The following is a 57,671-nucleotide window of genomic DNA, read 5'->3' as shown; positions in this document are numbered from 1 at the left end:
GAAACAGTCAGGGACTTGCTGCATTCACGTAAAAGATAGGTATCAGCCATGCAATCCGCCTCCCCCTTGAGTACGCTGCGCGAAGAACGCGAACTGATGGACGCGCTGTTTGAATTGATGCAGCGCGAGCAAGACAGCCTGGTGGCGGCGGAAATCGACGAATTGACCGCGCTGACGGCGCGCAAAGGCGCGCTGGTGGCGCAACTGGCGGCCTGCGCCAAGCTGCGCCACGACGCCTTGGCGGCGGCCGGCTTCGCGCCGAAGGAGGAAGGCATGGCGGCCTGGCTGGCCGGATGCGGCGACGCCGGCGCAACCGCGCAGTGGTCGGCGCTGCTGGCCTTGACGCGCGCGGCCAAGGAGCGCAACCGCCTGAACGGCATGCTGGTCAACAAACAGCTGGCGCACACCCAGGGCGCGCTCAACAGCATGCGCCCGGCCGCCCAGGGCGGCAACTTCTACGGCCCCAGCGGCCAAACCACCGCCGGCGCGGCCAGCCGCCGCCTGGTCATCGGCTAGTCCAGCCGACACCCAAACCGCGACAAGCAAACCGGGGACAGACCACGTTTTTCGAGAAAGTTTCTCGAAAAACGTGGTCTGTCCCCGGTTTTTTTTATGGCGCCGGCGCCGGCGCCGCCGTGGTCGGCAGTTCGGTGACGGTGTCGGGCAGCGCCGACAGGATGGTGACGGCGACGCGGCGGTTGCGCGCGCGCCCGTCGGCGCCGTCGTTCGGCGCCACCGGCAGGTTGGCGCCGTGGCCCACCGCGGTCAGCCGCGCCGGCGCCACGCCCGCTTCGATGAACAGGCGCACCACCGCGCTGGCGCGCACCGCCGACAATTCCCAGTTGGACGGGAAGCTGGGGTTGCGGATTGGCTGGTTGTCGGTATGGCCTTCGACCTGCACCGCGTGCGGGTCGTCCTTGAGCAGCACCGCGACCGCCCGCAGGGCCTGGTCCGATTCGGCCGTCAGGCGCGCCTCGCCCGGGTCGAACAGCACGCTGGCGTTGATTTCGACGCTGACGCCGCGGCTGTTCTGCGTCACCCGCACCTTGCCCTCCTTGACCAGCGGCGCCAGCGTCGACAGCAGGTCGTTGGCCAGCCGCGTCATGTTCTCGCGCTCGCGCTTGAGCGCCTCGGCGCGCTTTTTGATCATCGGGTTCGGCAGCGGTATCGCCTGCGGCGCCTCCAGCACGATGGGCGGCGCGCCGCGGCGCAGGCCGAGCGCTTCGCCGATGGCGTCCGAGAAAACCCGGTACTTGCCCTCGTTGGCCAGCGACAGCGCGTACATGACGACGAAAAAGGCGAACAACAAGGTGATGAAGTCGGCGTACGAGATCAGCCAGCGCTCGTGGTTCTCCGGCTCGTCGTCGAATTTCCTGCGCGCGCGCCGCATCTGCATCTCAGTACTCCCGCAGCAGGCTGGCGACGCGCTCTTCGATGATGCGCGTGTGGTCGCCGCTGGCGATGTCGTAGAACACGGCGGCGACGATTTCGTACTGCACCACGCGCAGCGAGACGATCGCCTTGAGCTTGTTGGCCACCGGGTAGAAGAACAGGTTGGCCAGGCCGACGCCGTAGATGGTCGAGACGAACGCCACGGCGATGCCGCCGCCCAGCTTGGCCGGGTCGGTCAGGTTTTCCATCACGTGGATCAGGCCGAGCACGGCGCCGAGGATGCCGATGGTGGGCGAGTAGCCGGCCGCCGACTCCCAGATCCGCACCGCCTGGCGCTCGGCCACCTCGTAGGCGCTGATCTCGACGTCGAGCAACTGGCGCAGCTTGTCGGGGTGGATGCCGTCGACGATCATGCGCAAGCCCTTGACGACCAGCTGGTCGCCGCTGGCCTCCATGTGGCGCTCCAGCGACAGCGGGCCGTCGCGCCGCGCCGACTGGTTCCACTGGCTGATCTGGCGCGCCAGCGCGGCGCGTCCGTCGAGCGGCGGCAGGAACACCCAGCGCGTCATCTCGATGCCGCGCACGAAGGCGCGCATGCGCGTTTGCAGCAGCACCGCGCCGAGCGTGCCGACCACCACGATGGCGAACGCGGCCGGCTGTAGCAGCGAGGCGAACTTGCCGCCCTCCAGCCCCTGGCCGACGATGACGCCGGCCAGCGCCAGCACCACCCCGGCTACGCTGGCCCAGTCCACGCCTGCTCCCTTAACGATGCGCGCAGGCGCGCGACGGCCTGGGTGTGCAGTTGCGAGACGCGCGATTCGGACACGCCCATCACCGCCCCGATTTCCTTCAGGTTCAATTCTTCCTCGTAGTACAGGCCCATGAGCATTTTCTCGCGTGGCGGCAGCGCGTCGATGGCGTCGATCACGCATTGCCGGAAGTCGGTGTCGAGCAGCGAGCGCAACGGGTCGCCGTCCTCGTCGACGCTGTGGCGGTCGAGGAAGCTGTCGTTGCCGCCGTCGGGGTCGTGGAAATCCTCGTAGTACAGCAACTGGTGGCCGCCGCCGTCGCCCAGCATCTCCTGGTAGTCGTGCAGCGACATCTTCAGCAGCTGCGCCACCTCGGACTCGGTGGGCGGGTGGCCGAGGCGCTGCTGCAGCGTGCTCATCGCCACCTCGATCTTGCGCATGTTCTGGCGCATGCTGCGCGGCAGCCAGTCGCTGCTGCGCAACTCGTCGAGCATGGCGCCGCGGATGCGCAGCACCGCGTAGGTCTCGAACTGGGCGCCGTGGGTTTCCTCGTAGCGGTTGATGGCGTCGAGCAGGCCTATCATGCCGGCCTGGACCAGGTCGTCGACCTCGACCGAGGGCGGCAATTTGGCCTTCATGTGGTGGGCCAGACGCTTCACCAACGGGATGTGCTCCGTCAGCAATTGGTTCTTGTCCGCTTTCCCTTTAACCGTATACATAGGCAGCTTATTGTTTGTTAGGCGCTAAAATGGTTGCCCCCCGCGCGGTAGGGTGACGGCCCGGCCGACAGGGCGAAGCGCCCGGCCAGCTGGCGGAACGCGACCGATGCCCCGGCCAAGGGGAAGGCGTCGACGACCGCGCGTCCCAGCCGCGCGGCGCGGTGCAGGTATTCGTCGGCCGGCACCGAGCCCATCGAGGTCAGGTTCAACGCCAAATAACGGCTGGCCGCCTGAGCCATATTATCGTATACCACCTTTGCCTCGGTTTCGGAAGCCCCGGTGACAAGAATTCCAAACGGGCGCCGGCCGAACGCGTGGTTCAGGCGCTTGATCATGCAATAGGCCGCCTTGATCGAGGTGGCGCTGTTCGACACCTGCACCACGATGTCGGCGCTGGCCATGGCCGGCAGCGGGAAGCCCTCCTCGCCATCTTCACCATACTCGCCGTCGACGATGACGATGCCGGTCTGCTTGACCAGCACGTCGAAGGCCTTGGCCAGCCGGCGCGCCTCGTCGGCGGCCACCGCGGCGACGCCGCGCGGCGCCAGCGTGACCACGCCGAAGCCCTGCGGCACCTGGTGGATCACCTGGTTCAGCGCGCAGCGCTGGCGCGCCACGTCGAGCAGGCTGGCGCCGCCGGCCACGCCGAGGCGCTCGCCGACGCCGCGCTCGCCGGCGCAGGCGTCGACCAGCAGCACGTCGTTGCCGGCGCGCGCCAGCGAGGCGCCCAGGTTCACCAGCATGGCGCCCTTGTCGTCCCGCGGCGTGGCCGACAGCACCGTGACGATGCGCGGCTTGGGCCCGGCCAGCATGCGCCGCAGGCCTTCGGCCTGGTCGAAGTCGAAATTAGCCAAGGTGCACCCCGCTGAGCGAACGCTCGTTGCGGGCGGCGCCGGCCTGCGCCATCAGCAGCGGCAGCTCGGCGTCCTGGTATTGCGACGGCGCGCCGGCGCGTTGCAGCTTGAAGGCGCGGTCGATCAGGTAGCCGCGGTCGGCCAGGTGCAGGTCTTCCGGCACGCGCTGGCCGTTGGAGACGTAGAACAGGCGCAGCTTCTGGCGGATCACGACGTCGAGCACGTTGCCGAGCGAGGCCGCCTCGTCGAGTTTGGTGATGATGCAGCCGGCCAGGCCGCTGCCCTGGTAGGCCCGCACCACTTCCTGCAGCGTCTCGCCGGTGGCGGTGGCGTTCAGGCACAACAGGCGCTTGACGTCGGCGCCGGCGCCCTGCAGCATCGCCACCTGTTCGGTGACCATCTGGTCGCGCTGGCTGACGCCGACGGTGTCGATCAGCACCGTGTGCTTGTTGCGCAACTCCTTCAGGGCGATGCGCAGGTCGGCCTCGTCCTTGACCGAGTGCACCATCACGCCGAGGATCTTGCCGTAGATGCGCAGCTGCTCGTGGGCGCCGATACGGTAGGCGTCGGTGGTGATCAAGGCCAGCTTTTCCGGGCCGTGGCGCATCACGCAGCGCGCCGCCAGCTTGGCGGTGCTGGTGGTCTTGCCGACCCCGGTCGGGCCGACCAGCGCGAACACGCCGCCCTGCTCGAGCATCGCGTCCTCGTCGGCCATGGCGTTGAGGTTTTTCGCCAGCACCGTCTGGATCCAGCGCAGGCTGTCGGCGCCGCCGCGCCCGGCCGGCAGTTTCTCGACCAGGTAGCGCGCCAGCGTCGCCGAAAAGCCGGCCGCCAGCATCGCCCGCAGCACCTCGGTCTTGTGCGGCTCGCGCTGCTGGGTCGAACTCCACGACATTTCGCTGAGCTGGCTCTCGAGCATGCCGCGCATGGCGCGGATCTCGTCCATCATGCCGCTCATCTCGGCGGCGGCGCTATCCTTGGCGTGGGCGATGGCCGAGGCCATCAGCTGCGACATGCGCGCCATGTCGCGGGCGTCGTCGGCCGGCGCGGCCGGCGCGGCGGCCTGGCGCGGCGCCGGGCGGGCCTGCGGCTGAGGCTGCGCCTGGAACGGCGCCGCCGGCCTGGCCGGCGGCTGCGACTGCGCGTACGGCCGCGGCGCCATTTCGCCGCTGGGCTCGGCCAGCGAGGCGGCGTCGTCGCTGGCCAGCGCCAGGATCTCGACCTCGCCGTCGAGCTGGCGGTTGGACAGGATCACGGCGTCGGGGCCGAGCGCCTCGCGCACCTTGCGCAGCGCATCGCGCGAAGTCGGCGCGGTGAATTTTTTGACGTTCATGGCCGCTCCCCCGGTATGTGGCTTGGGCGCGCTTGCCGGCGTGCGGCATGGTTGTGTATGGCCATCATCGACTCCCTGTTGCCCGGGCATCGCGTCTTCCACATGAGACGCAGCTTACTCGGACAGGTCCATTATTAACGATGCACCCTGGAAACGATCGAAGGAGCAGGACGGGAAACAGGCCGTATTTCATTTTTCCGGCGGCGGCGAGCGGGCGGGCGGGCGAACGGCGGCGGCAACGCTATTGCGCGCCTACCAGGCTGGTCACCCGAATGGTCTTGGTTTCCGGGATTTCCGAGTGCGACAGCACCTTCAGCTGCGGCAGCGCGCGGCGCAGGAAGCGCGACAGCAGCGCGCGCAGCGGCCCCGGCACCAGCAGCACCGGCGTCAGGCCCAGCGCCTCCTGCTGCTGCGCCGCCAGCCCGGCCTGCTGGGCGATGGTGTCGGCCAGGCCCGGCTCGATGCCGGCGCCGTCGGCGCCGCCGGAACCCAGCGCCTGCATCAACAGGCGCTCCAGGCGGTTGTCCAGGGTCATCACCGACAGCTCGCCGGCGCCGGGGAACAGTTGCTGCACGATGGCCCGCCCCAGCGCCACCCGCACCAGCGCCGTCAGGTCGGCCGGGTCCTGGATGTGCACGGCGTGCTCGGCCAGGGTTTCGATGATCGAGCGCATGTCGCGGATGTGCACGCCCTCGACCAGCAGGTTTTGCAGCACTTTTTGCAAGGTCGACAAGGACACCATCTTCGGCACCAAATCCTCGACCAGCTTGGGCGCGTCCTTGCCCAGGTGGTCGAGCAGCGACTGCACCTCGGCGCGGCCGAGCAGCTCCGAGGCGTGCGAGGTGATCAGGTGGTTCAAATGGGTCGCCACCACCGTGCCGGCGTCGACGACGGTGTAACCCATCGCCTGGGCCTGGTCGCGCAGGCCGGCCTCGATCCAGGTGGCCGGCAGGCCGAAGGCCGGGTCGCTGGTGGCCACGCCGGGCAGGGTGCCGCTGGCCATGCCCGGGTTGATCGCCAGGAACTGGCCGTTGAAGGCCTCGCCGGCGCCGACCTCGACGCCCTTGAGCGTGATGCGGTAGGCGGCCGGCTTCAATTCCAGGTTGTCGCGGATGTGCACCGGCGGCGCCAGGAAGCCGACCTCCTGGGCGAATTTCTTGCGGATGCCCTTGATGCGCTTGAGCAGCTCGCCGCCCTGGGTCTTGTCGACCAGCGGGATCAGGCGGTAGCCGACCTCGAGCCCGAGGGTGTCGACCGGCATGATGTCCTGCCAACTGGCCTCCTCCTGCTCCGGCGCGGTGGCCGGCGGCGGCGCCTCGGCCGGCGCCGCGTCGGCGGCCTCGGCGCGGCGTTTGCTGATCAGGTAGGCGGTGCCGGCCATGACGCCGGCCAGCAGCAGGAACACCATATTGGGCATGCCCGGGATCAGGCCCATGCCGCCGATGATGCCGGCGGTGATGTAGAGCACCTGCGGCTTGGCGAACAACTGGCCCACCAGCTGGGTACCGATGTCCTGGTCGCTGGCCACGCGCGAGACCACGATACCGGCCGCCGTCGAGATGATCAGCGAGGGGATCTGCGCGACCAGGCCGTCGCCGATGGCCAGCAGCGTGTAGGTCTTGAGCGCCTCGGCGAACGGCAGGTCGTGCTGCAGCAGGCCGACCAGCAGGCCGCCGACGATGTTGATGACGGTGACCATGATGCCGGCCACGGCGTCGCCGCGCACGTATTTGCTGGCGCCGTCCATGGCGCCGTAGAACTCGGCCTCCTGCGCCACCTCGGTGCGGCGGCGGCGCGCCTCGGCCTCGGCGATCAGGCCGGCGTTCAGGTCGGCGTCGATGGCCATCTGCTTGCCGGGCATGGCGTCGAGCGCGAAGCGCGCGCCGACTTCGGCGATGCGCCCGGCGCCCTTGGTGACGACGGTGAAGTTAATGATCGTCAAGATGATGAAGACCACGATACCGACCGTGTAGTTGCCGCCGATGAGGAAGTGGCCGAAGGCCTCGATCACCTTGCCGGCCGCCGCCGCGCCGGTGTGGCCCTCGGTCAGCACGACCCGGGTCGAGGCGACGTTGAGCGACAGGCGCAGCATCGTGCTCACCAGCAAAATGGTCGGGAAGGCCATGAAGTCGAGCGGCTTGACCGTGTACAGCGCGGTCAGCAGGACGATGATCGACAGCGCGATGTTGAAGCTGAAAAAGATGTCGAGGATGAAGGCCGGCAGCGGCAGCACCATCATCGCCAACAGCATGATGATGATGATAGGCGCGGCCACGCCGCGGCTGGCGCTGGCGCCCAGGCCGCTCAACCAGGCCGGCATTCTGATGCTGTTCATGGGGTCGCTCCGTTAGGCGTGTCGGGGGATGGCTGCGAGGCCGGGCTCAAAGGGTCCAGCTCGGGCGGCACCGGCAGCCGGCCGGGGCGCTCCGGGCGCGCCCCGGCGCCCTTGTCGAAGGCGCGCAGCTGGAACACGTAGGCCAGCACCTCGGCCACGGCCGCGTACAGCGCCTCGGGGATCTCGTCGCCGATGTCGGTGTGCTTGTGCAGCGCGCGCGCCAACGCCGGCGCCTCCAGGATGGCGACGTGGTTCTCCCTGGCCAGCTCGCGGATCCTGGCGGCGACCTCGTCGCTGCCCTTGGCCACCACCTGCGGCGCGCCGCGCGAATCGTCGCCGTACTTCAGCGCCACCGCGTAGTGGGTCGGGTTGGTCACCACCACGTCGGCGCCCGGCACCGCCGCCATCATGCGCCGGCGCGACATTTCGTGCTGCATCTGGCGGATCTTCGCCTTGATCTGCGGATTGCCGTCCGATTCCTTGTTCTCCTGCGTCACTTCCTGGCGCGTCATCCTCATCTTGTGGGCGTAGTGCCACACCTGGTAGGGGCCGTCGATGGCGGCGATCAGGCCGAGCGCGCCGACGATCAGCATGAAGGCGGTGATCAACAGGCTCACCAGGTGGGCGCTGCCGGCGCGCAGCGGCTCGACCGCCAAGGCCAGCACGGCGTCCTTCTGGTGCTGCATGACCATCCAGGCGACAACGCCGACGACGATGGTCTTGGCGACCGCCTTGAGCAATTCGACCAGCGCGTTGACCGAGATCATGTTGCCGATGCCCTTGATCGGGTTGAGCTTGCCGAACTTCGGCATGAAGGCCTTGCCGCTGAACAGCCAGCCGCCCACCAGCAGCGGCGAGGCCAGCGCCACCGCCATCACCGCCACGCCCAGCGGCAGGCAGGACAGCATGACGCCGACGGCGTCGTTGAAGATGCGCGTAAACAGCGCGTCGGGGTTGAAGATGTGCTCGCGGTCCAGGTTCAGGCCGGCCACCAGCACCGCCGTCAGGCGCCGCACCACGCCCTCGCCGGCGAACCACAGGCAGCAGCCGGACGCCATCAGCACCGTAAACGTCGCCACCTCGCGCGAGCGCGGCACGTCGCCCTCCTCGCGCGCCTGCTCGATGCGCTTGGCTGACGCGGGTTCGGTCTTTTCGGCGTCGCTGTCTTCGGCCATCTGTTACTCCGGTGGAGTCCGGGGCGCAAGGCGCGCGAAAACGGACGGGACAAGTAGCATTATGGCGGCGCCGCCGGCGCCGCCATCGGCGGAACAGGCGGCCTTTTCCGGCCTTGTTTGATTTCCCCCTCTAGAAATCCCCCCAAGAAAGGGGCGACTGCGGCGCGGCGTCCCGCTACAGCATTTTCGTGTAAATATTTGCAACTTCTTGGGCAAAGGACTTGTCGGTGAAATGCCGTTCATAGCGATTGCGCGCGCCATTGGCCAGGCGCGTGCGCAACTCGGGGCTGGCCAGTATCTGGCAGCAGGCCCGTGCCAGCGCGGCCGGCGAGCCGGATGCGGCGTTCAAACCGCTGACGCCGTCGGCGTTGACCCATGGCACGCCGGAGCCGGCAATGTCAGTCGCCACGATCGGCACGCCGTACGCCATCGCCTCCAGCAAGACCACGCCGAAGGCCTCCGAGCGATGGATCGACGGCAGGCAGAACACCTGCGCGTCCAGATACAGCGCGCGCAATTCCTGGTCCGATACCCGGCCCGCCAGCAAAATCCGCTGGCCCAGCCCGCGCTCGGCGATTTGCCGGGCCAGCGCCGGCATCAACTCGCCGCCGCCGGCGATCACCACCGCGACGTCGGAGGGCAGGCTCCGCGCCGCCTCCACCAGAACCGAAAACCCCTTATAGGCGGTCAGGCGGCCCACGCTCAACACCAGCCGCCGGCCGCCGATGAACAGATTGAGGCGCTCGCTCAAAGGCTGCGGCGGCGCTTCGGTCCGCGGCTCCGGCACGCCCAGGGGCACCACGCTGACCTTGCCGGCGAAGCGCCGCAGCGCGGCCGAGCCGTCGGCATAGCGCTGGGACGTCGCCAGCACCACGTCGGCGCGCCTGAGCATCAGGTTTTCCAGGGGCCGCACGACATGCCCCATCATGCCCTTGCCGACGATGTCGCTGTGCCAATGCACCAACAGCTTCGGCTTCGAGCCGATGAACAACGTCGCCAGCGACGCCAGCAAATTAGGTGTATGCACGTGGACGATATCGGCCTTGCGCGCGGCCCGGATGCCGCGCCACAAATACGCCCACCCCAGCGGTTGGGCGTTCAACATCTTATCGATCGGCAGGCGCACCACCTCGCCGCCCTTGCAGCGCGTACTGCCCAGCTTGCCCTTATCAAAACAAATGACCGTCGACGCGTATCCATGCGCGTAGGTGCCTTCGACCAGCGTTTCCGTGACGCTTTCGATGCCGCCGGAATCGGGCGGATAATACTTTCCTAAATGCACAACTTTCAACATAACTCAACCAATAAAAGAATGCGGAACGGATCAGCGGTATAGCCAAGCGGCCAGGCCGGTCAACAGCACATACGCGGCCACGGCAAAGCCCCACGGCCGCCACAGGCGGATGCCGGAGCCGACCATGGCACCGACCTGGGCCAGATAAAACAGTAACATGACGGCGCCATGTACGTAGACGAAACGCAGCAGGCTCACGCCGAGGAACTGCACCAGGACAACGGCCGCCGGGACCGCGAGCAGCAGCGCCAGCGCGCTGGCGGGCAAGACTTTCAACATTGTCTGCTGGCGGATGTTGACGGTGTCGTTGAGCGAGATGGCCGACCATAATATGGCTTGCACCAGTATCGGCACGGCCGCCGCGGAGTGGGTGGAAAAGGTGCGGACGAAGGCGCCGCCCAGCATCCAGCCCAGATACGGGCTGAGCGACCAGAACACCAGCACCGAGGCGGTCACCAGGGACAGGATCAGCAAGACCACCTTTTCCATTTCCCGGTCCGGTAACTCGTACAACTTCCGAAATTTCGCCACCAGCACCACTTGATGCGCGATAATCGGCAGCGCCGCCGCCCTGGCCAGCACGGCGTAGTCGGCCGTCAACAGGGCCCCGCCCAAGTAGGCGATCAGCAGCCGGCCCGAGGTAGTGGCGGCGATCGTCACCAGCGCCCCCAACATCAAGGGCAGGCCCAGGCGCAGCGTGGCCCGGTACGCCGGCGCCTCGCCGGCGCGCGCACGGCCCAGCACGGCGGCGCCGGTGACCGCGGCCAGGCAGGCGATATACGCGGCCAGGGCATACAACACGCAACCCAGCACGTCTTGCCACTGCCACCATTTGGCCGCCAAGGCCACCGCCGCTACCAGCGTAAACATGCAGGAATCGAGCATGAGCGACGCCTCGCCGCGGCCATGCGACTTCAGGTGCACGCTCCACAGCACCTGCAGCGCGATGGCCGCGGTGAGCAACGCGGCCATCGCCGGCGCCCGGCCGGCGCCGGCCAAGCCGGCCGCCAGCGCCATGCCGACGCAGGCGGCGGCGACGCCGAGATGGTGGCAGAGGATGCCCCGCTGGCTGCCCTGCGCGGTGCGTTTCAGGGCCACCAGCGGCATGGCCGAGGCAGTGCCCAGCGCGACGACGGTGGCGCCCAGCGAGGCGGCGGCGTGGGCCCATTCGAGTGCGCCATAGTCGCGCGACGACAGGCTATTGGCGAGGATGATCGGGGCGACGAACAGGGTGCCGCGGGCAAAGCCGAAACTGACCAGGTACAGCGCGGTCTGGAAAATTCTCTTCATCTGCAAGGGCTACACCTTCATGTAGACGCGCTCGCACAGGCGCGCGTCGGTCGCCGCCAGCAAATCGCCGCGGCCGCCGGGCGCGGCCGGGCGCGGCAACTGGCGGATGGCCGAGGACACGTACAGGCCGGGCTCGTCGAGGTCGCGCGCCACCGTCGTACCGGCGCCGACGATCACACCGGCGGCGATGCGTACGCCCATGCTGATGACACACGCGGCACCGATGTAGACATTATTTTCGATCAATACGGCGCCGTCAATCCGGTAGCGCCCGGCCCCCTCCATCTCATGGACGTAACCGTGGGTCCAGACTTGGATGCCGACGCCCGCCAGCGTCGAAAACGCGCCGATCCGCACACTCCTGGTGCAATCCACGCGATGGTTGGCGGTAATTTTCGCCAACTGCCCGAGGCGCAACTCGGCGCGCCCGACCGCCACCACGCCGGCCGGACCGCGCACCACCTTGTTGGTGTTGCCGATCGCGGCGTCGCGCGCGAGGACGACGTCGATTGGCCCGTGCAGGAAGTTCGCCCTGCCGATATAAGCGTCTTGGCGCATCAGCAGGCGGCGGATCTTCAGCGCGTTCAAGTGGCCGATTCTGGCGCCGCTTTGCATAGCCAGGTGTTCGACGAGCACCACCGAGAAGCCGAACCGGCAAGTGGCGCAGACGCGGTGGCCCAGCAGGTTCAACAGCCTTGCCGCCAGCGGCGACGGCAGCAGCAAGATACACAGCGCGCCCAGCAGCAGGCGAATTTTCCTATTCATCCTGCGCCACGTACAGGCGGTTGACCCAGGCGTCGGCGCCGCGCGCGGCGGCCGGCAATTCGCTGCGCTTGAGCACCGGCGCCTTCGGACCATAAGGCAGCGGAAATACGCTATATACCACCTGGAAGATCAGGCGCATGCCCTGTTGCACCGGCTGGCCCTTGTGAATGCCGAAGGTGTTCTCGAAAAACGCGCCACCGGCCACGCCGGTCAGGCGCAACACGTTGGCGCCACCGAACTGCGCCAGTACCTCGGCGTCGTCGAAGCGGCGAATTTCCGCCAACTTCGGGCTGGTCGACGAATGCGCGACATAGATGTGCGGGCCGTTGTCGTCTCCGACGTCGGTCAGGTAGACAAACAGCTTCAGAAAACGCCAGTCGTCGACGTCGCGGTGGAAATGTTCGGCCTGCTGGGCGCCGGCGGCGGTGTGGTAGCTCCACCACGCGGCAAGGTAGCCGATGCTGGCCTGGCAGCCCAGGAAGCGGCTGGCAACGTCGAGCAACAGCGGATCGTTCGCCAGTTGCCATAGATACGGCGCCATCGCGATGTCGCGCGCGGTATGGTGGGCGACATGGCTGTCCGGGTGGCGACCGGCGCCGTGCGGCAGGAACGGCGGGGTCTGCGGGCGGTAGTCGTCGAACACCGGCAACTTGGAAAAATAGTCGCGCAATTCAGCCGCCTGCGCCGCGCTGAGCAAGGCCCCAAGATGGGAAATTCCGGCCGTGTTCAAGGCGTCGACGTGCCTGGCCAGCAGAGCCGGCGGCGTCGTCGTCTCGCGCCGCTGCGGCCTGGCCTTTACCAGCATGCCGCCCAGCCTGGCGCGCAGGGCCGGATGCATGAAGCGCCGTTGCACATAGAAAGGCCACCAGCGGGAATCCCCTAGCACGATACGCAAGCGTCGCAGTTTTCTTGCTAGCACGATGTTCCTCCACTATCCTGATTGATTACTTTGATGATCCTGGCCGGCACCCCGGCCACCACGGTGAAGGCCGGCACATCCTTGCTGACCACGGCCCCGGCGGCGATCACCGCGTACTCGCCAATGCTGACCCCGCCCAATATCGTGGCGCGGCTGCCGATCCACACGCCGCGGGCGATGTTGATCGGCTTCGACAGGTGTTGGAACGGCGGCGACTTGCCGTCGAAGTCCAGACCGGCGGTTTCCAGGTGCACGTCGCGCGACAGGTGGACGTCGTCACCCAGCCGGATCGGGCTGTGCGCGCCCAGCGAGGCGTTCACCCCGATGATGACGCGCTCGCCCAGGAAGATGTTTTCCGGATACTTCAAGTCGACCGCCCAGTGGCACACGCAGCCGAGGCCGCGGTGCCGCACCGCCGCGCCAAAACGCAGGCGCCCCCATAACCACAGCAGGCGGCGGACGGCGTGCTCGAGCGCCGAGAGCGGCCAGGCGAACACCGCCAAGCCCAGCAGGGCGCGCTCCAGGCGCAACATGCGCCGCTTCATGGCGACACCGCCTGGAGCGTCGATGGTGCAGCGGTTTTTCTGAATTTCTTGACCTTTTTCCGCGTCGGCGTCGGCGCCGGCGCCAGCGCGGCGGCGGCGGAACCAACCTTCAGATAGATAAACATGAAAATCCAAAATAGCAGCGTCGACGACAGCGACTGGATATACGGGAAGATATTCATCAGCGCAATGATCATCAACATCATGAATTTGATTTCGGCGCTGGCGCCATCGCGGCGCGGCCTCGAAAACAATAGCAACAGGATGGCGCTCAGATAGATCACCAGACAGACCGCGCCGTTGTCGAGGGCGATGCGCAGGAAATCGTTCTCGGTGCCGCCCTCGCGTACGCCGATAAAGCCGAAATTACCGAAAATCATTTCAAGCGAAGAGTAATTCAAATAATATATCAGGGACTTTTGCCAAAAATACACGCGCGACACATTCTGGTCGTTGCCCAGGTTGAAGGCGGCAGAAATGAAGTCGAGCCGGTCGGCGTCGATCACCTTGAACAAGGCATAGGCAATCGCCGCGACCCCCAGCAGGGAAAGCAGGATCTTGATCTTCCCGGTGTCGTTGCGTTTCACGAAGAAGCGGTAGAGCAACAGTACGGCGCCGGCCGACATACCCAGGCGGCCGGTGGCGAAATACGCGGAAAGCAAGAGTCCAAAGGCGAACAGCGCGCTGCCCCTGAAAATAAAAGCCATCCACAGGCCAAACGCGACCGCGCTCAACGGTCCCTGGAACATGCCTTTGGTGCGGAGAATCGCCATGCCACCGCCGAACAATTCTTCATTCAACAGGTCGCCGTCGGCCGCCTTATAGACGAAAAAATAATCGCCGGTGATAAATTCCATTCCCTGGATGGCGACCGAAGCGACAAAGTGAAATACCAACAATTTCAGGAAAAAGCGCGGCGCGGTATTCACCACGACAAAGGCGGCGACGATGGCGATATAATAATTGCTGGCGTTCCAGGTGCGCGTCACCGCCATCGATACACACCAGGCGGCGACGCAACAGACCGCCACGTTCAGCGAGGCTTGGTTTACCGGCGCCTTGCGGCGGATTTTAGCCAGGACCAGCACGGTCCCGACGCCGCCCCCCAGCGCCAGAAAAACCAGGGAAACGATAGGCGGCAGAAAACCGGAGGCAAAGTCCTTTAGATACACGGACATATAGATGCACAGCGCCACCAGCTTGGCGGGGCGCCCAACCAGATCCTTCGGAATTTCCGAGATGAGCAACCTATTAATAAACTTCATATTATTTCATCACTTAATAAGACGCGGCATGGAGAGTCGGATAGCGCCCGGCGCCGGGCTTTTCATTGCATCTTGCGCAGCACGTCGTCAAACGCCGATACAAGACCAGCGACATTTTCCCGGGTCATCATTTCCGGACGCGATACCGGGTCCCACATGGCAGCCGGATAACTCGTCTTATGTAAATAGTTTAACAACTGTTTGGCGTCGACCGCGCTGGCGCCCATGACAACATTGTCGAGCACGCCCCTCAGCACCGCCGCAATCGATTCCGGCGCGGCCAGCGCGCTCACCCCGGCGTACCGGCTCATCGCGTGGCTGCCCAGGCTGGCCACCGGCTTGCCGGCCAAAACGCACTCCAGTAGCACCGTTCCGGTCACCGTCATCACCAGCGGCGCCGACGCGAATACCGCCTTCATCGGCGTGGTGTGGGAGATCGCCACGATATTGGCGCAGCTCTCTACCACCTCGCACAACGCTTCGCTCAACTCGTACTTCGATTTCGGGTTCGGCTTCACCACCAAGACCGCGCCCATGCCGTGCAAGGCCTGCGCTGCGCGGCGCACCAACGCCACTTGGTCGCTCCACGGGTGCCCCCACAGCTCGATATTCGACTCCGGCTGCATCTGCAACGGCAGTAACACCCATGGCTTGCCGGCCAAGCTGGCCGGCAAGCTCCGATGCGCCAGGTTTTCCCAGCGCCGGTACTGCACCGCATGGCGGCGCTGCAGCCGCATTTTCAGCAACGGTGACGGCGTCACATAACGCTCACCGCGGATCCAGCCGCCCAGAATGCGCGCCCGGTCCGACCACGCCAGGCGCTTGCCGTCCCACCAGGAGCGCTGGCTCGACTCCATATAGCTTGGTTTGACCTTGCGTTCGACGATATCGTCGAGCATGGCGTCCAGCCGGGCCGGCGCCAGGTCGAGGTCTTCGCCAAACACCGGGTCCATCGTGTCGTAGCTGAGGAACTGCAGCCGCCCAACCGGGTATCTGGTGGAGGTCGGCTGATAAAACGGCATGCGCCGCCGCTTCGCCAGTTCCACCGTTAGCAGCTCGTGGAATTCGGTCACTTCGCCGAAGATCACCCGCGGCTGGAGCGCCGCCAAGACCGCGTCGATTTGCCGGCTATAGCATTGCCAGTGGCTGCCGTCGCCGCCGAACCAGCGCACGCCGCGGTCCAGCTCGGCCAGCCAGGCAAACGACGCGTCCGCGGTTTTTTCCGACCGGCCGGGAAAGCGCAGCAGGTGTACCGTTCCGCTCGACGGGCGAAATACCGGATTTTGCACCAGCCAATGGATCTCGTGACCCGCCGCTTGCAAGCGGGCCGCGACCGCGTCGAAGATCCACGTCGCATACCTATTTTCAACAAATAAAATTTTCATCAAATATTTCAAACTATGTGCATGGAAATAAGCGCGTCATCCGTAAACAACAATGTGCGCGCCGCGCGGGCGCGCCACGGCGCCGTTTGATTAGCCAGCGCGCCGCGTGGGAATATGAAAGACGTAGCGCGGCGCCAGATGCGTGGCGAATCCCTGTTTAAACAGGGAAATGGCCAATTCCTTGCTGGTGGGCGCCGGTAGGTTCGACGGGTAATAGCGTTCACCGATCCGATACCAGCGCAAGCCGCGCTTTTTCATTTCCTCGATCGCGCGCTGCTGGACCACATGCCCCAGGGGCAGCTCGAATAGCGAACGGTCATACGCCGCCACCGCATACAAGCCCTCGTCGCGGGTGGTTTGAAAGAAGCCAGCGCCGACCAAGCGGCGCTCGGGGCTGGCGTCGCGCAGACAAACCAGGAAAGCGCCGCCGTCGAGCAGCATCTGATACTGTAAGGTCCAGGACGCGTCGCTGCGGGTATTCCTGCCGGCCGACAGGCGATGCAGCGTGCGAAACTCGTCCCACGTCGCCGCCTGCACGTAGCCCTGCTCGACCACGCTCACGGCCCAGACTTTCAAGCCGGCCGTAATCAGGGAGCGGTAGCTTTTGCGGAAACTGGCGCGTATACGGTCCAGCGGCAGCGACAAGTCAACGTACAAATCATGTTTAAGAGTGACGCCGGCGCCACCCAGCATGCAGCGCTGGTGCCAGTCGGACAGGCCGACGGCGCCACCGTCCGGAACCACGAACTCTTCACTGTGCAGGTCGCCCCGCGTTACCGTGCCGTGAAAGCCCTCCAGCAGCGACAGCGCCAGCGCGGTGAGCTTTTTCACCGTGCGCGGCGGCGTGCCGGCGGCGAACTCGGGCGGCATGACGGGGCCGCCGTACGAGCTGACGCACATTTTCCCGTGCTCGCCGAACGACAAGGTCAGCGGCCAAATCGCGCACGGCTTGCCGTCGTTCAGCAAGGTCATCGACATGTCGGCGACTTCCTTGCCACCGCTGCGCAGGTAGGCGTGCTGGTAATCGAGCATCGGTGTGCTGCGGTTCACGGCCTGAAAAGGCAGCGCGTCCCACACCGCTTGCCAGGCGAGCGGATCGTCGAACCGCAAGACCCCCGCCAACCCACCCTGCCGAAAACAGTCGGTCAGGCTGGCGCACAGGTGTTGAGGCGCCGCGAGCTTGCCCATTACGCGAGCAACTGCCACGTCAACGCGGTGCCCCTGGCCACGTCTTGCTTGACGGTTTTCCCCAGCACCACTTCCTGGTACTTCGTTGGCAGACCCTGGCCCGGCCGGATGGCGCGCAGATTGTGTTCGCTCAGCACCTCGCCGGCCTTCATGTCGCGGCAGATATATAGCGAGCGCCGAAACTGCAGGGATTTGCGCTCGGCGTCGGTGACGCCATAGCTGACCGCCCCCAGCGCCCGCCAGGCCCGTTCGGTTTCCAGCACCAGTTGCGCCATCTCGCCCGGTTCCATGGAAAACGCGCTATCGACGCCGCCGTCGGCCCGGCTCAGGGTGAAATGCTTTTCAATCACGCTGGCACCCAGCGCGACGCTGGCCACCGACACGCCGATGCCCATGGTGTGGTCGGACAGGCCGACCTCGCAGCCGAACAACTGGCGCATGTGCGGAATTGACAGGATATTCGTGTTTTCCGGCGTCGCCGGATAGGTGCTGGTGCACTTGAGCAGCACCAAATCGGTGCAGCCCGCCGCTCTGGCCGCGCGTACCGTGTCGTCGATTTCGGCCACGCTGGCCATGCCGGTTGAGATAATCATCGGCTTGCCCGTCGCCGCGACCTTCCTGATCAGGGGCAAATCGGTGTTTTCAAACGAGGCGATTTTATACACCGCGACATCGAGTGTTTCCAAAAAATCAACCGAACTGGCGTCAAACGGCGTGCTGAACGGAATCATGCCGAGCGCGCGCGCGCGCTCGAATATAGGCTTGTGCCATTCCCACGGGGTAAACGCTTCACCGTACAGCTCGTATAACGAGCGGCCAAACCACAAACTGTTCGGATCTGAAATGCGAAACTCACGTTCGTTCAAGTCGAGCGTCATCGTATCCGGCGTATACGTCTGAATTTTAATCGCATGCGCGCCAGTCCGGGCCGCCGCCTCGACGATCTCCAGGGCGCGGGCCAGCGATTGATTGTGATTGCCCGACATTTCGGCGATCACAAACGGGGCCTGCCCCGTTCCAATTGGACGACCCGCAATTGCAAACTCCGATTTGGTCATGGTAAATCCTATGCGACTATTGTATAAGTGGTGAAACTGGCGATATAACCGGCTTGCATAAATACTCGCTGCGACGCGATGTTATCCATTTTTATTTCCGCTTGAATTTGACAGCGGGGGCCGTGTCGCGCGCGCATCCATTCAATACCCTGCTCGATTAACTTCCGCCCCAAGCCCGCTCCGTGCCGACCTGGCGCCAAGTATATCGAAGTCAGCCAACTACCGATATGTTTATCGTAGCGCAATACGCCGACCGGGCCGTGCGCGTCATAGCCGATGAGCAGGTGACGGTCGTCGCGGTCCAGGCTGTCGGCGAACCAACGCTGGTGGTCCGCATAGGCGATCTGGCCGGACTGGTGCGCGTGGCGCCGGTTCTCCGGTGCGTTGCGCCACTGGTACAACGCGGCGCAATCCTCCGGCTGCGCCGCGCGCAAACCCAGGTCCGTCCCGACCAGGCGCCGGGCGACGCGGGCGGCGCCCTGGCCGTCGACCATCTTCTTGCCGGCGGCGACAAATGCCTGGCGCAAGTAAGCGTTAGCGATGAGCAAATCGAACGCGGCAAGCAACTCGCCCTCGCCCAAGTCTTGCGCGCGGCCAAGGAACACGTGCATGCCGACGGCGGCGGCGTCGCCTCCCAGCCTGAACTGGTTCTCCGCGACGGCGATGGCGATCGACGGCAATCCCACACAGGCCCGCTCCCAACTCATCGAGCCGGCCGCGCCAATACCGATGTCGGCCGCGGCCATGAGTTCGGCCAGGCCCGACGGCGCGAGATGGACCTGGAGGTAGGGGCGCCTGCGCGCCCAGTCGCGGATCGCCGCCTGGTGCGGATTGCTCGGCCCAACGACGATATCGACCAGCAGGTCCGCTGCGGCGAAGCGGCCATCGAGGGCACGCACGACCTTCAGCGTTTCGCCGCCGGCGTCGGCGCCGCCGAAGCAGATATTCAGCCGGCGCGGCGCCCCCGGCGCCACGCCGGCCAAGTCGGCGGCGGCCCTGATGCGTCCGAACTCGGGACGCAACAAGGCGTAGTGCGAACCGAGCAGCAGCGCCGTACCGGGCGCGGTCTTACCCTCGTAACGGGCGGCCTGGTCGGCATAGAAATTTTGGTCAAGCAAGATGTCGCAATCGTGCGCGCGGTCGGCCAGGTCGTCGATGACGAGTATCCTCCCTACCGCCGGCCGGAGCGCCGACTCCCAGCGCGCGTCGAGCGCGTATTGGTCGAGCACCAGCCAAGCGACGTCGCCAAGCGGCGCCAAAACAGCCGCGCACGCTTCAGCGTCGCGCTGCCACGACGTGCCGAGCCAGGCGGCGTGAGCCGGCTCGTCGCTGGCGACGGGCGTGGCGGCGGCAAGCGGCAGCAACGTGTGGCCGCTTTGCCGCAGCGCCTGCGCCAAGTGCGCCGGCAAATCACGGGACAGGAAATACACTTGCGCGCCCAGCCTGCGAATCTCGTTGGCCAGCGTCAGGCAGCGCATCACGTGGCCGGTGCCGATTTGCGCGGAAGCGTCGGCCCGGATCGCGACCTTGATGATAGTTGCCAACGGGCCCGCCCTAGCGCAGCTTGAACAGCGGCTTGAGCGGTTCGCAGCGCAGGAAGTCGCCCGGCCGCCCCGTCCTGATGGCCTGCCCCAGCATGGGGAAAATGGCATCGTAGGCATGGACCAGGGTGTGCACGTCCTGCTCGGTGTGCGCGTAACTGATGTTGTGGGTGCCGAACCACAGCACCCCGCGCGCCAACAATTCCTGCATCAACAGCGTCTTCATATCCCACATCGAGCAATGCGGGGCGTCTTTGAGCGTCAGGAAACTCCAGGTCGGATGGCCGGCGCAACCCAGCCATTCTCCCAGCTGGTGCCGCTCGATCAAGGCCGTCACCTCGCCGAGCAGGCGGGTTCCGATTGCCGTCATCGTCTGTACCACCGGCTCGCGCTTCAATTTGCGCATCGTCGCGCCGGCGGCCGCCAGCGACAGCGTTTCACCGCCAAAGGTGAACGAAAAGAAAATCTCTTCCATCAACTTCATGATATCGGCGCGTCCGGCGACCGCCGACACCGGGTAACCATTCGCCATGCCCTTGCCGAAAGTGGCCAAGTCCGGCGTCACGCCGAACAATTGCTGGGCGCCGCCGTTGGCATAGCGAAAGCCGGTGATGGTTTCGTCGAACACCAGCACCGCGCCGTGCCGGGTGGCCAGCTCGCGCACGCCCTCCAGGTAACCGGGCGCCGGGAACACCACGTTCATCGGCTCCAGGATGATCGCGGCGAATTCGCCGCGGTGTTGCTCCAGCAGCGCGGCCAAGGCCGGCAAATCATTGTAGGGGAAGGTGTGGCTGAGGTCCTTGACCGCCCGCGGCACCCCGAGGGAACGGGCGGTAGTGCCGATGTACCAATCCTGCCAACCGTGATAGCCGCAGATGGCGACCCGGTCGCGCCCGGTGAACGCGCGCGACACGCGGATCGCGCCAGCCGTGGCGTCGGAGCCGTTCTTGCCAAAGCGCACCTTTTCGGCGCACGGCACCATCTCCACTAGCAACTCGGCCACTTCCATTTCCAGCCGGTGCGGCAGCGAAAAAATGACGCCGTCTTCCAATTGCGCTCGCACCGCGTCCGTCACGTCCGGGTCGTTATAGCCCAGGGTGATGGCGGCCAGGCTGTTGATATAGTCCACGTACTCGTTGCCGTCCTCGTCCCATACGCGGCTGCCTTTGCCGCGGCTGATGAAATAGGGCGACACGCCAAATGGAAATTGCGTCTTGCTCTTGCTGAAAGTCTGACTCCCCAGCGGGATAACTTTTTCCGCGCGCTCAAGCAGTTGCTCGGATTTCTGATAACGGGTGCTCATTCTTGTATATCCCTTACTAGAGTAGACGTGTCTAAAATGGGGAAAGCCCTTGGCGCTAGTCGGCGCCCAGCGATTTCTTCAAACCTTCGTTGCGATCGATATGCCGGTTAAGGTCCACCAGGCCGGGGCGTCGCGCCAGCAGGGCCAGGACGTCGGCGCTGTCGAACCGCGGCTTGGCCGGATATAAGGCCGCGTAAATCTGCTGCACCAGTTCGAAATCCTCGGGGTTGTCGACGGTCCAGCGCAAATGGGATAGATCCGCCTCGCCGCGCACGTGCTCGACGTGGAAGCGTTCGGGCTGGCCGTGCATAAACAAGGTAACGTGCTCGCGCTGGGACGGCAGGCTCGCCTCGCGCCAGGCCTGGCGCAGCAGCGCGTACTTGAACACCTCCACATCCAGGCCATCGGGATAGCTCGGCAACACGGCATTGCTCGTATAGTCAGCGCCGCTGTCGAGGTGGGCCCGGATCACCTTGTCAATCACCTCCGGGTCGCTTAACGGGCAGTCACCGGTCAGCCGCACCACATGTTCCGGCCGCAACGGCAACGCCGCCTGGTAGTAGCGGTCGAGGACGTCGTTCAAACTGCCCCGGAAACACTCGACCCGCAACTGCCCGCACAAGCGCTGCAGCGGCTCGTCGCTGCTATCGGAGCTGGTGGCAACGATCAGGCGATCGATCAGCGTGGCCCGCTGGACGCGGGCGATTTGATGGGCCAGCATCGGCACGCCGAGGATAGGTTTCAACACTTTTTGCGGCAAACGCGTGGACGAACAACGGGCCTGCAATATCACTAATATCATCTGTCTTACCTCGACGCGGGCCAGCGGCGCGGATCAATCAAGCTGTCATCGTCCTGGGCGAAGCGGGCATAATCGCCCGCCGGCGCGCCGCGATAGGCGTCCAGGCATTCGCCCAGGTGCGCGACCGACAACACGCCCACCAGCGCCACCGCCACCTCCTTGATTTGTTTGACAAAACCGAACGCCGCAGCAAGCGGCGTCAGGCCCCTGGTACGCGCCAGCGCGTGCAGCGCCGCCAGCGGCGCCCTCAGCGCGGCCAAATGGGCCGGCAGGCTTGCGGGCGACATCAATAGCACGCCCTGCAACAACAGCGAACGGGCATGTACTTCGACACCCCGCTCGGCCAGCATGGCCAGGCCGCCGTTGTGCAGCAGGCGCTGGTCAAAGACGTTCAGCGGCAACTGGACCAAGTCGAAGCTATAGCGTGCGAACAGGCGCTCAATTTGTTCCTTGTCGTAGACCGAGACGCCAATTTTGTCGACCAAGCCCTGTTCGCGCCATGCCAGCAGGCGCGCGAACAGGCGCTCGCCGCCGGGTACCAGCAAGTCGTCGGCGTGGTGCACCATCAGGCAATCGACGCGGCGCCGGCCTAGTCTTTCCAGCGACGCCATGAACGCCCGTTCGACCATTTGCAATTCCGCCGCACCCAGCGCCGCCGTTCCGAGCGGCGCGGTTTTGGTCACCACCCGGAACGCGCAGGCGGCGTTGGCAAGCAGGCATAGGCCAACCGTCGACTCGCTGTCGCCGTAGGCGGAAGCGGTGTCGAGCACCTCCAGGCCGTTGCCGCCCGCCAGGGCGACGATGGCGACGGCGTCGGCCAACGCGACCCGGCCGGACTGGTTGGCGATACCGTAGTCAAGGCCGAACTGTACCGTCCCCAAACCTAGCCGCTGTGGTGGCTTATTCGACGTCATGTGCGGTGATCCCTACCCGTATGACGCCGATACGCCTGCCCTCGTATCGCACCTGCTTGCGGAAGAATCCCTCGATCGCATAGCCGGACTTCAGAAAGGCGCGCAGCGAGGCGGTATTATTCTCGTAGCAGCCGGCGCCGATTTTTTCCAGCTTCAACTGTTCGAAGCCCCAGCCCGTGATCCGCTGAATCGCCTCGCCGGCGTAGCCGCGGCGCCAGAATGTTTTATCGCCGATGAATAGGCTGAGGTCACCCGACATATACTGGTAGTCGATCAGGCCGATCTTAATGTTACCAATATGCTTGGAGGTGGCCAGGTCGAACATTCCCATCAAAAACTGTTTGTCGTTGGCGTTGGCCGCGGCCACGTATTCCCGGCACCCGGCCAGCGTGCTGCGCACGTGCCGCGCCTCCAGAAAACGCGACACCTCGGGGTCGCACAGCCAGTCGACGTACTCCTGGCCGACGTCGGCCAGCGTCAGCGGACGGAATGCGATGCGGGAACTGGAGAGCAGCACGCCGCTCATGATGGCTCTTGAAGAATGTTTTTGAGGGTCTCGACCACATAATCTTGCTGTTCGAGACTCAACGCGGAATACATCGGCAGACTGATGGCGCTGGCATAGTAGGACTCGGCCTCGGCGCAATAGCCGGGCTCGAAGCCCAGCCCGCGGTAATACGGCTGGCGGTACACCGGAATGTAATGCACATTGACGCCGATAGCCGCCGCGCGCAGGCGTTCAAACACCTGCAGATGGCTGAGCGCCAATTTCTCGAGTTGCAGTCTGACGACATACAAGTGTAAGCCTGAATACCCGTCCGCATGTTGCCAGGGCAACAGCACCGGCAGCTTCGCGAGCAATGCGTCGTAACGCCGCGCGATCTGGTGGCGCTGCGCGACGAAGGCGTCAAGCCGGCGCATCTGGCTCAGGCCCAGCGCCGATTGCAGCTCCGTCATGCGGTAATTGTAACCGAGCTCGATCTGTTCATAATACCAGGGACCGTCCGGCGCCTGTGTCATGGCCCCGGCGTCGCGCGTCATGCCATGGCTGCGCAGCGAATTCATGCGCGCCGCCAGCCCGGCGTTGTTGGTCAAGGCCGCGCCGCCTTCCGCGGTAGTGATAATCTTCACCGGATGGAAGCTGAAGACGCAGATGTCGCTAAAGCGACATGCGCCGATCGGCGCATCCTGGTAGCGACCGCCGATGGCGTGCGAGGCGTCCTCGATCACGCTGAAACCATACTGCCTGGACAGGGCGCGGATCGCCTCCATTTCGCACGGCTGGCCACACAGATGGACTGGAATCACCACCTTGGGCAAGCGCCCGGCCAGCCGCGCCTTGGCCAACTTGACCGCCAGCGCGGCCACGCTCATATTGTAGGTGCGCGCGTCGATGTCAACGAAGTCGACATCGGCGCCGCAATAGCGCGCGCAATTGGCACTGGCGATGAAGGTCACCGGCGAAGTCCACACCAGATCGCCGGGTCCCACCCCCAAGGCCAGGCAGGCGATATGCAGCGCCGACGTGGCGCTGTTGACGGCGCACGCGTGGGCAGCGCCACAGTAGGCGGCCAGGGCGGCCTCGAATTGCGGGGTCTTCGGCCCCTGCGTGAGGAAATCCGATTGCAGCACCTCGACCACGGCTTGGATGTCGTCGGCGTCGAGGTCTTGCCGTCCGTAGGGAATGTAACTCAATCAATGCTCCCGTTGAAGTGTCAGCCGACTTGGGCGGCGATCAGTTTTTTCAACTCGTCGACGCTCAGAAAATCGCTGTTTGATCCACTGTTATAGCTGAATCCGGGCGCCACCGGCGTCGCCTTCATTGTATCGCAATACTTTTGAATGGTCAGATTGCCATTGGCCGGAAGAATCGCGTAATACGGACCGAGGTCGACCGTGTTCAAACTGTCGCTGGCGGTGATCATTTCCTCATGGATTTTTTCGCCCGGGCGGATACCGACGATCGGATGCTCGCACTCCGGCCCGATCGCCTTGGCGACGTCGAGGATGCGGTACGACGGAATCTTCGGCACCAGGATTTCGCCGCCCATCGCGTTTTCCAGCGCCCACAACACCATGTCAACGCCCTCTTGCAAGGAAATATTGAAACGGGTCATTTCGGCATCGGTGATCGGCAACACGCCGCTGGCGCGCTTGCTCAGAAAAAACGGTACCACCGAGCCGCGGCTACCCATAACGTTGCCGTAACGCACCACGCTAAACGAGATGTCGCGGCGGCCGCGGATGTTGTTGGCGGCGATAAACAATTTATCCGAGCACAGCTTGGTGGCGCCGTACAGATTGATCGGCGCGGCGGCCTTGTCGGTGGACAGGGCGACCACTTTTTGCACCTTGCTGTCGAGACAGGCCTCGATCAAATTTTGCGCGCCGAGCACATTGGTCTTGATACATTCGAAAGGATTATATTCGGCGGCCGGCACTTGCTTGAGCGCGGCGGCGTGGATCACCACGTCAATACCTTCGAGCGCGCGGCGCAGACGCGCCTCGTCGCGGATGTCGCCGATAAAGTAGCGCAGGCCCTGGTACTTTTCCTCGGAAAACTCCTGCGCCATTTCAAACTGCTTCAACTCGTCGCGCGAGAACACCACGAGGCGCTCGATACTTGGAAAACGCTCCAAAATTGTTCTCACAAAAGCTTTACCAAAAGAACCCGTTCCGCCGGTGATTAAAATTGACTTATTCTTGAGCATGACAAATTTCTCGTAAAAAATGGTTAAACGCTTCAGGTGACACCCGTAGCCATCACATCGGGGACGATTCCCGCTTGTATATTTACGCCGCGTGCGGGCGCGCGGCGGCGCGCCCGCGGCCGCTTATGACAACTTGACCTTGGTTTCGCCGGCCACCGCGCGATAGCTGGCCGGGGCCTGCCACCAGCGTCCGCGCACCAGCCGCTTGTAGACGATAAGATAGAGGGCGACCTGCAGGCAGACCATGGCCCCCGCGCCGGCGAAGCTATTCCCGACAAGCAAAGTGAGCCCTGCCAGCGCCGCGATCGCGGGCGCGACCAGGCAGGTCACGGCGGCGTTGCGCACCCAACCGGCCTTGCCATGTCGACGCACCAGACGCGGCGCGACCCGGCGATACAGCAGCGTGTGCAAATGCAAGCCGTCCGGCGCGCCAGGACTGGATTTCCGGATGATTTTTCGGCGATACATGCTGAACAGGACTTCGATCACCGGATAGGCGCACAACGACGACACCTGCCATGCGTTCACCGAGGGATTCCGAACCAGCAACAGCACAGCGAGTTCGGCCGTCCAAAACCCCAAAAAATAAGCGCCGCCGTCGCCAAGGAACAGGCGACCGGTCGGAAAATTCAACACCAGAAAACCACACGCCGCGCCGCCGCCAAGCAAAGCCAGCGTCAGCACCAGGCCGTCACCGACGCGCCAAGCCAGGAAGCCAAGCGCCACCATCATAATCACGACGACGCTGCCGGCCAGGCCGTTGAAACCGTCGATAATGTTGATCGCGTTGGCGCCACCGGCAACCGCCAGCGCCGTCAACAACAACGCCGCCGGGACAAACAGCAGCAGATTGTCGACGCCCCACAGATCCAGCGAAGTAATCACCGCCCCCAGCAGCCAAGCTCCCATCAAGGCGCTGACGACGGTGGCCGTCAGGCGGACCTTCACCGATACATGCTTGGTCAAATCCTCGACGATGCCGGCGCAAAATGCCGGCAGACTGGCCAGCAACAGCTTCATCGCCTGGTTGACGTATTGAGTAGGAAATACAGCCGGCAGCAGCGCCATACAGGTAACGACCGCCAGCGCCACACCCGCGAACACGGCGATGCCGCCGATGCGGGGCACCGCCGTCACGTGAAATTTCTGCGCGCCGGCGAGGTCGTGGTCAAGCGAGTGCTTGCCGTGCCAGCGCTGTGAACAAATGATCAGAAGACACATGGCGCAACTGCCCGCCCCGGCCACCGCAGCAATACCAAGCATGTAAAATTCGTTCATCATTCCGCCCCCAACACAAAACCATTTCCCTGTCAGCAAATCCTGACCGGGCGCAGACGCGGAGTCGTACCGCTCAACCCAGCCTCGGGCGCCAAGTCGAATTTCACTTGAACCGGATATGCGACTTCAGTTCGTCCCACTGCTCGGCGCGCTCCGGATTCTCCAGCGCTTCCCGTTTGGCTTCGCGAATGAACGCCAGGGCGATCGCCGCGAAAAATGCCAGCATGGTGGAGACCAGCACAATGCTTAAACGTTTCGGCTTGAATTTGCGTTCCGGCTCCATCGCCATGTCGAGCACTTGTATGATCGACGAATCTTTCGACTCGTCGAGACGAGCCACCTCATATTGCTTCGACAACAACTCATACAGCATTTGGTGATACTTCACTTCGCGCAAGATCTTGATGTTCTCCAGTCCAGCCTGCTTGTCTCCGGCGGGCATCTCGTCGCCGGCCAGCGCCGGACGACCGTTTTGAAGTTTGGAAAACTCGGAACGCAAACTGCTCAAATCTTCCTGAACCCGCTTGTATTCGTGGTTGTTCGGGGTCACGAAGGCTTGCATCGAATTCAGCTGGATTTCCTTCGCGGCAATCTGCGCCCGCAAACGGCCGACGGTCTCGACGATGGCGCGACTGTCGCTGTCCACACTGATCACGCCGTGCGTATCGAGCGCGCTTTTGAGGGTCATCTCGGCCTTGGACAGATTGTCCTTGGAGAGTTCAAGCTGGCGCTCGAAGAAAAGGCGGCGCTGGGCCGCCTCGGTTACCGCCAGCACCTTGGTCAGCTTTAACAATTCTTCCGCGTACGAGTTGGCCAGTTTCGACACCAGCAACTTATCCTTGCCCTCCACTTCGACACTGATCAAGCCGTCTTTCCCCGCGACAACACTGGTGTTGTCTTCGAGTATTTTCCTCGCCTTTTCCTGCGAATCGGTAGCGTAGGCCTTCTTCAAATCATAGCGTGCGATCAGCCTATCGGCGATGGTCCGGCTGGTCAGCATGCCGACATACAAATCGTTCGGATTTTTCATCCCGGCGGCGCCGGCGGCGGCGCCGGCAACGCCGCCTAGTTGCGACAGCAACGCCGCCGCGCCGGACTGGCCTTGCTGCGGCGGCAAAATCTTGGTGTTCGCTTTATAGATGTTCGGCAAAAGAAAACTGACAGCCAATGCGAGGATCGCCACCGCCAAAGGCAGGAAAATGATCATTTTCTTATGCTTCGCAAGGACGATCAAAAGATCGATCAGGTCAAGTTCACTCTCAACGACGGATTCGTCCGCTGTTGCCGCGATGGTCTGCATTTCATTCATGCTAGGAAGCCGCTCAAGGTTGTTATGCGATTATGGTGACTACTTTCCTGGGCCGGTGCATCGCGTCGCCGCCGCCCCCCCCTCGGACTATTTCAAAACTTTGATGGCCGCCGCGCCCAAACCGAAGTTGGCGAAAATCTGCGTCCACTCGCGCACCCCCATCGTGAACCGAGTCCAGCCGGTCTCTTTGTCGAGTTTTTCGGGCACCACGATGGTGTCGCCCGGCATGGCATCCATACTGGACACGCCGCGCGAGAGCCAGCCGGCCGAATCGCCCGCCACCACGCTGCCGTCGAGCCGGATGATGAATATATTGTCGGCGTCGGCGTCGGCGGTCAGGCCCGCCGTCCGTAAATACTTACTCACCGGCGTGCCGGGACGCCACAGCGCCGACGCCTCGGCGTTGACGGCACCGAAAACATGGACAAAATCCGGCTTCGGCGGCACCACCAGCTTGTCGCCGTTTTCCAGCTTCAGCTGCGGTAACGCGCTAAACGCGCGCTCCTTCGGATCCAAGCCGAACGCAATGCGGCCGGTCGGCTTCAATTGGCGGAAGCGGGCCACCGTATCACGCGCGCTCAGCAAGTCGGCCTGGCGGCGGCTTTCGGCGACTTGGGCGTCGGCGGCGTTGGTGGCGCGCACGTTGGCTATCGTTTTCGACTGTTCGGCCCGCAACTGCGTTTCAAGCCGGTTGGCAGCTTTTTCCAAGTTGATTTCTTGTTCTTTGCGCACCTGTTCGCGATAGAACTCGGTACCGAACAGATAAGCGTTCGAGGTCGGACCACCCGCCCGCTCCAGCAGCGACTGCAGGTTCTCGCCCGGCGTCATTTGATACACGCCCGGCACATTGACCTCGCCTTCGACGCGGACAAACACGCGCCGCTTGTCGATCGGCACCACCACGTCCTGCTGCGAGAAGACCGTCACCGTATCGCCCGGCTGTAACTGCACATTGTCCGAACTAGCGGGGTCGGAAAATACCTTGCCCAAATTAAAAGGAATCAGACTCACGCTCAAGTCGGCGCGGTTGATACGCTCGATAACCGCATAATCCCAATTGATCTCGTCCATCAAACCGCCAATGCGCGCGGCGATGTTACTGCTGTTCTGACGCTCTCTGCGACCGCTATTGGACGGATAGTTACCGTTGCCGCCGTCGCGGCTGGCGCCACTTTCGTTGCCGACGCTATTGCCGCGGTAAGCGTTGCCACCGTTATTGTTGTAATTATTGTTGTAATTATTGTTGTAATTATTGTTGTAATTATTGTTGTTATTACTGTTGTTATTGTTGCCGGCGTTGGCGTAATCGGGGCTGCTATTATTCATGGCATTACCACTATTATCCGACAGCACGGCGCTGTTCTGGCGCTGGGTCGAGCCGCGGGTAATCAGATAATCCCGGCTCGGAATCAAGTCGCTGACACGCATGCCCTCTTGGAACGGCGCGCGCACGGCTTGATCCACGTTACCGCGCAACACCACCGCATTCGAAAAATCAGGCGTGATCGAGGTGATGTGGAGGACATCGCCATTTTTCATCACTTTTTTAAGGCCATCGGACGTCAAAGCGAATTGTTCGACGCTACGCGGCTGCACTTTCCTCGGATCGATCCGCTCAAGGAAGGCGCGGCGCGGATCGGCCACGATCGGCAAGCCGCCGGCGAAATCGAGCATGGACTCGACGGTGTCGCTGCCGGTGCGCAATTCATAAATGGACGGCGTGTTCAATTTACCAATCAGCGCCACGTAACCCTTCGACGGCGGTATATAGATAGTATCGCCGTCCTGCAGCTTGATGTCGGCCGACTTATCACCCTTGGCGATGAAGGCATACAGATCCAGCTCCGCCACCACTTTGCCAGCCCGCTTGACTTGAACCCGGCGCAGGCTGCCGTTGGCGTTCGGGCCGCCACTGGCGAACAGTGCCGTCACCAGCGTCGACAGGCTCGACACCGTGTACGTGCCCGGCCGGCTTGCTTGACCGACGACGTAGACGGTAATCGCGCGCAATTGGCCGAAGTTCACGTTAACCGTCACGCTCTTGTACAGCTTGGCCACCGCCGCGCGCACCACGCCCTCGGCGTCACCAGACTTGACCCCCCCCAGCACAACCGAGCCGATGGTCGGGATAGTGATCGTGCCATTGCGATCAATGGTGGCGCGGAAATCAATGTCGATCGAACCCCATGCGCGAATGAGCAACTCGTCGCCAGGCCCTAAAGGATACTCGGCGGGAACGGGCGAATTGAGAATGGGCGCGAACGTGGACGGCGCATTGGCGAAAAACTCGAGTCCGAAGATGGGCAGGTTTTTACCTGTGCTATCAAACAGGAATTTTTGGAATTCGCTCGGCACGTTCGGACGCTGACTCGCGCCCGCCACCACCTGCTGCTGCATGACATCCCGATTGTTCAATGGTTGCGCCTTTGATGCGCCATTGACGTCCGTGGAAGTTGAGAGTGCATTACTGATGCGCGTTTTGCCGGGCATTTGCCCTTGCGACACTGGAACGTCGCCCACGCTTACCGGATTCTGGTCAACGCTACTGCGAGGATCTGGCAAGTCTCCCTTATTGATTACATCTTGAGCAAAAGCAACATTAGTTATGGCCAAAGTAAAAGCCAGTGCACAACGGGAAATTTGGCGCATGGGTGAATTCTATTAGTCAAAAAAACCGCGTCAGCAGTACGTATCGTCGATATATATTACGCGGCTTTCCAGCAAGGACGAAATATTTTTGAGCAAGGCAAACGCTCGAAAACACGCGCTCGCCGGCATTGATTTTAGGCGGCGCGTCGCGGCGGCCATTCACCCTCGGGCCGCCCGTCAAACCCGCCAAAACTGCCAGAAAGGAGGCCGCGATTCTACCACGAAGTAAGCCTCCCGGCAGCTACTATCCGTATCTGGCGAGAACGGGATAACAACAACAAACGCACCGCTCAGCACTGGAAAAACAGGCTTCCGACGGCGCGCGACAATGGACGTTGTAAACAAAAAGGCACGCCGTCCCCGCTTGACGCGCATCGACGCCGGCGCAACAGGCTGACTACGCAGGCGACGCCGCCGCCAGTGTACATGTTGCGCATGCGACACAAATGCCTGCCAAGCTAGCCAAAAGCTGCCGCCCCGACCCGCCATCGCCGGTATCGAGCCGATAGCCGGTGCCGCCGGCGACACGATAGCGACTGCCTCGTCAGCGTGCCCTGCGCGCCTCTATCTGCTTCAAGGTCTGCTCAATCGCGCCGAACAGCGACTTGCCGTCCTCGCCCAGCATCTCGATCTTGACGCTGTCGCCGAACAGCATGAACGGGGTGGCGGCGACGCCGTCGGCGGCCAGCTCAAGGTTACGCTTGTCGGCGATGCAGCCGTAGCCGCGGCGGGCGTCCTTGTTCGCCACCACGCCGGAACCGACGATGCTGCCGGCGCGCACATTGCGCGTACGGCACAGGTGCGCGATCAGTTGCGGGAAATTAAACACCATGTCGACGCCGGCGTGCGGCTGGCCAACCAGCTTGCCGTTCCAGTGGGTGCGCAGCGGCAGGTGCGCCTTGCCGCCCTTCCAGGCGTCGCCCAGCTCGTCCGGCGTCAGCGCCACCGGCGCGAAACCGGCCGCCGGCCGTGCCTGCAGCAAGCCGCCGCCGCGGGCCAGCTCGTCCTCGGCGAGGTTGCGCAGCGCCACCTCGTTGACCAGCACCAGCAGCTTGATGTGCTGGTGCGCATGGTCCGGCGTCGCCCCCATCGGCACGTCGTCGGTGATGACGGCCAGGCCGGCGCCGAAGTCGACGCCCCACTGCTCGTAAGCCAGCATAATATCCTGACGCGGACCGAGGAAGTCGTCGGCGCCGCCCTGCTGCATCACGGCCTCGCTGCGCAGCGACTCGGGCGCGTCGACGCCGCGCGCCTTGCAGGCCAGTTCCAGGCGGTGCGGATAGGCCGTCGCGCCGACCCATTGGAAGGCGCGCGGCAGCGGCGCCATGCAGTTGCCGGCGTCGAACTCGAAGCTGCGCTGGCCGCGGCCCTGGTTGAGCAACTGGGACAGCGCGTCGAGCTGGGGCGCGATGAAGCCCCAGTCGTCCAGCGCCGCCTGCAGCGTCGGCGCGATGCCGTCGGCCAGGTGCGCGGTTTTCAAATCGCGCGCGACGACGGCCAGTTGGCCGTCGCGCGTGCCGTCGTTGAGTGTTGCAAGTTTCATGTGGGAATCAGCGAAAAGGATGGCGGGACGCGAGGTGTTTTGCCGGCGTTGCCGGCCCGCCCAGGAAATCAGGCCGGTGCCAGCAGCGCCAGTTGCTCGGCGTTCAGATAGCACCATTCGCCCTCGGCAATGCCGAGCGACTCCAGCGTCAGGGCGCCAATCGCCGAACGGTGCAGCGATACGCAATGGTTGCCGGCCGCCGCCAGCATGCGCTTGACCTGGTGGTATTTACCCTGCTCAAGCACGATTTCAATTTGGCGCTCGCCGCGCCGCTCGCACACCAGCGCCGCCAGCGGCGCCGGTTCGTCGTGCAGTTGCACGCCGGCCAGCAGCATCGCCACCAGTTCCGCCGTCACCAGTTCCTGCGTGGTGGCCTGGTAAATCTTCGGCACGTGGCGCTTCGGCGACGACTGCGCGTGGATGAAGGGGCCGTCGTCCGACATCAGCAGCATGCCGGTGGTGTCGTGGTCGAGCCGGCCAACCGGCTGCACTTCGCGCCAGGTGAACTGCTCCGGCAGCAACGTCAGCACGCCGGGGTGGTGGCTGGGCTTGCGCGAGCATTCGACATTGGCCGGCTTGTGCAGCGCCAGGTACAGGTGCTCGCGGTAGACCCACTCTTCGTCGAAAACCTTGAGCACCAGGCCGGCGGTGTCGAAGGTGCTGCGGTAGTTGTCCGGCGTGGCGCCGGCGATGCTCACTTCGCCGTCCTCGATCAGGGAGCGGCAGTATTTTCGTGTGCCGAAACCCTGCGATTGCAGGATGCGGTCTAGGGATAATTTACTCATGCCGAGACTTTAACAGATGCGGCAGCGACAGTGAAGCGGGCGGCCGCGACGCGGCGCCCGGCACGCCGTGTCAGGCAAACATGTCGCGTACACGGACGCGCTCTTTGCAAGGTCTTTTTGACGTCCGGCTCATCAGTTCAATTGACTTATATCAAATCAGAAGCAAGTCCTATTGATACACTGAAACTCGATTAGGAATCGGCCTAACGACTTTAGGAAACAAGGTAGACGTTCAGAACTACCAGAGTGGTATCTCACGAGGAGACCGTATGCCGCACATCGACACCCCCGACTTGAACCAGGCCAGCAAGGCGCAACACTTGCAACTGGCGGCCGAGCAGTCAGCCATGCACGCCATGCACCTGGCGCTGGCCCGCTGGAGCAACGGCTATTGCCAATGCGAAATGCTCAGCGGCTCGCCGCAGTCGCGCTGGCACGCGGCGGCCCAGAACAACTTCGCGCTATGGCTGGCGGCCGGCGGATTCAGCCAAACCGAGCCGGAGCGGGAGAGCGCGCCGGAGACGGCGCCGGAGACGGCGCCGGCCGACGCCGCCGCGCCGGCAGCCGCGCCGCGGCGCTGGCGCGCCAAGGCGCTGCCCGGCACCCTCGCGGGCGCCTGCGCCGCCTGAGCGACATGTGAACCGTGCGCGCACATGAAAACGGCGGCATTGCGCCGCCGTTCTCAAGCCCCATTGCGGGACTCTTGCGAGGAATCTAAATTCTCTCTAATGCCGCATCAACGATGCAGTGAGTAGTTCCGTTGAAACATCAAGTTTTTTTGCGGACAACAAAATAAACGATTTATATCGGCCCCCTTGAAAAGAACTACTGTATCAATATAGTCCAAGCACGGGAATTATCAAGAGAAATTCGGATAGTCCCCATCAAATTTCCCGCCTGCGTCAACGAAATACGGGCTGGGTGGCGTGCACCGCCGCCTTCGCCGCGCCCGCCCCCATCGCCGCGCCGAATTTTTTCAGCACCCGCTCGGGCAAGCCTTCGTGCTGGGTGTAGTCGACGATGTCCTCGGCCTTGACGATGTCGCGCGCGACCGTGTCGACGGTGCCGAAACCGTCGGCCAAGCCCATCTCGACGGCTTTGGCGCCGCTCCAGAACAGCCCGGAGAAGGTTTCCGGGGTTTCCTTGAGGCGCTTGCCGCGGCCGGCGCGCACCACGCCGATGAATTGCTGGTGGATTTCATCGAGCATCACCTGGGCGTAAGCCTTGTGCTTGTCGCTCATCGGCGTGAACGGGTCCATGAAGCCCTTGTTGGCGCCGGCCGTCAGCAGGCGCCGCTCGACGCCGACCTTCTCCATCACGCCGGCGAAGCCGAAACCGTCCATCAGCACGCCGATCGAACCGACCACGCTGGCCTTGTTGACATAAATTTTATCGGCCGCCGCGGCAATATAGTAGCCGCCCGAGGCGCACATCTCGTCGACCACCACGTACAGCGGCTTGGCCGGGTAGCCTTTGCGCAGGCGCAGAATTTCGTCGACGATCATGCCGGCCTGCACCGGGCTGCCGCCCGGGCTATTAATGTGCAGCACCACCGCGACCGAGCCGGCGTCGGAGAAGGCCTTGTCCAGCGCCGGGATCACCACCGCGGCCGAGCCGCTGCCCTCGGATTCGATGGCGCCGTCGATGTCGATCAGCGCGGTGTGCCGGCCCAGGGCCTCTTCCGCGCCGCTTATGCTGAAATCGAAGTAGACCAGCAGGCCGAACACCAGGGTGGCCAGCATGGACAATTTGAAGAAAATACCCCAGCGGCGGTGCGCGCGCTGTTCCTGCAAGGTGGCGAACACCAGTTTCTCCAGCACCTCGCGCTCCCAGTTGGCGCCGCCGGCCGCTTTGGCGGCCGACGCGGCGCCGGTCAGGTCTGTATTCGTGTTTTCGCTCATATCTCGTTTCGCTTCATTGTGGGGTGTGGCGCTCAGGCGCGCGCCGGCCTGAGGTAGTCGTCCGGCTGCCAGTACAACTGGCCGTCATGCTCGCGCAGCGGGATCGGCCGCAGCCGCCCGCCCTTGCAAGGGCCGCCGGCGCAGCGGCCGCTCTCCGGCACGTAAATCGCGCCATGGGTGGAACACATCAGGTACAAGCCGCTGGATTCGAAGAAATCGCCCTCGTTCCAGTCCAGCTCGATGGGCACGTGGGCGCAGCGGTTCAGGTAGGCGTAGGCGGTGCCGCCGTAGCGCACCACGAAGCCGGTGCCCTCCTCGCCGCCGACGGTGAGCGCGAAACGCACGCCCTTGCCGCCCTCGAGCACGGCGTCGGCCGCGCAGATCAGCACCTCGTCGATCGCGTCCGGGGGCATCACGCGTTCTCGTTGAGCCAGTCGTGCAACTGCGCCACCGTCGCCGCCGAGTACATCGGCGCGCAGGCGTCGAGCTGGGCCACAGGATGGGCGCCGTACTGCACCGCGACCGCGGCCGCGCCGGCGTTGTTGGCCATCAGCAGGTCGTGGCTGGTGTCGCCGATCATCACGGTGCGCTTGATGTCCTGGCCCAGCTCGCGCGTCAGTTCAAGCAGCATGGCCGGATGCGGCTTGGAAAAAGTTTCGTCGGCGCAGCGGGTGGCGTCGAACATCGACAGCAGCTTGACGGCGTTCAGCGAGCGGTTCAAGCCAACCCGGCTCTTGCCGGTGGCCACCGCCAGGAAGTAGGCTTGCTGCGACAACTCTTGCAGCATTTCCTGCACGCCCGGGAAGAGCGTCAGCTCGTGGTCGCGCGACAGGAAGTGGTAGCGGTAGCGCTCCACCATGCGCGGATGGAATTTCGGGTCGATGTCCGGCATCACCGCCTGCATCGCCTCCAGCAAGCCCAGCCCGATCACGTGCGAGGCGGCGGCGTCGCGCGGCACCGGCAAGCCCAGGTCCTTGGCCGAGGCCTGGATGCATTTCACGATTGTTGAGGTGCTATCCATCAACGTGCCATCCCAATCGAAGACGATCAGATCAAATTGCTTTCTTGCCATGTCTTCCGGTGGCTGTCGCCACCGGCTCCTTATATATATGTAGGCCCCGGTTATCGCAGGTGGTCGGCTCACTGCTTTCCTTCAACGCCGCCGCGGCACCCTGATAGCGTTGAGGTGGCATGTCCCAGGTCGGATTAGCGTAGCGTAATTCGACAATGTTGGCCGAAGCGGGACGCGCTGCTGCGGGCCAACGTTGGCGGCTTACGTCCTTTGGGCCAAGCCGACCTACAACATCCCGCGCCAAGCTCAGCGCGCGACATTTGCCAGCGGTTTCCCCAAGCTTACCAAGAAACGCTCGCATTCGGCGGCCAATGGCGCGTTTAAGGTCACGTTCTTACCCGTTTCCGGGTGCGTGAAGGTGATTTGATGCGCGTGCAGGAACATCCGCTTGAGCGCGCCGCGCGTGGCGTCGGCCTTCAGCAGCGCGCGGTTGAGCGCGAAATCGCCGTACTTGTCGTCGCCGGCGATGGCAAAGCCCGACGATGACAGATGTACCCGGATCTGGTGGGTGCGGCCGGTTTTCAGCTCCGCCTCCAGTAGCGCGAATTGGGTATATTTATGCAACAAGCTAAACACCGTGTGGGACGCCAGGCCGTCGGCCTGCACCGCCACCCGGCGCTCGCCCTCGGCCGTCGTATACTTGTGCAAGGGCAGCTTGATGTGCTGGCGCGCGTTTTTCCAGTCGCCGTGCACCAGCACCAGGTAGCGCTTGTCGGTCAGGCCGTCGCGCATCTGCTCGTGCAGGTTGGTCAGCGCCGAACGCTTCTTGGCCAGCAACAGCAGGCCCGAGGTGTCGCGGTCGAGCCGGTGCACCAGTTCCAGGAACTTGGCGTCCGGACGCGACGCGCGCAACTGCTCGATGACGCCGAACGAGACGCCGGAGCCGCCGTGCACGGCCACGCCGGCCGGCTTGTCGATCACCAACAGGTGGGCGTCCTCGAAAATAATCTTGAACTCGGCCGGCGGCGCCGCCGCCGCGCCGGCCGGTTTTTCGGCGATGCGCACCGGCGGAATGCGCACCACGTCGCCTTCCACCAGGCGGTACAACTGGTCGATACGGCCCTTGTTCACGCGCACCTCGCCGGAGCGCAGAATACGGTAGACGTGGCTTTTCGGCACGCCCTTGCAGACCCTTAATAAGTAATTGTCTATCCTCTGCCCGGCCTCCTCTTCGGAGATCGTGACGAACTGCGCTTGCGGCTGAACCGTGCTTGAAGGGGGAACAACATCGTTTTGCATCTTCATTTGCTCTGTCTTCCCAGAAAATCTCTCTAAGTCCTTCATTTTGAATATATAATTGTTTTTGCTGTGGCTCATTGCTGCTGCTGGTGTAACAATAAAAGCACATTTTACACAGGGGCGTCTCCACCGGCCTCGCCAAATTGCAAATTCGGTGGAAAAAATGTATACGCACCGCCCTGACCGAATCAAGGTTGCACCGTTGTTGTAATCGGATATTGCCTCAGGGTGCTGGATAAGAGTGTTTGGATTGTAAGGATAAGTACCCGCCAGCCCGGTTGTGTAAACCGTGCTGGCGGGTTGATGAAGTTGATAACGCTTGCCGTTTTCGCCAAACCCCATGTAGCAAGTCTACATAGTGCGGGTTGCCGATGAAAGGCTGAGGCTTGGCCTCGGCATCGCAATCGCAGTATGTAGGCCGGGCTACGATTTGGCTCTTGAATTGCCACCGCCTGCCCCCTATGCCCCGGCCACCCCGGCGGCATCAGATGCGTCGCAGGTGATGCGTGCACTCGGCATGTCGATCGACGTCATTTGCGCCCTGTTGCGGCCGCAACGTCACGCGTTGTTGCGCCGCACGCCCGGGCATACCCACCACAACCACTCCTATTCTCGCGTATATCCGTGTATGTTCGCCGCTTCCAAGGAAGCGGCATTGAGATGGCCTTCGGGTCGCGGAGTTAATAAAAATGAAACGCATGTTGTTTAACGCTACGCAGCAAGAAGAGCTGCGCGTAGCGATTGTCGACGGTCAGAAACTGATCGACATCGATATCGAGACGGCCGGGCGCGAACAGCGCAAATCGAACATCTACAAGGGCGTCATCACCCGCATCGAACCGTCGCTGGAAGCCTGCTTCGTCAGCTACGGCGAAGACCGCCACGGCTTTCTGCCGTTCAAGGAAGTGGCCCGCACCTACTTCCGCGAAGGCGTCGACGTGCGCAACGCCTCCGTCAAGGAAGCGTTGCGCGAAGGCCAGGAAATCATGGTCCAGGTCGAAAAAGAAGAGCGCGGCAACAAGGGCGCGGCCCTGACCTCGTTCGTCTCGCTGGCCGGGCGCTATCTGGTCTTGATGCCCAACAACCCGCGCGGCGGCGGCGTGTCGCGCCGCGTCGAAGGCGAAGAGCGCCAGGAACTGCGCGAAACCATGGACAAACTGGACCTGCCCGCCGGCATGTCCGTGATCGCCCGCACCGCCGGCATCGGCCGCAACGTCGACGAGCTGCAGTGGGACTTGAATTACCTGATGCAACTGTGGCGCGCCATCGAAGGGGCCGGCAAATCGGCTTCCGGCGCCTTCCTGATCTACCAGGAATCGTCGCTGGTGATCCGCGCGATCCGCGACTACTTCCAGCCCGACATCGGCGAAATCCTGATCGACACCGACGACATCTACGAGCAGGCGCACCAGTTCATGAGCCACGTGATGCCCGACATGGTGCACCGCGTCAAGCGCTACAGCGACGACGTGCCGCTGTTCTCGCGCTTCCAGATCGAACACCAGATTGAAACGGCGTACTCGCGCACCGTGCCCCTGCCTTCCGGCGGCGCCATCGTCATCGACCACACCGAGGCGCTGGTCTCGGTCGACGTCAACTCGGCCCGCGCCACCCGCGGCTCGGACATTGAAACGACCGCCTTCAACACCAACTGCGAAGCGGCCGAGGAAGTGGCGCGCCAGTTGCGCCTGCGCGACTTGGGCGGCCTGATCGTCATCGACTTCATCGACATGGAAGTGGCGAAGAACCAGCGCGAAGTCGAGCAGCGCCTGAAAGACGCGCTGCACCACGACCGCGCCCGCGTGCAGATGGGCAAAATCTCGCGCTTCGGCCTGATGGAACTGTCGCGCCAGCGCCTGCGCCCTTCGCTGTCCGAAGGCAGCCATGTGACGTGCCCGCGCTGCTCCGGCACCGGCCACATCCGCGACACCGAATCGTCCGCCCTGCAGGTGCTGCGCATCATCCAGGAAGAGGCGATGAAGGAAAACTCGGCGACGATCCACGTCCAGGTGCCGGTCGACGTCGGCGCCTTCCTGCTCAACGAGAAGCGCGGCGAGGTCTTGAAAATCGAGAACCGCCACCGCATCGCCGTGATCCTGATCCCGAACAAGCATCTGGAAACGCCGCACTACAAGCTCGAACGCATCAAGCACGACGATCCGCGCCTGGAAGAAGCGCAAGCGAGCTACAACCTGGCCGAGAGCGCCGAAACCGACATGGCCTACAGCAAGCGCCAGAAGGAAGAAGCCAAGCCGCGCCAGGAAGCCGTCGTCAAGACGATTACCCCGGACCAGCCGGCCCCGTTGGTCGAGCGCAAGCCGGTCGAAGTGGTCAAGCCAGTGCCGGTGTACGTGCCGCCGCCGCCGCAAGGACTGATCGCCAAGATCATCAGCTTCTTCAGCGCCAAGCCGGAAGCGCCGGTGGCAGCGCCGGCAGCCGTGCTGGCCGCCAAGCCAGCCGTGGCAACCGACCGCAACGCCGACCGCAACGCCCGCGGCCCGCGCGGCCGCAACCGCAACGGCAAGCCGGGCGAGCGCACCGAGCGCGAACCAGGCCAGGCCCGCGTCCAGCCGGAAGTGGCGGCCAAGGAAGCCGACGACGCCGACAAGGCGGCCCGTCCGGTGCGTCCGCCGCGTCCGCCGCGCGAACCGCGCGAAGCGCGCGAGCCGGGCGAGCTGACGGCGCCGCGCGAACGCGCCGAGCGTCCGGAACGTCCGGAGCGTACGCCCCGTCCGCCGCGCGAACCGCGCGCCGACAAGGCCGCGGTCGCCGAAGTCAAGGTTGACGAGCTGGCAGTGGGCGTCAACGTTGCCGCCGTCACCGCGCCGGCGCCGTCGACCGGCCCGGTAGTGGAGCAAGAAGCGCCCGCCATCGACCTGCTGAAAGCGGCGCCGAGCATCGGTCCCGACGGCGAAGAACTCGACGTCGACGGCGAAGAGCCGCGCCGCCGCCGCCGCCGCGGTGGCCGTAACCGCAACCGCCGCGACCGCGAAACGGGCGAAATGATTGAAGGGTCGGCATCCGATACCGACGGTCAAGAGTCCGCGCCAGTGGCCAGCTTCAGCGTAGCGCCGGCAGACGATGCCGCCGCCGACGCGACGCCAGTTGTCGACGTGCCCGCCCAGACTGCGCCCGCAGTCGAGGCGGCGGCACCTGCCGTGACGGCTGAAGTTGCCGCTCCGGTAGTGGAAGTTACTGCGGAAGCCGAAGTGGCCGCTCCGGTAGCCGAAGCGGTCGCTCCGGTCGTGGTGGCTGAAGTTGCCGCCCCAGCCCCTGCCGCCGAGCCTGTCGTTGCAGCGAAAGAGGAAACCGTGGCGGCGCCGGAAGTTGCGCCCGCCGTCATCGTGGAAGCTGTCGCTGTCGAAGCTGCGCCTGTGGTCGAAGCGGAAGTGCTGGAAGTTACCGCTCCGGTCGTCGTGGAAGCCATTGCCGTTGTAGCCGAAACGCCTGCGCCTGCTCCTGCGCCTGCGCCGGTGGTACCGCGTGTCGCCCCGACCCCGACCCCGGCCCCTGCGCCGGTCGCGGCAGCGCCTACCATCGACATCAGCGCGGTGCTCGGTTCGGCCGGCCTGACGCTGGCGGCCACCGATCCGGAAAAACTGCGGGCGGCACGCGAAGCGGCCGCCAACGCGGTCGCTCCGGTGCGCAAGCCACGCGAGCGCAAGCCGCTGCCGCAGCAAGCCGATGAGCCGCTGGTGCAAGTCAACACCCAGCGCAATTAAACTGAACGGGTTGCATCCCCTCCAGTTGCTCTAAAAAAAGGGGAAGCCAAGTGCTTCCCCTTTTTTCAACCGGGGACAGACCACGATTTTCCCGCAATATTGCGGGAAAATCGTGGTCTGTCCCCTAATCTCCGTGGTCTGCCCCCTAATCTCCTACTAATCTCCTAATCTTTTTCGAATCACCAATATGGCCACACCCGTCGATCGCCCCGCCGCCGTCAGCCTGAGCACCGCCTTCTGGTATTGGCTGAAGCTGGGCTTCATCAGCTTCGGCGGTCCGGCCGGCCAGATCGCGCTGATGCACACCGAACTGGTCGAGCGGCGCCGCTGGATTTCCGAGCAGCGCTTCCTGCACGCGCTCAACTACTGCATGCTGCTGCCCGGCCCCGAGGCGACCCAGCTGGCCATCTACATCGGCTGGCTGATGCACAAGACCCGCGGCGGCGTCATGGCCGGCGCGCTGTTCGTGCTGCCCTCGCTACTCATTCTGATATTGCTGTCCTGGATATACCTGGCCTTCGGCAACGTGCCGGCGGTCGCCGGCGTGCTGTACGGCATCAAGCCGGCGGTCGTCGCCATCGTACTGGCGGCGGCCTGGCGCATCGCCAGCCGCAGCGTCAAGAACGCCACGCTGGCCGCCATCGCCATCGCCGCCTTCCTGTCCATCGCCGTGCTGCGCCTGCCATTTCCGGTGATCGTGCTCGGCGCGGCCGCCATCGGCCTGGCCGGCGGCCGCTTCTGGCCCGGCCAGTTCCAGATCGGCGGCGGCCATGCGCACGCCCGCGCCAGCTATGGCCCGGCCATCATCGACGACGACAGCCCGACGCCGGCGCACGCCCGCTTCGCCTGGCGCCGCCTGCTGGCGGTGGCGCTGGCCGGCGCCGGCCTCGGCGCCGGCGCCTGGCTGCTGCTGGCGGCCGTCTTCGGCGCCGCCAGCCCGCTGGCGCAGATGGGCTGGTTCTTCACCAAGGCGGCCATGATGACCTTTGGCGGCGCCTACGCCGTGCTGCCCTACGTCTACCAAGGCGGCGTCGACACCTTCCATTGGCTCAGCGGCGCCCAGATGATAGACGGCCTGGCGCTGGGCGAAACCACGCCAGGCCCTTTGATCATGATCGTCGCCTTTGTCGGCTACGTCGGCGCCTGGACCCACGCCTTATTCGGCGACAAGCTGGCGCTGGCCGGCGCGGCGGGCGCCTGCGTCGCCACGTTCTTCACCCTCCTGCCCTCGTTCATCTTCATCCTGGCCGGCGGGCCGCTGGTCGAGTCGACCCGCGACAACATCCGCCTGACGGCGCCGCTGACGGCCATTTCGGCGGCCGTGGTCGGCGTCATCGTCAGCCTCGCGCTGTTTTTCGGCCAGCACGTGTTTTGGCTGGAAACACCGGGCCCGCACTGGGACCCGGCCGCCATCGCCATCAGCGCCGCCGCCTGCGTGGCCTTGTTCCGCTTCCGCGTCGGCACCATCAAATTGATCTTCGCCTGTGCCTTCGCCGGCCTCGTGCTATCGTATCTGTCTTAGCGGTATTTCCACGTAATTGCACCAGAGAATTCATGGCTGAAAAGATCATCATCCTCGCCGACGGCCGCCAGACGGCGCCGGCGGTCCCCGCGCTGCTCGAAACACCCGACGGCCGCGTAACGGACCGGCTTGCCCGGCCGCTGCACGACCTGCGCATTTCCATCACCGACCGTTGCAACTTCCGCTGCGTCTACTGCATGCCCAAAGAGGTGTTCGACAAGAACCACGCCTACCTGCCGCACGGCGCGCTGCTGTCGTTCGAGGAAATCACCCGCATCGCCACGCTGTTCGTGGCGCACGGCGTGGAAAAGATCCGCCTGACCGGCGGCGAGCCGCTGCTGCGCAAAAACATCGAAAAGCTGATCGGCATGCTCGCCGCGCTGAAGACGCGTTCCGGCCAGCCGCTCGACCTGACCTTGACCACCAACGGCTCGCTGCTGGCCAAAAAAGCCCAGTCGCTGAAGGACGCCGGCCTGCAAAGGGTGACGGTATCGCTCGACTCGCTCGACGACGCCACCTTCAAGCGCATGAACGACGTCGACTTCGCCGTCGCCGACGTGCTGCACGGCATCGACGTCGCCCACCGGGTCGGCCTCGGCCCGATCAAGATCAACATGGTCGTCAAGGCCGGCATGAACGACCAGGAAATCGTCCCGATGGCGCGCCATTTCAAGGGCACGCCCTACATCCTGCGCTTCATCGAGTACATGGACGTGGGCGCCTCCAACGGCTGGAACCTGGCCGAGGTGATTGCCTCGGCCGAGGTGGCGCGGCGCATCGGCGCACACCTGCCGCTCGAACCGATCCAGGCCAACTACACCGGCGAAACCGCGGCGCGCTGGCGCTACAGCGACGGCGGCGGCGAAATCGGCCTCATTTCCAGCGTCACCCAGGCGTTTTGCGCCGACTGCACGCGCGCCAGGCTCTCCACCGAAGGCAAGCTCTACACCTGCCTGTTCGCCACCGGCGGCCACGACTTGCGCGCGCTGCTGCGCGGCGGCCGCAGCGACGCTGAAATCTCGACCGTGCTGGCGCATCTGTGGCGCGCCCGCGGCGACCGCTATTCCGAGCTGCGTACCGTCAACACCAGCGGCCTGGCACGCGGCGGCAAAAAAGTGGAAATGTCTTATATCGGCGGTTAAGGCCGCGGCGCCAACCCGGCGCCGTGGTCGCGCACGACATTCATAATAGATAAACAATGATCGACAAGCATAACATTACCGGCCTGATCCTGGCCGGCGGACGCGGCACCCGCATGGGCCGCGTCGACAAGGGCTTGATGCCGCTGCGCGGCGCCACCATGGCGGCGCAGGTGCTGCGCACGCTGGCGCCGCAGGTCGGCGCGCTGGCCATCAACGCCAACCAGAACCTGGCGACCTACGAAACGCTGGGCGTGCCGGTCTGGCCGGACGAGCTGGGCGGCTTTGAAGGGCCGCTGGCGGGCTTGCATAGCGGCTTGCGCCGTTGCAACACCGAATTCTTGGTCAGTGTGCCCTGCGACTCGCCGTTCTTGCCGGACGACCTGGTGGCGCGGCTGGCCGCGGCCTTGCTGGCCGAGGACGCCGACCTGGCCGTCGCCGTCACGCTGGAAAGCGACCCCGACGGCGCCGCCTACGAGCAAACCCACGCCGTCTTCTGCCTGCTGAAAACCAGCGCCTTGCCGACCCTCAGCGCCTACCTGGACGGCGGCGGACGGCGCATGCAGGGCTGGTATGGCGACTTGGCGGTGGCGCGGGTGCGCTTCGACCAGACCGAGGCGTTCCGCAACATCAACACGCCGGAGCAATTGCGCAGCGCCGAGGCGGGAATGGCCGCCGCTGCCCAGGCCGCCACGCCGGCGCCGCCCGCCGGCCAGCCCGGCGCCGCCGCGCTGTCGGTGCGCGCGGCCCAGCGCCTGATCGAGGCGGCCATCACGCCAATCCGCTCGAGCGAGCAGGTGGCGCTGCGCAGCGCGCTGGACCGGGTGCTGGCGGCCGACATCATCTCGCCGATCAACGTGCCGGCGCACGACAATTCGGCGATGGACGGCTACGCCGTGCGCGGCGCCGACCTGCGCGCCGACGGCCCCACCACGCTGGCCATCGTCGCCACCGTCTACGCCGGCCATCCGGCCGAGCTGGCCATCGGCCCCGGCCAGTGCGCCCGCATCATGACCGGGGCCGTGATGCCGGCCGGCTGCGACAGCGTGGTGCCGCAGGAACTGGTCAGCCACGCCGACGCCGCCGCCGTGACGATCCCGGCGGGCGCCATCCGCGCCGGCGACAACCGCCGCCTGAAGGGCGAGGATTTGCTGGCCGGCAGCCCGGCGCTGAAAAAAGGCAAGATCATCCGCCCGGCCGAATTGGGCCTGCTGGCCTCGCTCGGCGTGGCCGAGGCGCCGGTGCAGCGGCGCCTGCGGGTGGCGTTCTTCTCCACCGGCGACGAATTGCGCTCGATCGGCGAGCCGCTCGACGCCGGCTGCGTCTACGACAGCAACCGCTACACGCTGTTCGGCATGCTGAACCGGCTCGGCTGCGACGTCATCGACATGGGCATCGTCCAGGACCAGCCGGCGGCACTGGAGGCGGCGCTGCGCAGCGCCTGCGAAAACGCCGACGCCGTCATCACCTCCGGCGGCGTGTCCTCCGGCGAAGCCGACTACACGCGCCAGATCATGGCAAGGCTGGGCCAGGTGGACTTCTGGCGCATCGACATGCGCCCCGGCCGGCCGATGGCGTTCGGCCAGATCAGCTCGAACGGTCGCAGCGCCTTCCTGCTCGGCCTGCCCGGCAACCCGGTGGCCGTCATGGTGACCTTCTATTTCTTCGCCCGCGTCGCGCTGCTGCGCATGATGGGCGCCGACGCCGCGCCGCCGCCGCTGCTGCGGGTGCGCTCGCGCGACCCGATCCGCAAACGGCCGGGCCGCACCGAATTCCAGCGTGGCATCCTCGGCCTCGACGCCGCCGGCCTGCAAGAGGTGCGCGTAACCGGTTCGCAAGGCTCCGGCATCCTGCGCTCGATGTCCGAAGCGAACTGCATGGTCGTGCTGCACGACGAGCAGGGCAACGTCGGCGCCGGCGACGCGGTCGACGTCATGCTGTTCGACGGCCTGGTCTAGGCGCCGTCCGGCCGGCGCGGCACCGCCGCCCTCCTCCTTGCCCTGGTGCCAAACCAAGAGCGTCACCCTGGGGGCAGAGCCTCAGGGTTTAACCTACTCGCCTTGACGCCGGCTCTTTGACGGCGCGCCGATCCAGCGACTCCCCAGCACACCTGGAATAAATGTCCAGCGTTATCTTCCCACCCTGAAAATATTCCGGATCAACGTTGCGGCGAAACAAAATTTACCCTCAAATATCTTTCTTTATTACCAAATCAGTTTCCCTCGTGATAACATGCATTCCGGTTAGATCATTCACTTGTGAAAATAATAATGACAAACAACAAAATATCAGCCTTTTCCCGTCGTCCACTGGCCTGGATTTCCGGCATCGTCGGTATGCTGATGTGCGCGACCGCCTTGTCGCTGGCGCCGCTGCCGGCCCAGGCAAAAGCGGCGCCGGCCGACGAGCGCATTGACAGTTGCAACTGGAACCGTCCCGGCGTCAATCCCTTCATGGGCGACGTCGTTGCAGCGGTCGACCGCTACCAGGACATTCCCGGCCCGGTGCGCGAGCGCCTGAAACAGCGCATGCGCGACCGCAACTTCGACGAATTCGTGACCATCAGCCGTGACGCCATCAGCGGCCGCGACAACTACGACGCGCGCATCAGCGATATGCACTTCGGCACCGGCCGGGTTTGCCGCCAAGTGTCGCGCGCCGGTTGGACTGCGGACATGAAAGAACGCGGCCTGGTGTACTGCGAACAGGGCCATTGCATTCTGGTACCAACGATTTGCCGCAACGTCAGCCGGATCTCGCGCGGCGCGCCCACGGCGCAAGGCGCTGGCGGCGCTGGCGGCGCAGGCGGCGCAGGCGGCGCAGGCGGCGCACCGGCCGGCGAGGTATCGCCACCCTTCGCGGCAACCGAAGGCAATTCGTTTAACGAATTGCACAGCGGCTCGGCAGTGTCCCATAGTGACGTGCCGAACAAGGTCGCCAGCGGCGCCGGCGATCTGCCCGGCATGGTGTCGGGTGGCGGTCTCGGCCCCGCGGCAACCTCGCTGGGCGGCTTGTCGCTGTTTAGCGGCGGCAACGCCGTCAGCAGTGGCGGCGGTGGCGGTGGTGGGGGTGGTGGCGTCCCTCCCGCCGTCCTGACCCCGGTTCCAGAGCCGGCAAGCTGGGCCATGCTGTTGGCCGGATTGGCATTCGTGGGATTCGCTGCGCGCCGCAGCCGCAAGGCATAGGCAGCGCCCGCGTCGGCTTGAGTGTAAGGAACGGCCCCCGCGGGGGCCGTTTAGCGTTCCGGCGCCGCTTTCAAATGCGCCATCGCCTGGGCCGAGCTGGCGTACAAGGCAGGGTCGCGGTCGCGGCGCCGGAACGCCTCGCCCACGTAGGCGCGCATGAAGGCGCTGTGGGTGTAGCGCGTCACGCGGCTGTAGTAACGCTCGCTCAGGCCGTTCACCATGTCGATGTAATCGTCCAGCACGTCGGGCAGGATGGTGAAATTGTCGTAGTTGACGACGGCCGGCACTTTTTTGCCGAGCAGCTCCAGGCGCGCCGCGACCAGCGTGCTGATAGCGGCGATGGTGGCGCTGTCGGCCACGTTGAAACCCTCGAAATTGACAAAGAACAGCTCCTGGCGCGGGTCGTACACCAGCCGTTGCTCCAGCGGCAGCGAGAGCATATCCGCGCGCAAACCCATTCCATCGTCGACGAAAATGCGCGCATCCATCAGCTTTAGCGTCGCACTGACGGCGGGCGCGAAGGCCATTTGGCTGAGTATGTCGCGCTCCAGTTCAATGCCGGGCGCGATCTCGATCAGCTCCAAGCCCTGCGGCGTCAGGCGGAACACGCAGCGCTCGGTGACGAACAGGGCCGTCTGGCCGCGCGCGCTGGCGTGCGCGCCGCTATAGGTGCGGTGCTCGACCTCGCCGATGAACTTGCGGCAGGCGCCCTCCTGCACGATGGCGAGGCGGCCGCCCTGCACCGCCAGCTTCAGGCCGTCGGCCGTGAAGGTGCCGACAAACACCACCTTCTTGGCGTTCTGGCTGATATTGATGAAACCGCCGGCGCCGGCCAGGCGGCGTCCGAACTTGCTGACGTTCACGTTGCCCAGGGCGTCGGCCTGGGCCAGGCCGAGGATTGCCACGTCCAGCCCGCCGCCGTCGTAGAAGTCGAACTGGTAGGGCTGGTCGATGATGGCGTCAGCGTTGGTGGCCGCGCCAAAATTCAGGCCGCCGGCCGGCATGCCGCCAATGACGCCGGGTTCCGCCGTCAACGTCAGCAAATCGAGCAGCTTCTCCTCGGCGGCAACGGCGGCGACGCCCTCCGGCATGCCGATGCCGAGGTTCACCACATTATTCGCGTACAACTCCATCAAGGCGCGCCGGGCGATCACCTTGCGCTCGCACAGCGGCATCGGGGCAATGCTCGACAAAGGCACCCGCAGCTCGCTGGCAAAGGCCGGACTGTACTGCTCGACGAAGGTTTGCATATGGTATTCGGGCTTTTCCGCCACCACCACGCAATCGACCAAGATGCCGGGGATTTTCACTTGGCGCGGGTTCAGGCTGCCGCGCTCGGCGATGCGCTCGACCTGGACGATGACGATGCCGCCCGAATTGTGCGCCGCCATCGCGATGGCCAGCGCCTCCAGCGTCAGCGCCTCGCGCTCCATCGTCACGTTGCCGTTGGCGTCGGCCGTGGTGCCGCGGATGATGCCGACATGGATAGGCATGCTCTTATAGAACAGGTATTCCTTGCCGCCCAGGACGATCAGCTCGACCAGTTCCTCGGTGGTGCGGGCGTTCACCTTGCCGCCGCCGAAACGCGGGTCGACGAAGGTGCCCAGGCCGACCTCGGAGAGCAGGCCCGGCTTGCCGCCGGCGATGTCGCGGAACAGATGGCTGATGACCCCCTGCGGCAGGTTGTAGGCCTCGATCTTGTCGTCCATCGCCAGGCGCTGCAGCTTTGGCACCAGGCCCCAGTGGCCGCCGATGACGCGGCGGACCAGGCCCTCGTGCGCCAGATGGTTCAGGCCGCGCTCCTTGCCGTCGCCCTGCCCGGCCGCATACACCAGCGTCAGCTCGCGCGGATGCGCCAGGCCGTCCTGCGACTCGGCGCCGGACTGCAAAAAGCGCTGCTCCAGCGCCACCGCGATATTTTCGGCGAAACCGATGCCGACGAAACCGCCGGTGGCGACGGTGTCGCCGTCGTGGATCAGCCGCACCGCGTCAAAGGCGCTGACGATTTTGTTGCGCTGGGCGCCGCTGTGCAGGCCGGCGGCGGCCGAGTCGATGCTGCGAGCGATGCTGGAAGACGACATGTTTTCTCCTCAAACAATTCAACCACGCCGACTTTACCGTGGCGCGGGCGGCTCCTACGGCGCCTCGTCCAGCTCGACGTCCGGGCCCAGCACCAGTTGCGCGGCCTCGCTCGGCAAGGCTTCCACCGACTTCAGCTTACGCGCCATCTGGCGGCTGCGCACCTCCGCGCTCTCGATATTCTTAGCGGCGCGTTCCAGCGCCAGCTTGGTCTGGCTCAAGACATCGCCGAATTTGCCGAACTCCGTCTTCACCGCGCCCAACACCTGCCACACCTCGGACGAGCGTTTTTCCAGCGCCAGCGTGCGAAAGCCCATTTGCAGGCTGTTCAGCAGGGCCGACAGCGTCGACGGCCCTGCAATGCTGACCCGGTTGACGCGCTGCAACTCGTCGGCCAGGCCGGGGCGCCGCATCACCTCGGCGTACAAGCCCTCGGTGGGCAGGAACAGGATGGCGAAGTCGGTGGTGTGCGGCGGCGACAGGTACTTCTCGGCGATGGTTTTGGCCTCGCCGCGCACCGCGCGCTCCAGTTCGCGGCCGGCCAGCGCCACGCCGTCGGCGTCGGCGCGCTCGGCGGCCTCGACCAGGCGCTCGTACTGCTCCTTGGGAAACTTGGCGTCGATCGGCATCCACACCGGCGCGCCGCCGTCGACGGCGCCCGGCAGCTTCAAGGCGAATTCGACGCGCGCGCCGGTGCCGGGAATGGTTTCGACGTTTTTCGCGTACTGGTCGACGGTGAGTACTTGCTCCAGCAACATCTCCAGTTGCACCTCGCCCCAGGTTCCGCGCGTCTTAACGTTGGTCAGCACCCGCTTCAGGTCGCCGACGCCGATGGCCAGCTGCTGCATCTCGCCGAGTCCCTGGTGCACCCGTTCGAGCCGTTCCGACACTTGGCGGAACGACTCGCTCAGGCGCGCCTCCAAGGTCGCGTGCAACTTCTCGTCGACGGTCTTGCGCATCTCTTCGAGGCGGGCGCCGTTATCGGCCTGTAAATCGCCGATCTTCGACTCCAGCGTGGCGCGCACCTCCAGCAGGCGCTGCGCGTTCGACTGCGTCAGATGCAGCAGCGCCTGGTTCATCGCCTCGCCGAAGCGCGCCAGGCCGGCCGACTGCTCCTCGCGCCCGCCCTGCGCCTGCGCCTGGCTTTGCGCGCGCATACCGTCGAGCTGCTGCACCGTGGCCGCGTGCGACTGCGCCAGCGCCGCGCTCAACTCCTGGCGCGTGGCCTGGGCCGAGGACTGCAACTGCATGCGCACCTCGCGCTCGACGCGCTCGATACGCTCCAGGCTCAGTTGCTGCGACTGCTGCAACTGTTGCAATTGCAGCAGCGTCGCGGCCGCGGCGGCAGCGTCGCCGCCGCCGGTGCCGCGGCCGCGCCACCACAGCGCCGCCTGCAGCGCGACGCCGGCCGCCACCAGCGCCAGCAGCGCGAAAAATTCGATTTGGGTCATGACTCAAAAAAGTAAAAGCACATCAGTCGGGTTTGTTGCGCATCCAATCGGCGGTCTGGAAGAACGACTCCATCAGGCGCAACCGCAGCGACTCCTCGATGCCGGCGTCCTGCATGGCCCAGGCCATGCAGCGCAACCACTGGTCGCGCTCGCTGGTGCCGATGGCGAACGGCATATGGCGGGCGCGCAGGCGCGGGTGGCCGAAACGCTCGACGAACAGGTCGGGACCGCCCATCCAGCCGGTCAAAAACCAGAACAGCTTGTCGCGCGAGCCGTCGGTGGCGGGCGGGTGCATGGCGCGGATGCCGGCGAACTCCGGCTCCAACTCCATCAAATCATAAAAGCGGTCCACCATCGCGCGCAGCGTGGACTCGCCGCCTATCGTTTGGTACAAGGAAATGGGTTCAGTCATAGCCGCCATCATAGCGCAAGCGCACTCGGGAGTCAGGTCGCGCCACGGCGCTGTCAACGCCCCCGGCTCGCTACACCGCTGGGCTTGTCGCGCGGGCGGGCGGCTTAGACCAGGGCCAGACCGCCCATGCGGCGCGTCGAGGACCAACTGCCGAGGTCGGTTTCGTCGCGGATCGCCGCGCACGCCGCCAGCAGTTGCGCGATGTCCGCCTCGCTCAGGCAGGCGTTCAGCGTCAGCCGCACCAGCGAGCGGTTTTTCGGCGTCGCCGGCGCGCAGAACATGGCGCCGTAGATGCCGTGCCGCTCCAGCGCCTTGCGCAGCGCCAGCGTGCGCGGCTCCGGCCCCGCTTCCAGCGCGATGATTTGCTCGCTGCCGTCGTCGACGTTGTAGCCCTGCGCGCGCAGGCCGGCGCGGATGCGCAGCGTGTGCCGGCGCAGCGCCGCGCGGCGCTCGTCGGCGCCGCGGATGAAGTCGAGCGCGGCGTCGAACCACGCCAGTTCGTGCCCCAGCAGGCAGGAGCTGAAGATGGCCGGGCGCGACTCCGACAGGAAGTAGCCCTTGAAGCGGCTCGAGCAGGTGATAAAGCCGGCCCGCCCGGCGAACGCCTTGGCCAGCGAGGCGGTGCGGAAATGCACCCGCTCCGACAGCCCCGCCTGCGCCACCAGCCCGGCCCCCTGCGGCCCGTGCGTGCCCAGCGAGTGCGATTCGTCGACCACGACGATGCTGCCGCTGCGTTCGGCGATGTCGAGCAACTCGAACAGCGGCGCCAGGCTGCCGTTGGTGCTGTAGAGCGCGTCGACGACGATCACGCCGCGGCCGTGCTTGCCCACCTGGCGCTGCAAATGCCCCATGTCGTTGTGCAGGAAGGCCACCGGCTGCGCCTGCGCCGATTGCACCCCCTCCCACAGCGAGGCGTGCGCCTGCATGTCGAGGTAGACCGGCACGCCCGGTCCGGCGATGCTTTGCAGCAGGCCGACGTTGGCGGCCCAGCCCGACTGCGCCAGCACGCCGTCCTCGGCGCCCATGAAGGCCGCCAGTTTTTGCTCGAGCCGGTGCTGCGGGCTGCCGCTTTGCAGGTACACCGCCGACATCAGCAGTTCGCCCTGGTTCGCCGCCATGCTGCGCATCTGCGCCTGCAACAGGCTCGGCTCCGCGCCCAGGCACAGGTAGTCGTTGCCGGCGAGGAAAATCGCCCCCGGCTGCGGCGGCTGCCAGGCGTGCGGATGCTCGCCCCCCAGCAGTTTTTCGATGCGCGTGACGTGGTGCTGGTCCATGCGGCGCTCGACGAAGTCGCCCAGGCAGTGCTCGGCGGCGGGTCGGCCCGAAATGGCGCTGGTGCCGGCGGTAGCGTATAACATTTTTTCCCCTTATTCTGATGATTGTGTGACCTAAGGCAAAACCTTGACGCCACTGGAAACCGGGGACTTGATATATGTCAACTACAGTGCCGATAGTTTCCTATTCCACATCAATTCAATGGACTATGCGATATTGATAAAAGTCAAGCTGACGCCATGACCCGACGACGACCACAACGATGGATGCATTGGCAGCTTGGCCTGGTCCGTTCCCTGCTGGGGGCCAACGAATACGCCGCCGCCCGCGTGGTGCTGCTGTGTTGGATCGGCGCCGTCGCGATTCCCGCCTGCTACGTGACGTGGCGTTATTTTTTACCGCAGACCTATGAAAACGTGGTGCTGCGCTGCATCGGCATCGGCCTGTGCCTGATCGGCCTGTTCGCGCGCCGCTTCAGCAAGCGCGAACTCGACATCTTCCTGCTGGTCGCGCTGAGCTACCTGATCCCCTTCTTCTTCACCTTCATGTTCTTGATGAACCACGCCTCGGCGGTCTGGACCCAGACGCTGCTGGTCGGCCTGGTCGTGCTGTTCCACTTCGACATGGCGCTGGCCGGCGTCGCCTACGCGGTCGGCACCGCGCTGGCCTGCGTCGGCGTGCTGATCGCCGGCGAGGGCGCGGTGCTGCTGAGCAAGCCGGTGCTGCAGCAGTTGCCGATCCACTGGTTCACCATCGCCGAGCTGTCGGTAGCCAAGGTCGGGCGCAACGTGCTGGCGCAGGAAAAGCTGGCCGGACTGGGCGCCGGACTGGCGACCGTGGCGCACGAGTTGCGCACCCCGCTCACCAGCGTCGACGCCAACGCCCGCGGCTTGAACCGCTTGCTGCAGCACGACCAGGTCAACAGCGACAGCGCCCACGAGGCGCTGACCCGGATCCAGTTCGAAGTGCGCCACATGAACCACATGATCGACCTGTTCCTGCTCAGCGCCAGCGCGGTCAACCGCAACCTGCAGCCGAACGAGGCGGTCTCGATGGCGGCGACGGTCGACTCGGTGATCAAGCGCTATCCCTTCGCCGGCCAGCTCCAGCAAAATTCGGTGGTGGTCGAGGTGCGCGGCAATTTCATGTTCGCCGGCCAGAGCGAGCTGGCCGTGGTGATACTGCTGAACCTGCTGCGCAACGCGCTCAAGGCGGTGCAGCGCGCCGGCAAGGGCCGCGTGCGCATCATCATCGACGGCGCCCGCCGCACGCCGCGGCTGCTATTCATCGACACCGGCTGCGGCATCGCGCCGCGCCACCTGCCCTTGATTTTCCAGCGCTTCTACTCGTATCCGGCGCACAACGGCACCGGCATCGGCCTGGCCCTGTGCAAGGAAATCGTCGAAGCCTGGCAGGCGCGCATCCGCTGCGTCTCGCGCGAGACGGCGTACGCGATCTTCGTCCTGGAATTCCCCCTGAACGCGCCGGCGCGCACCCCCGGCACCCCCGGCATCCCCGGCACCCCCGGCCTCCATTAAGGCGACGTATGCACCTGCCCGTCTACACCCACCCGAGCCTGACCGTGCTGATCGACGACAGCGACTCCTTCCTGCGCAGCCTGTCGTTCCAGCTCGACCCGGCGCTGGCCAGGAAGACCTTCCACGACACCACCGCCGCGCTGGGCTGGCTGCGCCAGAGCCCGCGCTGCGGCGCCTCGCCGATGCAGGTCAATTTCGACGCGCCCAACCTGCCGCCGGACTACTGCAACGTCGCCGTCGACATCGAGAGCATCTACCGCATCAGCGGCCACGCCGAGCGTTTTTCGGTGCCGTCGGTGCTGGTCATCGATTACTCGATGCCGCAGATGAACGGCATCGAGTTTTGCGAGGCGGTGCGCGATCTGCCGTGCAAAAAAATCCTATTTACCGGCGCGGCCGACGAAAAAATCGCCGTCACCGCCTTCAACCGCGGCCTGATCGACCGCTACATCAAGAAAAGCGAGGACGACGCGCTCGACACGCTGGAACTGGAAATCCGCGCGCTGCAAACCGCCTTCTTCGCCGAACAGTCGGAAACCCTGCGCGACGTGCTGCTGCTGCACAACTACCAGTTCCTCGGCGACCCGGCGCTGGCGGCCGTGGTCGGCACGCTGATCGCCCGGCACGGCTTTGTCGAGCACTACATCTTCCCGAACCCGACCGGCATCCTGTTCTTCGACCGCGACGGCAACGCCCGCCTGATGATCGTCGAGACCGAAAAGGGCATGCGCGCGCAGTACGAGATCGCCCGCGACAGCGACGCCCCGGCCTCGCTGCTGAGCGCCCTGCTGGAGCAGCGCGTGCTGCCGTTCTTTTCGGCCGCCGGCGGCGACGGCATGTACCACGCCGCCGTCGGCGACAACTGGTACCGCTACTGCTGCGCGCCGCAGGTCTGCCGCGGTGACGAGACCTATTTCTGGGCGTTGTTCGACCTGCCGGCGCACTACTTCGACCGGCCGGTGTTCCCCTACGCGCAGTACCTGCGCGAGCACGGCGGCGCGTGAGGCGGCGCCAACGTCAAAAAAACCAGGGAAAAAGAGCCCCCGGCCCGCCGCCGCCTACCCTTCGCGCAGGGTCTGCAGCGGCGGTTGCTTGAGCACGTTGCGCAGGCCCAGCCAGCCGCCGGTGATGGCGCACAGCGCGCCCGTCACCAGCCCGGCCAGCCAGACGCCGGAGCCGAAGCTCCATTCGAACTTGAACTGGTAGGTCGCCAGCGCCCAGCCCATCGCCGAGGCGCCGGCCGCCGCCAGCAGGCCGGCCAGCGCCCCCACCAGCGTAAATTCGATCAGCTGCGCCTGCGACAACTGGCGCCGCGTCGCGCCCAGCGCGCGCAGCAGGCCGGCCTCGCGGGTGCGCTCGTCCTGCGACCCCATCAGCGCGGCGTACAACACCAGCACGCCGGCCGCCAGCGTGAACGAGAACAGGAACTCGACCGCCGTGACGACTTGTTCCAGCACCGCCTGCACCTGCTTGAGCACGCCGCCGACGTCGATTACCGTCAGGTTCGGATAGTCGCGCGTCAGGGCGTTGCCCAGCGCCGCCTGGGCGCGCGGCAGGTGGAACGCGGTGATCCAGCTTTGCGGCGTGTCGGCCATCGCCGCCGGGTTGATGATGACGAAGAAGTTCACCTTCATCGACCCCCATTCGAGCTTGCGCAGGCTGGTCACGGCCGCCTCCACCGGCGTGCCGGCGATGTCGAAGCGCAGCTTGTCGCCCAGCTTCAGATTCAGCGTCTTGGCGATGCCCTCCTCGACTGAGGCCTCGGCCGGCGCGCCGGCGCGGTCGGCGAACCAGCTGCCGGCGACGAGCTTGTTCTGTTCCTGCATCTGCGCCATCGTCGACAGGTTGAATTCGCGCTCGGCCAGGTTCTTGGCGCGCTCTTCGGTGTAGGTCGCCGGCGTGATGGCCGCGCCGTTCACCGCCACCAGGCGCCCGCGTATCATCGGGTACAGCGGCGCGTTGACGACGCCGGCGCCGGCCAGCCGGCGCGCGATCTCGGCCTTCTGCTCCGGCTGGATGTTGATGATGAAGCGGTTCGGCGCGTCCGCCGGGGTGGCGTTGCGCCAGGCCGTCATCAGGTCGCCGCGCACCACCGTCAGCAGCAGCAGGGCCATCAGGCCCAGCGCCAGCGACACCACCTGGACGATGGTGGCGCCGGGGCGGCGCTGCAGCGACGTGACGGCGAAGCGCCAGCTTTGATGGTTGACGGCGCCGCGCAGCGTCTTCAGCGACTTCAGGCCGAGCCAGGCCACCAGCGCGAACAGCGCGAAGCCGACGAGGAAGCCGAGCGCGGTCAGCAGCGCCAGTTGCGCGTCGCCGGCCTGCCACAGCAGCAGCAGCACGAAGCTGCCCAGGCCCAGGCCGTAGGTGGCCAGGGCCAGCGGCTGCGGCGCCGCCTGCTCGCGGCGGATCACGCGGTTGTGCGGCACGTTGCGCAGTTGCAGAATCGGCGGCAGGGCGAAGCCGAGCAGCAGCAACATGCCGGTGGCCACGCCGTGCAGCGCCGGCAGCGCCGACACCGGCGGCAAGTCGCTTTGCACCAGCTTGCCCAGCAGTTCGAGCAACAGCAGGTGGCCGCCGAAGCCGACCGCCACGCCGACCACGCTGCCGGCCAGGCCGACCAGCGCGAATTCAATCAGGTACATCGCCGTCGCCTGGTTTTGCGTCAGGCCCAGGCAGCGCAGTATGGCGCAGGCGTCCAGGTGGCGCAGCATGAAGCGGCGCGCCGCCATCGCCACGGCCACCGCCGCCAGCAGCGCCGACAGCAGCCCGACCAGCGACAGGAAGCGGTCGGCCCGTTCCAGCGTCGACTGCATCTCCGGCCGGCCCGTTTCGAGCGAGTCGATGCGCACGCCCTTGAGCGCCGCGTCCTTGATCTGCGCCTCCAACCAGGCCTGGTAGCCGGCCACGGCGGCGCCCTGCCCGGCCGACGCCGACGCCAGCAGCAGCCGGTAGGTGACGCGCGCGCCCGGTTGCACCAGGCCGGTGGCGGCCAGTTCGCTCAAGGGCAGCATCACGCGCGGCGCGAAGTTGAGGAAGGCGGCGCCGCGGTCCGGTTCGCTGGCGATCAATTGGGCGATCGTGAAGCGCTTCTCGCCCAGCTGGATGGTGTCGCCGACGCGCGCCTTCAAGCCCGGCAGGATGCCGGCGTCGACCCACACCGTGCCCGGCGCCGGAATGGCCTCGGTGGCCGCGCCCTCGCCTTCGCCCGCCTGCTCGGGCGCGGTGCTGATTTTCAGCCGGCCGCGCAGCGGGTAGTGCTTCGAGACCGCCTTGATCGAGGCCAGTTGCGCCACCGATTGCTCGCCCTCGCCGGCCTGCGCCATGCTGGGGAAGACCACGGTTTGGGCGATGCGCAGCCCGCGCCGCTCGGCCTCGGCCAGCCAGGCCGGGTTGAGCGGGTTGTCGGCGTTGACCACCAGGTCGGCGCCCAGCAACTGGTGGGCGTCGCGGTTCAGGCCGGCGCGCAGCCGGTCGACGAAGAAACCCACCGCCGACAACGACGCGACGGCGACGATCAGCGCCACCAGCAGGAAGCGCAACTGGCCGGCGCGCCAGTCGCGCGCGGTCATTTTCAGGGATAGGCTCAACATGGTGTGTTCCAGACGGCGCGGACGCAATGGGGGGGGAGGCAAAGCCGGCGGGCGGACGCGCCGCCGGCGCACGCGATTAAACGGCCTTAGACGGCGGCGGCGGCGAAAAAGGCGTCGACCTCGTCGAGGTAGGCTTGCTTGGCCGCGGCCGGCAGGAAGGCGGCGGTAAAGCCGTTGCGCGCCAGCGTGCGCGCGTGCGCCAGGCCGAGCGGCAGCGCCTCGAACACGGCCAGGAAGTTGGCGTTCATGTAGCCGCCGAAATAGGCCGGGTCGTCCGAGTTGACGGTGACCAGCAGGCCGGCGTCGAGCAGTTGCAGCAGATTGTGCTCGGCCATCGTGTCGAACACGCACAGCTTGGTGTTCGACAGCGGGCACACCGTCAGCGCGATCTGCTCGCGCGCCAGGCGCCGCGTCAGCGCGGCGTCCTCCAGGCAACGCACGC

Annotated in this window: 48 protein-coding genes (2 of these 48 running past the window's edge); 10 read left to right on the top strand and 38 right to left on the bottom strand. The window is 65.1% G+C overall.

Translation table 11 applies throughout. From position 1 onward, the window contains the following. On the top strand, positions 1-39 hold the 3' portion of the coding sequence (gene flgM / locus JANGC3_RS0123345; RefSeq protein ID WP_017878906.1) for a flagellar biosynthesis anti-sigma factor FlgM. The gene continues 264 nt to the left of window position 1, outside the view; the window shows 39 of its 303 coding nt (coding positions 265-303); the start codon falls outside the window, past its left edge; the stop codon is at positions 37-39. Between the two features lie 9 nt (positions 40-48). Continuing rightward, positions 49-516, top strand: a complete 468-nt coding sequence (locus JANGC3_RS0123340) for a flagella synthesis protein FlgN (protein WP_026133405.1) — start codon at positions 49-51, stop codon at positions 514-516. Positions 517-610: 94 nt separating this feature from the next. Here JANGC3_RS0123340 and motD read toward each other — a convergent pair whose 3' ends face one another. The 28 genes from motD to JANGC3_RS0123200 all read right to left on the bottom strand — a co-directional run bounded on the left by motD (position 611) and on the right by JANGC3_RS0123200 (position 33,101). Further along, complete coding sequence (gene motD / locus JANGC3_RS0123335; RefSeq protein ID WP_026133404.1) at positions 611-1,396, bottom strand: flagellar motor protein MotD; 786 nt, start codon at positions 1,394-1,396, stop codon at positions 611-613. Between the two features lies 1 nt (position 1,397). Further along, on the bottom strand, positions 1,398-2,144 hold the full coding sequence (locus tag JANGC3_RS0123330) for a flagellar motor protein (protein ID WP_017878903.1): 747 nt from the start codon (positions 2,142-2,144) through the stop codon (positions 1,398-1,400). After that, complete coding sequence (locus tag JANGC3_RS0123325; RefSeq protein ID WP_017878902.1) at positions 2,126-2,860, bottom strand: RNA polymerase sigma factor FliA; 735 nt, start codon at positions 2,858-2,860, stop codon at positions 2,126-2,128. The genes JANGC3_RS0123330 and JANGC3_RS0123325 overlap by 19 nt, the downstream gene beginning before the upstream one ends. 17 nt (positions 2,861-2,877) lie before the next feature. Continuing rightward, the gene (locus tag JANGC3_RS0123320; RefSeq protein WP_017878901.1) at positions 2,878-3,714 is read right to left on the bottom strand and encodes a MinD/ParA family ATP-binding protein; all 837 of its coding nucleotides are present in this window, start codon (positions 3,712-3,714) and stop codon (positions 2,878-2,880) included. Next, on the bottom strand, positions 3,707-5,047 hold the full coding sequence (gene flhF, locus JANGC3_RS0123315) for a flagellar biosynthesis protein FlhF (RefSeq protein ID WP_017878900.1): 1,341 nt from the start codon (positions 5,045-5,047) through the stop codon (positions 3,707-3,709). The genes JANGC3_RS0123320 and flhF overlap by 8 nt, the downstream gene beginning before the upstream one ends. Before the next feature lie 241 nt (positions 5,048-5,288). Next, entirely contained in the window at positions 5,289-7,382 is a 2,094-nt protein-coding gene (gene flhA, locus JANGC3_RS0123310) for a flagellar biosynthesis protein FlhA (protein WP_017878899.1), read from the bottom strand. Next, positions 7,379-8,557 (bottom strand): flagellar biosynthesis protein FlhB, encoded by a 1,179-nt coding sequence (flhB, locus tag JANGC3_RS0123305; RefSeq protein WP_017878898.1) that lies wholly within the window; start codon positions 8,555-8,557, stop codon positions 7,379-7,381. Before flhB ends, flhA begins: the two co-directional genes overlap by 4 nt. A 175-nt stretch (positions 8,558-8,732) precedes the next feature. Beyond that, positions 8,733-9,839 carry a glycosyltransferase gene (locus JANGC3_RS0123300; RefSeq protein WP_198292049.1) on the bottom strand — a complete coding sequence of 369 codons (1,107 nt, stop codon included), beginning with the start codon at positions 9,837-9,839 and terminating at the stop codon, positions 8,733-8,735. 42 nt (positions 9,840-9,881) lie between these two features. Further along, entirely contained in the window at positions 9,882-11,147 is a 1,266-nt protein-coding gene (locus JANGC3_RS0123295) for a hypothetical protein (protein ID WP_157406849.1), read from the bottom strand. A gap of 3 nt (positions 11,148-11,150) precedes the next feature. Continuing rightward, complete coding sequence (locus JANGC3_RS0123290) at positions 11,151-11,906, bottom strand: acyltransferase (protein WP_017878895.1); 756 nt, start codon at positions 11,904-11,906, stop codon at positions 11,151-11,153. After that, a complete protein-coding gene (locus tag JANGC3_RS0123285; protein WP_017878894.1) occupies positions 11,899-12,744 on the bottom strand; it encodes a hypothetical protein in 846 nt (281 codons plus the stop codon). Before JANGC3_RS0123285 ends, JANGC3_RS0123290 begins: the two co-directional genes overlap by 8 nt. Positions 12,745-12,818: 74 nt before the next feature. Further along, a complete protein-coding gene (locus tag JANGC3_RS0123280; RefSeq protein WP_017878893.1) occupies positions 12,819-13,370 on the bottom strand; it encodes an acyltransferase in 552 nt (183 codons plus the stop codon). After that, positions 13,367-14,635, bottom strand: a complete 1,269-nt coding sequence (locus JANGC3_RS0123275) for a hypothetical protein (protein WP_157406847.1) — start codon at positions 14,633-14,635, stop codon at positions 13,367-13,369. The genes JANGC3_RS0123280 and JANGC3_RS0123275 overlap by 4 nt, the downstream gene beginning before the upstream one ends. Positions 14,636-14,697: 62 nt before the next feature. Then, positions 14,698-16,020, bottom strand: a complete 1,323-nt coding sequence (locus JANGC3_RS0123270; protein WP_157406845.1) for a hypothetical protein — start codon at positions 16,018-16,020, stop codon at positions 14,698-14,700. A gap of 90 nt (positions 16,021-16,110) precedes the next feature. Further along, positions 16,111-17,208: a FemAB family protein gene (locus JANGC3_RS0123265; protein WP_081611959.1), complete on the bottom strand. Its 1,098-nt coding sequence runs from the start codon at positions 17,206-17,208 to the stop codon at positions 16,111-16,113. Beyond that, positions 17,208-18,266, bottom strand: a complete 1,059-nt coding sequence (gene pseI, locus JANGC3_RS0123260) for a pseudaminic acid synthase (protein WP_026133402.1) — start codon at positions 18,264-18,266, stop codon at positions 17,208-17,210. Before pseI ends, JANGC3_RS0123265 begins: the two co-directional genes overlap by 1 nt. Positions 18,267-18,274: 8 nt before the next feature. Next, complete coding sequence (gene pseG, locus JANGC3_RS0123255) at positions 18,275-19,810, bottom strand: UDP-2,4-diacetamido-2,4,6-trideoxy-beta-L-altropyranose hydrolase (RefSeq protein WP_017878888.1); 1,536 nt, start codon at positions 19,808-19,810, stop codon at positions 18,275-18,277. 10 nt (positions 19,811-19,820) lie between these two features. Then, positions 19,821-21,110 carry an aminotransferase class III-fold pyridoxal phosphate-dependent enzyme gene (locus tag JANGC3_RS0123250; protein WP_017878887.1) on the bottom strand — a complete coding sequence of 430 codons (1,290 nt, stop codon included), beginning with the start codon at positions 21,108-21,110 and terminating at the stop codon, positions 19,821-19,823. A gap of 55 nt (positions 21,111-21,165) precedes the next feature. Next, positions 21,166-21,912 carry a cytidylyltransferase domain-containing protein gene (locus JANGC3_RS0123245; protein ID WP_026133400.1) on the bottom strand — a complete coding sequence of 249 codons (747 nt, stop codon included), beginning with the start codon at positions 21,910-21,912 and terminating at the stop codon, positions 21,166-21,168. Between the two features lie 5 nt (positions 21,913-21,917). Beyond that, entirely contained in the window at positions 21,918-22,826 is a 909-nt protein-coding gene (locus JANGC3_RS0123240; RefSeq protein ID WP_026133399.1) for an aldo/keto reductase, read from the bottom strand. Further along, on the bottom strand, positions 22,813-23,352 hold the full coding sequence (locus JANGC3_RS0123235; RefSeq protein ID WP_017878884.1) for a GNAT family N-acetyltransferase: 540 nt from the start codon (positions 23,350-23,352) through the stop codon (positions 22,813-22,815). The genes JANGC3_RS0123240 and JANGC3_RS0123235 overlap by 14 nt, the downstream gene beginning before the upstream one ends. Beyond that, positions 23,349-24,521: a UDP-4-amino-4,6-dideoxy-N-acetyl-beta-L-altrosamine transaminase gene (gene pseC, locus JANGC3_RS0123230; RefSeq protein ID WP_017878883.1), complete on the bottom strand. Its 1,173-nt coding sequence runs from the start codon at positions 24,519-24,521 to the stop codon at positions 23,349-23,351. The genes JANGC3_RS0123235 and pseC overlap by 4 nt, the downstream gene beginning before the upstream one ends. A gap of 20 nt (positions 24,522-24,541) precedes the next feature. After that, positions 24,542-25,537, bottom strand: a complete 996-nt coding sequence (pseB, locus tag JANGC3_RS0123225) for a UDP-N-acetylglucosamine 4,6-dehydratase (inverting) (RefSeq protein ID WP_026133398.1) — start codon at positions 25,535-25,537, stop codon at positions 24,542-24,544. Between the two features lie 123 nt (positions 25,538-25,660). Then, positions 25,661-26,818 carry an MraY family glycosyltransferase gene (locus JANGC3_RS29935; protein ID WP_017878881.1) on the bottom strand — a complete coding sequence of 386 codons (1,158 nt, stop codon included), beginning with the start codon at positions 26,816-26,818 and terminating at the stop codon, positions 25,661-25,663. 100 nt (positions 26,819-26,918) lie between these two features. Then, on the bottom strand, positions 26,919-28,124 hold the full coding sequence (locus JANGC3_RS29930; RefSeq protein ID WP_157406843.1) for a Wzz/FepE/Etk N-terminal domain-containing protein: 1,206 nt from the start codon (positions 28,122-28,124) through the stop codon (positions 26,919-26,921). An 87-nt stretch (positions 28,125-28,211) separates the two neighbouring features. Beyond that, positions 28,212-30,773 carry a polysaccharide biosynthesis/export family protein gene (locus tag JANGC3_RS33945; protein ID WP_232429757.1) on the bottom strand — a complete coding sequence of 854 codons (2,562 nt, stop codon included), beginning with the start codon at positions 30,771-30,773 and terminating at the stop codon, positions 28,212-28,214. A gap of 544 nt (positions 30,774-31,317) precedes the next feature. After that, entirely contained in the window at positions 31,318-32,316 is a 999-nt protein-coding gene (locus JANGC3_RS0123205) for a fumarylacetoacetate hydrolase family protein (RefSeq protein ID WP_017878877.1), read from the bottom strand. Between the two features lie 68 nt (positions 32,317-32,384). Further along, positions 32,385-33,101, bottom strand: a complete 717-nt coding sequence (locus tag JANGC3_RS0123200; protein ID WP_017878876.1) for a pseudouridine synthase — start codon at positions 33,099-33,101, stop codon at positions 32,385-32,387. A gap of 269 nt (positions 33,102-33,370) precedes the next feature. On the opposite strand from JANGC3_RS0123200, the gene JANGC3_RS29925 reads away from it, so the two are divergent. After that, positions 33,371-33,730 carry a hypothetical protein gene (locus JANGC3_RS29925; protein WP_017878875.1) on the top strand — a complete coding sequence of 120 codons (360 nt, stop codon included), beginning with the start codon at positions 33,371-33,373 and terminating at the stop codon, positions 33,728-33,730. Positions 33,731-34,003: 273 nt separating this feature from the next. On the opposite strand, the gene JANGC3_RS0123190 is transcribed toward JANGC3_RS29925, so the two are convergent. The 4 genes from JANGC3_RS0123190 to JANGC3_RS0123175 form a co-directional block, all read right to left on the bottom strand. Continuing rightward, entirely contained in the window at positions 34,004-35,002 is a 999-nt protein-coding gene (locus tag JANGC3_RS0123190; RefSeq protein WP_017878874.1) for a S49 family peptidase, read from the bottom strand. A gap of 32 nt (positions 35,003-35,034) precedes the next feature. Beyond that, entirely contained in the window at positions 35,035-35,415 is a 381-nt protein-coding gene (locus tag JANGC3_RS0123185) for a Rieske (2Fe-2S) protein (RefSeq protein WP_017878873.1), read from the bottom strand. Next, positions 35,415-36,074 (bottom strand): HAD-IIIA family hydrolase, encoded by a 660-nt coding sequence (locus JANGC3_RS0123180; protein ID WP_026133396.1) that lies wholly within the window; start codon positions 36,072-36,074, stop codon positions 35,415-35,417. The genes JANGC3_RS0123185 and JANGC3_RS0123180 overlap by 1 nt, the downstream gene beginning before the upstream one ends. Before the next feature lie 246 nt (positions 36,075-36,320). Next, positions 36,321-37,319, bottom strand: a complete 999-nt coding sequence (locus tag JANGC3_RS0123175) for an RluA family pseudouridine synthase (protein ID WP_035787915.1) — start codon at positions 37,317-37,319, stop codon at positions 36,321-36,323. 683 nt (positions 37,320-38,002) lie between these two features. Here JANGC3_RS0123175 and JANGC3_RS0123170 point away from each other — a divergent pair. The 5 genes from JANGC3_RS0123170 (at position 38,003) to JANGC3_RS29920 (ending at position 46,881) form a co-directional block, all read left to right on the top strand. Then, positions 38,003-41,035 (top strand): Rne/Rng family ribonuclease, encoded by a 3,033-nt coding sequence (locus JANGC3_RS0123170; RefSeq protein ID WP_017878870.1) that lies wholly within the window; start codon positions 38,003-38,005, stop codon positions 41,033-41,035. Between the two features lie 187 nt (positions 41,036-41,222). Then, a complete protein-coding gene (gene chrA / locus JANGC3_RS0123165) occupies positions 41,223-42,557 on the top strand; it encodes a chromate efflux transporter (RefSeq protein ID WP_017878869.1) in 1,335 nt (444 codons plus the stop codon). Positions 42,558-42,589: 32 nt separating this feature from the next. Next, positions 42,590-43,699, top strand: a complete 1,110-nt coding sequence (gene moaA, locus JANGC3_RS0123160) for a GTP 3',8-cyclase MoaA (protein WP_017878868.1) — start codon at positions 42,590-42,592, stop codon at positions 43,697-43,699. 56 nt (positions 43,700-43,755) lie between these two features. Then, a complete protein-coding gene (gene moeA, locus JANGC3_RS0123155) occupies positions 43,756-45,654 on the top strand; it encodes a molybdopterin molybdotransferase MoeA (RefSeq protein WP_017878867.1) in 1,899 nt (632 codons plus the stop codon). A gap of 378 nt (positions 45,655-46,032) precedes the next feature. Beyond that, a complete protein-coding gene (locus tag JANGC3_RS29920; protein WP_051068342.1) occupies positions 46,033-46,881 on the top strand; it encodes an MHFG family PEP-CTERM protein in 849 nt (282 codons plus the stop codon). Positions 46,882-46,931: 50 nt separating this feature from the next. Here JANGC3_RS29920 and JANGC3_RS0123145 read toward each other — a convergent pair whose 3' ends face one another. The 4 genes from JANGC3_RS0123145 to cqsA form a co-directional block, all read right to left on the bottom strand. Beyond that, positions 46,932-48,962: an acyl CoA:acetate/3-ketoacid CoA transferase gene (locus JANGC3_RS0123145; RefSeq protein WP_017878866.1), complete on the bottom strand. Its 2,031-nt coding sequence runs from the start codon at positions 48,960-48,962 to the stop codon at positions 46,932-46,934. A 54-nt stretch (positions 48,963-49,016) separates the two neighbouring features. Next, positions 49,017-50,411: a DNA recombination protein RmuC gene (gene rmuC, locus JANGC3_RS0123140; protein ID WP_017878865.1), complete on the bottom strand. Its 1,395-nt coding sequence runs from the start codon at positions 50,409-50,411 to the stop codon at positions 49,017-49,019. 22 nt (positions 50,412-50,433) lie between these two features. After that, positions 50,434-50,832, bottom strand: coding sequence for a group II truncated hemoglobin (locus JANGC3_RS0123135; protein ID WP_026133393.1), 399 nt, complete (start codon positions 50,830-50,832; stop codon positions 50,434-50,436). Positions 50,833-50,927: 95 nt separating this feature from the next. Continuing rightward, complete coding sequence (cqsA, locus tag JANGC3_RS0123130; RefSeq protein ID WP_017878863.1) at positions 50,928-52,181, bottom strand: alpha-hydroxyketone-type quorum-sensing autoinducer synthase; 1,254 nt, start codon at positions 52,179-52,181, stop codon at positions 50,928-50,930. 183 nt (positions 52,182-52,364) lie between these two features. On the opposite strand from cqsA, the gene JANGC3_RS0123125 reads away from it, so the two are divergent. Then, entirely contained in the window at positions 52,365-53,636 is a 1,272-nt protein-coding gene (locus JANGC3_RS0123125) for a sensor histidine kinase (protein ID WP_017878862.1), read from the top strand. An 8-nt stretch (positions 53,637-53,644) separates the two neighbouring features. After that, positions 53,645-54,640, top strand: a complete 996-nt coding sequence (locus tag JANGC3_RS0123120) for a response regulator (RefSeq protein WP_017878861.1) — start codon at positions 53,645-53,647, stop codon at positions 54,638-54,640. A gap of 54 nt (positions 54,641-54,694) precedes the next feature. Here JANGC3_RS0123120 and JANGC3_RS0123115 read toward each other — a convergent pair whose 3' ends face one another. After that, complete coding sequence (locus JANGC3_RS0123115) at positions 54,695-57,229, bottom strand: ABC transporter permease (protein ID WP_017878860.1); 2,535 nt, start codon at positions 57,227-57,229, stop codon at positions 54,695-54,697. Between the two features lie 86 nt (positions 57,230-57,315). Next, positions 57,316-57,671 carry the final stretch of an adenosine deaminase gene (locus JANGC3_RS0123110; RefSeq protein WP_017878859.1) on the bottom strand. 658 nt of this gene lie beyond the right edge of the window, so 356 of the gene's 1,014 nt are visible here — the last part of the coding sequence; its start codon lies beyond the right edge, outside the window — the gene reads right to left on this strand; it ends in the stop codon at positions 57,316-57,318.

This window comes from Janthinobacterium sp. CG3 (genome assembly GCF_000344615.1).
Taxonomy (GTDB): domain Bacteria; phylum Pseudomonadota; class Gammaproteobacteria; order Burkholderiales; family Burkholderiaceae_D; genus Janthinobacterium.
The sequence above is the reverse complement of the archived record's forward strand: the minus strand, read 5'-3'. Positions and strand labels throughout refer to the sequence as shown.

Bases quoted from the DNA above. Each gene is read 5' to 3' on its own strand.
- JANGC3_RS0123340 (WP_026133405.1), top strand. From the start codon at position 49: ATGCAATCCGCCTCCCCCTTGAGTACGCTGCGCGAAGAACGCGAACTG.
- motD (WP_026133404.1), bottom strand. From the start codon at position 1,396: ATGCAGATGCGGCGCGCGCGCAGGAAATTCGACGACGAGCCGGAGAAC.
- JANGC3_RS0123325 (WP_017878902.1), bottom strand. From the start codon at position 2,860: ATGTATACGGTTAAAGGGAAAGCGGACAAGAACCAATTGCTGACGGAG.
- flhF (WP_017878900.1), bottom strand. From the start codon at position 5,047: ATGAACGTCAAAAAATTCACCGCGCCGACTTCGCGCGATGCGCTGCGC.
- flhA (WP_017878899.1), bottom strand. From the start codon at position 7,382: ATGAACAGCATCAGAATGCCGGCCTGGTTGAGCGGCCTGGGCGCCAGC.
- flhB (WP_017878898.1), bottom strand. From the start codon at position 8,557: ATGGCCGAAGACAGCGACGCCGAAAAGACCGAACCCGCGTCAGCCAAG.
- JANGC3_RS0123290 (WP_017878895.1), bottom strand. From the start codon at position 11,906: ATGAATAGGAAAATTCGCCTGCTGCTGGGCGCGCTGTGTATCTTGCTG.
- JANGC3_RS0123285 (WP_017878894.1), bottom strand. From the start codon at position 12,744: ATGCATCCGGCCCTGCGCGCCAGGCTGGGCGGCATGCTGGTAAAGGCC.
- JANGC3_RS0123280 (WP_017878893.1), bottom strand. From the start codon at position 13,370: ATGAAGCGGCGCATGTTGCGCCTGGAGCGCGCCCTGCTGGGCTTGGCG.
- JANGC3_RS0123275 (WP_157406847.1), bottom strand. From the start codon at position 14,635: ATGAAGTTTATTAATAGGTTGCTCATCTCGGAAATTCCGAAGGATCTG.
- JANGC3_RS0123270 (WP_157406845.1), bottom strand. From the start codon at position 16,020: ATGAAAATTTTATTTGTTGAAAATAGGTATGCGACGTGGATCTTCGAC.
- JANGC3_RS0123265 (WP_081611959.1), bottom strand. From the start codon at position 17,208: ATGGGCAAGCTCGCGGCGCCTCAACACCTGTGCGCCAGCCTGACCGAC.
- pseI (WP_026133402.1), bottom strand. From the start codon at position 18,266: ATGACCAAATCGGAGTTTGCAATTGCGGGTCGTCCAATTGGAACGGGG.
- JANGC3_RS0123250 (WP_017878887.1), bottom strand. From the start codon at position 21,110: ATGAGCACCCGTTATCAGAAATCCGAGCAACTGCTTGAGCGCGCGGAA.
- JANGC3_RS0123245 (WP_026133400.1), bottom strand. From the start codon at position 21,912: ATGATATTAGTGATATTGCAGGCCCGTTGTTCGTCCACGCGTTTGCCG.
- JANGC3_RS0123240 (WP_026133399.1), bottom strand. From the start codon at position 22,826: ATGACGTCGAATAAGCCACCACAGCGGCTAGGTTTGGGGACGGTACAG.
- JANGC3_RS0123235 (WP_017878884.1), bottom strand. From the start codon at position 23,352: ATGAGCGGCGTGCTGCTCTCCAGTTCCCGCATCGCATTCCGTCCGCTG.
- pseB (WP_026133398.1), bottom strand. From the start codon at position 25,537: ATGCTCAAGAATAAGTCAATTTTAATCACCGGCGGAACGGGTTCTTTT.
- JANGC3_RS29935 (WP_017878881.1), bottom strand. From the start codon at position 26,818: ATGATGAACGAATTTTACATGCTTGGTATTGCTGCGGTGGCCGGGGCG.
- JANGC3_RS29930 (WP_157406843.1), bottom strand. From the start codon at position 28,124: ATGAATGAAATGCAGACCATCGCGGCAACAGCGGACGAATCCGTCGTT.
- JANGC3_RS33945 (WP_232429757.1), bottom strand. From the start codon at position 30,773: ATGCGCCAAATTTCCCGTTGTGCACTGGCTTTTACTTTGGCCATAACT.
- JANGC3_RS0123205 (WP_017878877.1), bottom strand. From the start codon at position 32,316: ATGAAACTTGCAACACTCAACGACGGCACGCGCGACGGCCAACTGGCC.
- JANGC3_RS0123200 (WP_017878876.1), bottom strand. From the start codon at position 33,101: ATGAGTAAATTATCCCTAGACCGCATCCTGCAATCGCAGGGTTTCGGC.
- JANGC3_RS29925 (WP_017878875.1), top strand. From the start codon at position 33,371: ATGCCGCACATCGACACCCCCGACTTGAACCAGGCCAGCAAGGCGCAA.
- JANGC3_RS0123190 (WP_017878874.1), bottom strand. From the start codon at position 35,002: ATGAGCGAAAACACGAATACAGACCTGACCGGCGCCGCGTCGGCCGCC.
- JANGC3_RS0123185 (WP_017878873.1), bottom strand. From the start codon at position 35,415: ATGCCCCCGGACGCGATCGACGAGGTGCTGATCTGCGCGGCCGACGCC.
- JANGC3_RS0123180 (WP_026133396.1), bottom strand. From the start codon at position 36,074: ATGGCAAGAAAGCAATTTGATCTGATCGTCTTCGATTGGGATGGCACG.
- JANGC3_RS0123175 (WP_035787915.1), bottom strand. From the start codon at position 37,319: ATGAAGATGCAAAACGATGTTGTTCCCCCTTCAAGCACGGTTCAGCCG.
- JANGC3_RS0123170 (WP_017878870.1), top strand. From the start codon at position 38,003: ATGAAACGCATGTTGTTTAACGCTACGCAGCAAGAAGAGCTGCGCGTA.
- chrA (WP_017878869.1), top strand. From the start codon at position 41,223: ATGGCCACACCCGTCGATCGCCCCGCCGCCGTCAGCCTGAGCACCGCC.
- moaA (WP_017878868.1), top strand. From the start codon at position 42,590: ATGGCTGAAAAGATCATCATCCTCGCCGACGGCCGCCAGACGGCGCCG.
- moeA (WP_017878867.1), top strand. From the start codon at position 43,756: ATGATCGACAAGCATAACATTACCGGCCTGATCCTGGCCGGCGGACGC.
- JANGC3_RS29920 (WP_051068342.1), top strand. From the start codon at position 46,033: ATGCTGATGTGCGCGACCGCCTTGTCGCTGGCGCCGCTGCCGGCCCAG.
- JANGC3_RS0123145 (WP_017878866.1), bottom strand. From the start codon at position 48,962: ATGTCGTCTTCCAGCATCGCTCGCAGCATCGACTCGGCCGCCGCCGGC.
- rmuC (WP_017878865.1), bottom strand. From the start codon at position 50,411: ATGACCCAAATCGAATTTTTCGCGCTGCTGGCGCTGGTGGCGGCCGGC.
- JANGC3_RS0123135 (WP_026133393.1), bottom strand. From the start codon at position 50,832: ATGGCGGCTATGACTGAACCCATTTCCTTGTACCAAACGATAGGCGGC.
- cqsA (WP_017878863.1), bottom strand. From the start codon at position 52,181: ATGTTATACGCTACCGCCGGCACCAGCGCCATTTCGGGCCGACCCGCC.
- JANGC3_RS0123125 (WP_017878862.1), top strand. From the start codon at position 52,365: ATGCATTGGCAGCTTGGCCTGGTCCGTTCCCTGCTGGGGGCCAACGAA.
- JANGC3_RS0123120 (WP_017878861.1), top strand. From the start codon at position 53,645: ATGCACCTGCCCGTCTACACCCACCCGAGCCTGACCGTGCTGATCGAC.
- JANGC3_RS0123115 (WP_017878860.1), bottom strand. From the start codon at position 57,229: ATGTTGAGCCTATCCCTGAAAATGACCGCGCGCGACTGGCGCGCCGGC.